Annotated in this window: 42 protein-coding genes and 4 pseudogenes; 17 read left to right on the top strand and 29 right to left on the bottom strand. The window is 43.3% G+C overall.

From position 1 onward, the window contains the following. Window positions 1–352 precede the first annotated feature (352 nt). From dapF to QUB39_RS23590, 3 genes and pseudogenes are all read left to right on the top strand, one after another. Window positions 353–1195 (top strand): diaminopimelate epimerase, encoded by an 843-nt coding sequence (gene dapF / locus QUB39_RS23600; RefSeq protein WP_333233848.1) that lies wholly within the window; start codon window positions 353–355, stop codon window positions 1193–1195. Window positions 1196–1472: 277 nt separating this feature from the next. Continuing rightward, window positions 1473–1955, top strand: a pseudogene (locus QUB39_RS23595) (hypothetical protein); the annotation flags it as partial. 347 nt (window positions 1956–2302) lie between these two features. Further along, window positions 2303–2788, top strand: coding sequence for an IS66 family transposase (locus QUB39_RS23590; protein WP_333057287.1), 486 nt, complete (start codon window positions 2303–2305; stop codon window positions 2786–2788). Window positions 2789–3007: 219 nt separating this feature from the next. Here QUB39_RS23590 and QUB39_RS23585 read toward each other — a convergent pair whose 3' ends face one another. The 3 genes and pseudogenes from QUB39_RS23585 to QUB39_RS23575 form a co-directional block, all read right to left on the bottom strand. Further along, complete coding sequence (locus QUB39_RS23585) at window positions 3008–4042, bottom strand: glycosyltransferase family 2 protein (protein WP_333057286.1); 1035 nt, start codon at window positions 4040–4042, stop codon at window positions 3008–3010. A 166-nt stretch (window positions 4043–4208) separates the two neighbouring features. Further along, window positions 4209–4307 (bottom strand): annotated as a pseudogene (locus QUB39_RS23580) (transposase); the annotation flags it as partial. A gap of 777 nt (window positions 4308–5084) precedes the next feature. Then, window positions 5085–5288, bottom strand: a complete 204-nt coding sequence (locus QUB39_RS23575; RefSeq protein ID WP_333057284.1) for a hypothetical protein — start codon at window positions 5286–5288, stop codon at window positions 5085–5087. A 961-nt stretch (window positions 5289–6249) separates the two neighbouring features. Between QUB39_RS23575 and QUB39_RS23570 the strand changes: the two genes are divergently transcribed. Beyond that, complete coding sequence (locus QUB39_RS23570; protein WP_333211163.1) at window positions 6250–7392, top strand: hypothetical protein; 1143 nt, start codon at window positions 6250–6252, stop codon at window positions 7390–7392. Between the two features lie 357 nt (window positions 7393–7749). On the opposite strand, the gene QUB39_RS23565 is transcribed toward QUB39_RS23570, so the two are convergent. The 5 genes from QUB39_RS23565 to QUB39_RS23545 all read right to left on the bottom strand — a co-directional run bounded on the left by QUB39_RS23565 (window position 7750) and on the right by QUB39_RS23545 (window position 15020). Next, window positions 7750–9084, bottom strand: coding sequence for a hypothetical protein (locus tag QUB39_RS23565; protein WP_333211161.1), 1335 nt, complete (start codon window positions 9082–9084; stop codon window positions 7750–7752). Between the two features lie 15 nt (window positions 9085–9099). After that, a complete protein-coding gene (locus QUB39_RS23560) occupies window positions 9100–9648 on the bottom strand; it encodes a hypothetical protein (protein ID WP_333211159.1) in 549 nt (182 codons plus the stop codon). 38 nt (window positions 9649–9686) lie between these two features. Beyond that, on the bottom strand, window positions 9687–12194 hold the full coding sequence (locus QUB39_RS23555; protein WP_333211157.1) for a dynamin family protein: 2508 nt from the start codon (window positions 12192–12194) through the stop codon (window positions 9687–9689). Window positions 12195–12590: 396 nt separating this feature from the next. Continuing rightward, complete coding sequence (locus QUB39_RS23550) at window positions 12591–13775, bottom strand: aspartate aminotransferase (RefSeq protein WP_333057279.1); 1185 nt, start codon at window positions 13773–13775, stop codon at window positions 12591–12593. A gap of 99 nt (window positions 13776–13874) precedes the next feature. Further along, window positions 13875–15020, bottom strand: a complete 1146-nt coding sequence (locus tag QUB39_RS23545) for an iron-containing alcohol dehydrogenase family protein (protein WP_333057278.1) — start codon at window positions 15018–15020, stop codon at window positions 13875–13877. 201 nt (window positions 15021–15221) lie between these two features. Between QUB39_RS23545 and QUB39_RS23540 the strand changes: the two genes are divergently transcribed. Both QUB39_RS23540 and QUB39_RS23535 read left to right on the top strand, forming a co-directional pair. Beyond that, window positions 15222–15680 (top strand): DUF29 domain-containing protein, encoded by a 459-nt coding sequence (locus tag QUB39_RS23540; RefSeq protein WP_333057277.1) that lies wholly within the window; start codon window positions 15222–15224, stop codon window positions 15678–15680. Between the two features lie 97 nt (window positions 15681–15777). Further along, window positions 15778–16221: a DUF29 domain-containing protein gene (locus tag QUB39_RS23535; protein WP_333485176.1), complete on the top strand. Its 444-nt coding sequence runs from the start codon at window positions 15778–15780 to the stop codon at window positions 16219–16221. On the opposite strand, the gene QUB39_RS23530 is transcribed toward QUB39_RS23535, so the two are convergent. The 4 genes from QUB39_RS23530 to QUB39_RS23515 all read right to left on the bottom strand — a co-directional run bounded on the left by QUB39_RS23530 (window position 16158) and on the right by QUB39_RS23515 (window position 22822). Then, a complete protein-coding gene (locus tag QUB39_RS23530; RefSeq protein WP_333485175.1) occupies window positions 16158–16556 on the bottom strand; it encodes a DUF2281 domain-containing protein in 399 nt (132 codons plus the stop codon). The genes QUB39_RS23535 and QUB39_RS23530 overlap by 64 nt on opposite strands. Before the next feature lie 105 nt (window positions 16557–16661). Next, the gene (locus QUB39_RS23525) at window positions 16662–18776 is read right to left on the bottom strand and encodes a WD40 domain-containing protein (RefSeq protein WP_333485174.1); all 2115 of its coding nucleotides are present in this window, start codon (window positions 18774–18776) and stop codon (window positions 16662–16664) included. Between the two features lie 104 nt (window positions 18777–18880). Continuing rightward, window positions 18881–20566 (bottom strand): DNA repair helicase XPB, encoded by a 1686-nt coding sequence (locus QUB39_RS23520; protein ID WP_333485173.1) that lies wholly within the window; start codon window positions 20564–20566, stop codon window positions 18881–18883. 390 nt (window positions 20567–20956) lie between these two features. Continuing rightward, complete coding sequence (locus tag QUB39_RS23515; protein ID WP_333485172.1) at window positions 20957–22822, bottom strand: hypothetical protein; 1866 nt, start codon at window positions 22820–22822, stop codon at window positions 20957–20959. Window positions 22823–23345: 523 nt separating this feature from the next. On the opposite strand from QUB39_RS23515, the gene QUB39_RS23510 reads away from it, so the two are divergent. Beyond that, entirely contained in the window at window positions 23346–24770 is a 1425-nt protein-coding gene (locus QUB39_RS23510) for an aspartate ammonia-lyase (RefSeq protein WP_333211168.1), read from the top strand. A 173-nt stretch (window positions 24771–24943) separates the two neighbouring features. Further along, the gene (locus tag QUB39_RS23505; RefSeq protein ID WP_333057269.1) at window positions 24944–25270 is read left to right on the top strand and encodes a hypothetical protein; all 327 of its coding nucleotides are present in this window, start codon (window positions 24944–24946) and stop codon (window positions 25268–25270) included. 865 nt (window positions 25271–26135) lie between these two features. Here the strand turns inward: QUB39_RS23505 and QUB39_RS23500 are convergent. Next, window positions 26136–26468, bottom strand: a pseudogene (locus QUB39_RS23500) (transposase); the annotation flags it as partial. Between the two features lie 1125 nt (window positions 26469–27593). Between QUB39_RS23500 and QUB39_RS23495 the strand changes: the two are divergent. Further along, entirely contained in the window at window positions 27594–27863 is a 270-nt protein-coding gene (locus QUB39_RS23495; RefSeq protein WP_333057268.1) for a glycosyltransferase, read from the top strand. Between the two features lie 23 nt (window positions 27864–27886). Then, window positions 27887–28225, top strand: coding sequence for a hypothetical protein (locus QUB39_RS23490; RefSeq protein ID WP_333057267.1), 339 nt, complete (start codon window positions 27887–27889; stop codon window positions 28223–28225). Window positions 28226–28395: 170 nt separating this feature from the next. On the opposite strand, the gene QUB39_RS23485 is transcribed toward QUB39_RS23490, so the two are convergent. The 4 genes and pseudogenes from QUB39_RS23485 to QUB39_RS23470 all read right to left on the bottom strand — a co-directional run. Continuing rightward, on the bottom strand, window positions 28396–28749 hold the full coding sequence (locus QUB39_RS23485) for a DUF1257 domain-containing protein (RefSeq protein ID WP_006635781.1): 354 nt from the start codon (window positions 28747–28749) through the stop codon (window positions 28396–28398). 130 nt (window positions 28750–28879) lie between these two features. Next, window positions 28880–30400, bottom strand: coding sequence for a stress-responsive protein Ycf46 (gene ycf46 / locus QUB39_RS23480; RefSeq protein WP_333057291.1), 1521 nt, complete (start codon window positions 30398–30400; stop codon window positions 28880–28882). A gap of 107 nt (window positions 30401–30507) precedes the next feature. Then, window positions 30508–30858 carry a hypothetical protein gene (locus tag QUB39_RS23475; protein WP_006635783.1) on the bottom strand — a complete coding sequence of 117 codons (351 nt, stop codon included), beginning with the start codon at window positions 30856–30858 and terminating at the stop codon, window positions 30508–30510. Window positions 30859–31530: 672 nt separating this feature from the next. After that, window positions 31531–32567, bottom strand: a pseudogene (locus QUB39_RS23470) (IS5 family transposase); the annotation flags it as partial. Here QUB39_RS23470 and QUB39_RS23465 point away from each other — a divergent pair. Next, complete coding sequence (locus QUB39_RS23465) at window positions 32566–32835, top strand: hypothetical protein (RefSeq protein ID WP_333057266.1); 270 nt, start codon at window positions 32566–32568, stop codon at window positions 32833–32835. The pseudogene QUB39_RS23470 and the gene QUB39_RS23465 sit on opposite strands and share 2 nt — an antisense overlap. A 67-nt stretch (window positions 32836–32902) precedes the next feature. On the opposite strand, the gene QUB39_RS23460 is transcribed toward QUB39_RS23465, so the two are convergent. From QUB39_RS23460 to QUB39_RS23420, 9 genes are all read right to left on the bottom strand, one after another. Beyond that, complete coding sequence (locus tag QUB39_RS23460) at window positions 32903–33709, bottom strand: WecB/TagA/CpsF family glycosyltransferase (RefSeq protein ID WP_333211143.1); 807 nt, start codon at window positions 33707–33709, stop codon at window positions 32903–32905. A 117-nt stretch (window positions 33710–33826) separates the two neighbouring features. Further along, entirely contained in the window at window positions 33827–34909 is a 1083-nt protein-coding gene (locus tag QUB39_RS23455) for an NAD-dependent epimerase/dehydratase family protein (protein ID WP_333211141.1), read from the bottom strand. Window positions 34910–34968: 59 nt separating this feature from the next. Beyond that, window positions 34969–36198, bottom strand: a complete 1230-nt coding sequence (locus QUB39_RS23450) for a glycosyltransferase (RefSeq protein WP_333263579.1) — start codon at window positions 36196–36198, stop codon at window positions 34969–34971. A gap of 113 nt (window positions 36199–36311) precedes the next feature. After that, window positions 36312–37472 carry a glycosyltransferase family 4 protein gene (locus QUB39_RS23445; RefSeq protein ID WP_333485171.1) on the bottom strand — a complete coding sequence of 387 codons (1161 nt, stop codon included), beginning with the start codon at window positions 37470–37472 and terminating at the stop codon, window positions 36312–36314. A gap of 1 nt (window position 37473) precedes the next feature. Further along, on the bottom strand, window positions 37474–38382 hold the full coding sequence (locus QUB39_RS23440) for a glycosyltransferase family 2 protein (RefSeq protein WP_333211137.1): 909 nt from the start codon (window positions 38380–38382) through the stop codon (window positions 37474–37476). 62 nt (window positions 38383–38444) lie between these two features. Next, a complete protein-coding gene (locus tag QUB39_RS23435) occupies window positions 38445–39698 on the bottom strand; it encodes a glycosyltransferase family 4 protein (protein WP_333211135.1) in 1254 nt (417 codons plus the stop codon). A 24-nt stretch (window positions 39699–39722) separates the two neighbouring features. Continuing rightward, complete coding sequence (locus QUB39_RS23430) at window positions 39723–40664, bottom strand: glycosyltransferase family 2 protein (RefSeq protein ID WP_333211133.1); 942 nt, start codon at window positions 40662–40664, stop codon at window positions 39723–39725. Between the two features lie 10 nt (window positions 40665–40674). Further along, entirely contained in the window at window positions 40675–41901 is a 1227-nt protein-coding gene (locus tag QUB39_RS23425) for a hypothetical protein (protein ID WP_333211131.1), read from the bottom strand. After that, on the bottom strand, window positions 41898–43235 hold the full coding sequence (locus QUB39_RS23420) for a flippase (protein WP_333211129.1): 1338 nt from the start codon (window positions 43233–43235) through the stop codon (window positions 41898–41900). Before QUB39_RS23420 ends, QUB39_RS23425 begins: the two co-directional genes overlap by 4 nt. Window positions 43236–43684: 449 nt before the next feature. On the opposite strand from QUB39_RS23420, the gene QUB39_RS23415 reads away from it, so the two are divergent. From QUB39_RS23415 to QUB39_RS23405, 3 genes are all read left to right on the top strand, one after another. Beyond that, window positions 43685–44608 (top strand): glycosyltransferase family 2 protein, encoded by a 924-nt coding sequence (locus tag QUB39_RS23415; RefSeq protein ID WP_333211127.1) that lies wholly within the window; start codon window positions 43685–43687, stop codon window positions 44606–44608. Window positions 44609–44678: 70 nt separating this feature from the next. Further along, window positions 44679–45641 carry a polysaccharide pyruvyl transferase family protein gene (locus tag QUB39_RS23410; RefSeq protein ID WP_333211125.1) on the top strand — a complete coding sequence of 321 codons (963 nt, stop codon included), beginning with the start codon at window positions 44679–44681 and terminating at the stop codon, window positions 45639–45641. A 192-nt stretch (window positions 45642–45833) separates the two neighbouring features. Then, a complete protein-coding gene (locus QUB39_RS23405; RefSeq protein WP_333211123.1) occupies window positions 45834–45980 on the top strand; it encodes a hypothetical protein in 147 nt (48 codons plus the stop codon). Window positions 45981–46359: 379 nt separating this feature from the next. On the opposite strand, the gene QUB39_RS23400 is transcribed toward QUB39_RS23405, so the two are convergent. Next, window positions 46360–47781, bottom strand: a complete 1422-nt coding sequence (locus tag QUB39_RS23400) for an O-antigen ligase family protein (RefSeq protein WP_333211121.1) — start codon at window positions 47779–47781, stop codon at window positions 46360–46362. Window positions 47782–47986: 205 nt separating this feature from the next. Between QUB39_RS23400 and QUB39_RS23395 the strand changes: the two genes are divergently transcribed. The 3 genes from QUB39_RS23395 to QUB39_RS23385 all read left to right on the top strand — a co-directional run bounded on the left by QUB39_RS23395 (window position 47987) and on the right by QUB39_RS23385 (window position 52619). Beyond that, window positions 47987–49459 (top strand): polysaccharide biosynthesis/export family protein, encoded by a 1473-nt coding sequence (locus QUB39_RS23395; protein ID WP_333211119.1) that lies wholly within the window; start codon window positions 47987–47989, stop codon window positions 49457–49459. A gap of 135 nt (window positions 49460–49594) precedes the next feature. Beyond that, a complete protein-coding gene (locus QUB39_RS23390; RefSeq protein ID WP_333057254.1) occupies window positions 49595–51931 on the top strand; it encodes a polysaccharide biosynthesis tyrosine autokinase in 2337 nt (778 codons plus the stop codon). A 322-nt stretch (window positions 51932–52253) separates the two neighbouring features. Continuing rightward, window positions 52254–52619 carry a response regulator transcription factor gene (locus tag QUB39_RS23385; protein ID WP_039886668.1) on the top strand — a complete coding sequence of 122 codons (366 nt, stop codon included), beginning with the start codon at window positions 52254–52256 and terminating at the stop codon, window positions 52617–52619. A gap of 66 nt (window positions 52620–52685) precedes the next feature. Here the strand turns inward: QUB39_RS23385 and QUB39_RS23380 are convergent, their stop codons facing one another. After that, window positions 52686–53183: a hypothetical protein gene (locus tag QUB39_RS23380; RefSeq protein ID WP_333057253.1), complete on the bottom strand. Its 498-nt coding sequence runs from the start codon at window positions 53181–53183 to the stop codon at window positions 52686–52688. Window positions 53184–53534: 351 nt separating this feature from the next. Next, complete coding sequence (locus tag QUB39_RS23375; RefSeq protein ID WP_333057252.1) at window positions 53535–53777, bottom strand: transposase; 243 nt, start codon at window positions 53775–53777, stop codon at window positions 53535–53537. Between the last annotated feature and the right edge of the window lie 193 nt (window positions 53778–53970).

The raw sequence follows: 53970 nt of genomic DNA, 5'->3' as shown, positions 1-53970 counted from the left end.
AACCGGTTTCTGGCGAGAAATCCAGAAGAAACCCGGTTTCTGGGGTGTACTTTATAAACCTGGAATCCGCTGTATTAGTTTGTGGTTGGTTTACGATCGCGCTTCAGCTAAGGTGCGTCGCTTGGAGATGGTCGCTCTTTTTTAGAATTTAATGGTGGCGACGCACCCTACAGCTACTGTTGCATGACTTTTGAGAATTAGTATTAAATATCGCTGGGGAGTTATAAATATTATATTTGTTTATGTTGCACGAGAAAGGACTATAAATTGCATAAAGTTTTATAATACTGAGAAATGGGTAATTTGGTCCGCAAATTATCTAATCAGTTTTAACCAAAAGAGGTTTGTTTTTATGCCGATCGAGTTTGCGAAGTATCACGGACTGGGAAATGATTTTATTCTGATTGACAACCGCCACTCGTCAGAACCGGTGATCGCGCCAGAACAAGCTGTGGATTTGTGCGATCGACATTTCGGGATTGGTGCAGACGGTGTGATATTTGCTCTTCCGGGTCAAAATGACACTGACTATACGATGCGGATTTTTAACTCCGACGGTTCGGAACCAGAAATGTGCGGCAACGGGATTCGCTGTTTGGCTAAGTTTATCGCGGATTTGGACGGGTCAGAGGCGAAAACTCAGTACCGCATCCACACTCTGGCTGGTGTGATTAGCCCGGAATTGCGATCGGACGGTCAGGTTAAGGTGGATATGGGGGTTCCCCGGCTGCTGGCTGCGGAAATTCCGACAACTTTGGCCGCACCGGATGCCAAAGCTATAGATGTGCCGATCGAAGTTGCTGATAAATCTTGGTCTGTTACCTGTGTCAGCATGGGTAATCCTCACTGCATTACTTTTGTAGAGGATGTTGCGGCTGTTGCTTTAGAAACTGTCGGGCCTCAATTCGAGCACAACAAAGCATTCCCGCAGCGTACCAATACGGAATTTATTCAAGTGGTACGTTCAGACTATGTAAAAATGCGGGTGTGGGAAAGAGGCGCGGGTGTTACTCTAGCTTGTGGGACTGGTGCTTGTGCTGCTGTGGTAGCTGGGGTGTTGGTAGGAAAGTGCGATCGGGCAACTGCTGTTGAGCTCCCCGGCGGCGTTTTGGAAATCGAATGGGCAGAAGTTTCTGGGCGCATTTACATGACCGGGCCGGCACAGCGAGTATTTACTGGTTGTATGAGTGATTAGTCATTAGTTATTAGTCATTAGTTATTAGTCATCAGTCACTGGTCAGAAGGGATTTTTTGTTGAATTAACAAGCAATAAAAATTATTGACTTCAAAATTTTTATTGAATTCTGACCAATGCCTTCCGCCTTCACAAATCATTGGCTGCGGACTGAAGACTGAAGGCTAATAACTAAGCCGGAAATCTCAAATCTCAAATCTCAAATCTAAAATTAAGTAGGTGGGCTGGCAGGGCTGGAGGTATTTATCTGATTCAGGACGACAACAGGCTGGTAGAAATGATGGAACAGCCCTACGACTCGGAAGACCAGTTACAAGACTTGCTAGTAACTTATCCTAATTTGATCGCGGGAGACCAAATCGATCGGGCGACGGCGCGCAGATGGCTGTTAATTTCGCGGGAAGCTGCACCCAGCGATGAGGAAACAGCGGTGCAGTGGTCGCTGGATCATTTGTTTCTCGACCAAAATGCAGTTCCTACTTTGGTGGATGTCCGGCGAACTCCTAATGCCGAACTGCGACAAAAAGTTTTGGGCCAGTCGATCGACTATGCTGCTAATGCGTTGGTTTACTGGCCGATCGATTCAATTATTGCTCTGTTTGAAGCTAATTGTCGCGATCGGGGTCGCGATCCTGAACAGATTTTTGAAGAGTTTCTCGGTGCGGATGCTAATGAAGACCTATTTTGGCAGAAGGTTAAAACTCATTTGCAAGCGGGTAAAGTTCGCTTAGTGTTTGTAGCTGACGAGATTTCCGCTGAGCAATAGAAAATAAATAACTTAGGATCGCGAATTAAATAATTTACACTCTTGAAAGTGGGTTGGGCCTAAGATCCCGCCCTTTCTGGACGGGCGGGACGCCCATCCCACAAGAACCATCACGCATTCTAAGTTATTTAATTCTCATATCGTTTCCGGTTGCATCGGAATGATTTAACCGCAGAGGGCGCAGAGAACGCAGAGGGAGAGAATACAGAGATGAATACAGGACGATGCTACCGGATTTGATATCATTCCTAACGAAGTTCTCGCAGAACATCGTCCCGATATCTGGGTGTCAGATTTCTCCCGCGCTCAAAAAAATCACCCAGCACCACAATGGCAAGTGTGTGAGTGCACATCAACTGCGGGATTGCCAATATGCGATTGATGCTCTTGCCAGAATTTTTGCCCCAGCGATGAAGAGGTTATTATTAAGGGCTTTTATCATCCATCGGCAACGGGAGAATATGGATGATACTAGACTCTTGAGATATCGAATAAATTTACAGGAAAGATTAACCAAAATTTTGGATTTAGCACCACAGCATCCGGATGGTATACGGTTACGAAAACGTTACGGTGGGCTGATTGACAATTTATTTCTATTTCTGGAAGATGCGACAATTCCACCCACGAATAATAGTAGTGAACAGGCGATTCGGATGAGTGTGATATTTCGCCGTGTGACCAATGGCTTCCGTTCGGAATGGGGGCGAGATTTGTTTGCTGCCGTTCGTTCAGTTGTTAATACTGGCAAGCGTCCGGGTTTAACTGCTTATCAATCCATTCAACAAGCTCTCTCTACTGATGGCTCCCTTTTTTCCCCTAGTTGAGCAATTACAATTTTTGGTTGTTCATTGGTTGGATACCTTTGTTTATAAATCGATCTTTGTCAGTTTAGTTTTGAAGAAATTACTCGATCGGTTGCAGGTTTTTTGAGGTTCCGGTGTCGGGTGTAGAGGTTGGGGAGAAAACCCGCCTCTACACGGGAATCGGGATTACAGGGGAGAAGTACGTTCCAGAAAAAACCTGTTAAGTTGATGGTGGCTAACCTACTTAGTAGACTTAGCACTAATTCTAACTTGCTCCATTGATGGGCTTGATCTCTTGTATTCGATCAAGTTGCTGCGCTGTCCCAGCAAGCGACGCTGATGAAACTGAATCTGACCTTGCAATTGGGGAAATCTCCCGATCGCACAAGATATAGCATAAAGACCAGAATCCTTGGCTGGCAAATTCCGCTGCAACATCCGGCGGTAAATTCGGTAGGTAAGTATCGGGTAGGTGGCGAGCAACCACAGGCTCCACCCGTGGGTGAACCAGGCTGTGCCCAATGCTAGCACAGGCAGAACGAATCCCCAGAACCAGATGCTGGTGGTCTCTTTGACCCAGTGGCGATCGGGGGTGTTTCCGTGCAGCCAGGAACCCTCGGCGTAGGCGTGACCGGCTCTTTGAGAACGTTTCCACCACTGGGTAAAACTTGTCATTTGGGCGTCGTGCAGGGTCATTTCTGCATCTAATCGCTCGATTTTCCAGCCGTTTTGACGCAGCCGCACGCAGAGTTCCGGTTCTTCGCCAGCAATGAGTGCAGGGTTGAAACCGCCGACTTGCTCGAACGCCGCGACGCGCATCATCGAGTCGCCGCCGCAGGCTTTGGCTTCGCCGACAGGCGTGTCCCACTCGATGTCGCAGAGTCGGTTGTATGCTGTGGCGTTGGGAAATCTTTCGCGCCGGCGCCCGCACACTACGGCTACGTCGGGTTTGGCTGTGAGTTCTTGCTGGGCGAGTTCGATCCATCCGTCAACCAATTCGCAGTCGCCGTCTACAAATTGGACAAATTCGATGTCTGGTGATAGTTTCAGCAAGCGAGCAAAGCCTTCGTTTCTGGCGCGTGCTGCAGTAAACGGTATAGATAAGTTTAGTTCTACTGTATCGGCTCCGATCGATCGGGCTAACTCTAGGCTACCGTCTGTTGATCCGGAATCGACATACACGACGCGGGCAACTTTGTCTGTGGCCGATACTAGGCACTGGCGCAGGCGCGGCCCTTCATTGCGTCCGATCGCCACTAATCCAACTTGTTTCAAGTCTTACCTCTTAAATTCCACTCGCGAGCTGTTATTTTAATATTTTAGCGACACTCAAGGTAAGTTCACAATATCTTTATATTGTAACTTCTATGGAGCTACGCTTTTCGGTGTTAGACTGCCTCTAGCTTATTCAGTTCTTCTGGAGTCAACACGATCGGCAAAACTAATCAGAAAAGCAAGCTAATAGCCTCGCCAGAAAGTTATCAAAGTTGACAAATCCATAAGCTTGCCGCTTAATCAACTTGATTCGGTTGTTAATTCCTGCTCTACAGAACCTAGTATTTCAAAAAGTTAATAATCTTATAAAAATTAACTATAAAATATAAAAATTAGGCGGTGTAAAAGCAATTATATATTCACTTACAGATATTTTTGTGATTTAATAAGTTGAGATATTACACAAATTGTCATAAAAATTATACTGAGAATATGGTAAACGTATCTAAATTAATTTAATTTGACAAAAAAGTGAGTTTTTGCATTACTAAATAACTAAAAAAAAAATCGGAAAATTCTTAAGTTTAACCCCAGTGAAGCAGATTCAATCAAAATTTTAAGAATTTATAAAATTTAAAAATCAGGATAGATTTCACAAGAGATGGGTGTTATCTTTTAAGCGTTAGCTGGCAAAGTTTAAAATTTGAAATCAATAATTATCCCTTCCCGCTCGATAGCGTTTCATTTTTAGACTTTGTGCCGGAAGTTTTTTCTTGTTGCAGTATATTTATGGCTAGCCTCCGATTGAAGTGCAAAATTTACGGGAGAGTTCTGTTTCATAATCCAGCTTTTATATTCACAAAATGTAACATCAAGCGTCCAATATAAGCTATTTTTAATGCCCCAGTGACTGCGGCTCGCCCCAGCCATTGTCTCAGCATTACTGCTGAAACTACTAAGCGTAAAAACGAGCTTATGTGGTGGTTTTATTCTACAATCTTTGTTCACTAACTATCATGACAACTGTTTTTGATCCCGTCCATAATGCTTGATTATGCAGAGGTGGTAACTCGGATAAATCCACATTCCCGACTTGTCTTTGTTACACTCGGTGATGTCCTGCTTCTACTTGTTCATGTTCATAATAATCATACTTTTTTCCTAAATAATCTGCTTCTTGAGCTACTTCAAACCACTCTTTCACGGCTTTGTATAAAAGTTGTTGATTGCCTTTGAAAGCTAAAATATAATCTTCTTTTTTCTTGAAAATCAGAGATATTATATTTTTTTGATAACAGCCGATCATCTATAGTTATTACACTTCCGGCAATTTATAACATTTCTATTAATTCCGCAATCGCTGTCATTAGATTTTAGATTTTAGATTTTGGCTTTACCCCACGGATAAATTCGGGGGCTTGAGGATTTTCGATTTTAGATTTTGGATTGATTGCACGGATAAATCACGTGGCGGGTAGCATCAAGAAATTCTTGGTCATTCCATTAGATTTTTTATGTTTTTTTTTTCTAAAACCAATTGATGAAATGAAGACTAGCTTGTAACTATATATATCGCTTTTGGCTGGCTATTTCGGTCATATAATTGTTTTATTGTTTCGCCATCAATGAAGGGCGATCGCGTTTAGTTCTAATTCCCCGACTATGGCATTTACCCAAGTCAAAAAACATTCTTGAAACTATTGTGGTTCACTTCGGGAAAATAGCCGACTAAATGTGTCATGAGATGGTAGGCTATTCGGTAATTATAGAAAGCTTTTTAAGCATTGATATTTGGCATTACCTAGGCTTCTATTGCCACCCATCCGTCTGCACCGCGTCTGGACAGCTAGAATCGCCATCGTCGATCTAATATCTTTAAGTAAGTGTTCTTTACTTCTTTCTATTCTTGAATTTTTATAGTTGGGAAAATGCTCTAAAAAAAGGGTATTTAAAAGATTCATTGAAGGTGGTAATGAATCTGTTTATTTTTGTTGGGAAGTTACAGCTTTACTAAAACCTCTTGCCATTGATAGCATCAATAAACTACAATAAACTACATGAAAAATTAGTCGGATTTAATTGTATCATATTTTGGGTAAAAGTTAAGATGCGTTTACCCTGTCTCACAAACCAGCCCCGACGGGGATATTATGGTTAATCGATCGGACATGATATCATTGGCTGCGGAATGAAGACTAAAGACTAATAACTAAGCCGGAAATCTCAAATCTCAAATCTAAAATCTAAAATTAAGTAGGTGGGCTGGCATGGCTGGAGGTATTTATCTGATTCAGGACGACGACAGGCTGGTAGAAATGATGGAACAGCCCTACGACTCGGAAGACCAGTTACAAGACTTGCTAGTAACTTATCCTAATTTGATCGCGGGAGACCAAATCGATCGGGCGACGGCGCGCAGATGGCTGTTAATTTCGCGGGAAGCTGCACCCAGCGATGAGGAAACAGCGGTGCAGTGGTCGCTGGATCATTTGTTTCTCGACCAAAATGCAGTTCCTACTTTGGTGGATGTCCGGCGAACTCCTAATGCCGAACTGCGACAAAAAGTTTTGGGCCAGTCGATCGACTATGCTGCTAATGCGTTGTTTTACTGGCCGATTGATTCAATAATTTCTCTGTTTGAAGCTAATTGTCGCGATCGGGGTCGCGATCCAGAACAGGTTTTTGAAGAGTTTCTTGGCGCGGATGCTAATGAAGACAGATTTTGGCAGAAGGTTAAAACTAATTTGCAAGCGGGTAAAGTTCGCTTAGTGTTTGTAGCTGACGAGATTTCCGCTGAAATGCGCCGAGTTGTGGAATTTCTCAACGAACAAATGGACCCGGTTGAAGTTTTGGCCCTGGAAATTAAGCAGTATGTAAGTGAAGACGGTTTGAAAACGCTGGTTCCCAGAGTCATCGGTCAGACAGCGGAAGCACAGCAGAAAAAATCCAGCGCAACGCGCGAAAGAAGGCGCTGGGATGAATCTTCATTTTTTGCGGAAATCAAAGCTAGACGAGGCGCGGACGAGGCGCAAATGGCAAAAGCTATTTACCTGTGGGCAAAAACTCAAGAACCCGAAGTTCAAATCCACTGGGGAACGGGGGATGCCTACGGCGGTTTCGCCGCTCAATTGCCTCAAAAGGGCAGAAAACCCTATCAGTTATTCACTGTAGATATTGCTGGCAGAATGGAGATTTCGGCTCATAATTATGGTTCTCAGCCGCCATTTAATGCGGAACAAAATTGGCTGGAATTGAGAAGTAAGCTGAGTTCGATCGGTCTGTCGCTGCCTACAGAACCGGGCGAGAGAAGGTCGCCGAGTCTGGCTTTGTTTACTTTGCAAGACGAATCTGCCCTCAAGCAAGTTATGGAAACTTTTGATTGGGTGATTGAGCAAATTAAAACGTTATAGTTACACTCAGAGATGAGAGAAACGGAGGACACGGCAGTGCCATTTCCCTACCCCCATTAATTGTAGGGAAACGGCACTGCCCATTAGTGTCAACAAACACGTAAAACCGATAGTCCGGCAAGGGTTGAAACCCCTGCCTCAAAGCTAAAGTCCTCTCAAAGAGGACTAATGAGTTTTTCAGTCCTCTTTGAGAGGACTTTCGCTATTAGACAGGGAATTCATTCCCTGGCGGAGTGCTGGGTGGGCGGGATGACTGGCGCACAAAAAGCTTAAGTTGACACTTATGGGCCCTGCCGTGTCCTGATTGTGGGTAATATTAATTCCGAGGCTACCGGATTTGATATGACGCACCCTACCCTATGTGCTGGGTAGTATGTATATGCCTGGTTCAGTGTCTGGCCCAGGCAGAATTTCACGGCTGCTTTTAACACCTTTACTTTCGCACAGATTTGCAAACGATTCTAAACCTTCTAATCTTGCTGAAAGTTCACTCAACCCATCCAAATATTCAGCTACAGCAATTTGGCGATGTGTCCATGTTTGATCAAATTTAGCAGAACTATAGGACATTTCAAACTCTACATCAACATGAGTTTTTTTGCCTCTGATTTGGTCAGGAGATAAAGGGCGATCGCTTGGTGATATTTCCGTAATTCGTTCTACTCGTTCTGAGGCAATATGGTTTTTAAACCGAGAATTAGTAAAGCGATAAGCAGTAGATAGATAAGTGTTTTCATCATTGATTAGTGCCTTACCCCATCTTTCCGCGACTTGTTTAAATAGGGGGATTTGTAAGGCCAGTAATTCTTTAGCTTCTTGATGTTTCCCTATTTCTAAGAGAAGATTGGCTTCTGTTGCTATGGCTACAGCCCAACCTTGAATAGAAACATCAGCATTAAGCATAATTTCAGCATCTAATTCTGGGGAAGCTTGCATTGCTTGATTACTGAGAAACAACCGTGCTTTGGAAGCTGTTTTAATGGCCGCTCTCGGTGATTCATCAGGAAAACGAGAACGATCCTCAAGTTCAGCTTTTAAAGCAGCTATTTCTTGAATTAGCATGGCTTGATGAAGGTTGGAAATAGCTTTCGCGAGGCTTTTTTGCTTTTGGTGGCTGTCTTCTACCAATAAATACAGGTATGCCAATTGTCCAGAGATAATATCTAAGCCATTATCAACCCGATTTAACCTATATTCAACTCGATTAAATCCTTCTTCCATGCGATTATCAATCCGATTTAAGCCAGCTTCAACACGGTTAAAGCCTTCTTCCATTGACTGTTGAATATGACCTAAAGTTTTTTGTACTTGGTGCAGTTTATAGCCCATATAGGCAAAGCCAGCAATACTGACACCAAGGTTTAAAACACTTGCGCCCGCAGCAATTTGGCTTAGCCCCATCACTGAGGATAAGGTTTTTTCAATACCGATTAATTTACGCTCTACACCTATTAATTTATGATAGTTAAGCCCATGACCAATAACATCAATTCCTGCCAAAATGGGAGAAAATGGAACAGTCATCAGTTTGCTAGTCAGTCCGGGAGTTTCGGCTAAATGGCGGACAATTTGACCACCATTTACAGTTCCCGCAGCCCATCTAATAACGCTTCCATAGCGTTGCATTGAGCCATCGAGTAAACCCTTGATAATTTCGGGATTGTTAACTAACAGAGTGGTATCAATCAGCATTTTACTTTCTCCTGTTTAGCGATTATAAACTTCAAGGTTTTCATAAGCTTCTATTTGCAATCTATCTGACAGTTTAACCTCACCTGCTAAATCAGCTAATTTACGAAAAGCATCATATCTATCGAGTTGATTGACATTAGGCTTAAATCCTTCGTCATCTTGCTTGAGTTTAATCTCAACCAAGTAAATGTTATATTCTGATTCTGCTCCTTTGCCGACTGAATACTCAGTGATATCAGGTATTTTATGAGAAAGTTCAGTTTCAGATCCTAGCCATAAATATCTAGTAATTTGGTAAAGTAGTTCTCCGTCACTAACATCAATATGCTTTTTGTCTTTTAGCGATTCAAGGAACTCTACTTGTGAGGCAGAAATAACTAAAATTAAAACCTGTTTAGTATTTTCCTGAACTAGAGGAATTTCAACTGGCGTAGATGGAGAATTACTAACAGATTCTCTAGGTTCTTTATGACTTGGCAGTTGTGATTGTTCATCTTCTTGCTTCTTGAGACAAAGTGCTACTGCTGATCCTACTAGCCCTAAAACAATTAATAAAACTTCCATTTTTCAACTCCTGAATTTCATTAGGTTTAAAACTTGCTTCACTGACGAAAAATCTCTTGTAACTTTTCACAATCTGCTGTTGCATGATCTTTTTTAACTTCAAACTCACGCCAAAACTGTTTTTCTTGCTCAAAATTGCCCTCAATAATACTTGATTGTTGCTGCAAAGCACGTTCAGCTAGATTGGTAATCTCATCAACGGATTCTTTAAAGATATCGCTAACATAATCTAACCGTTGGAGAATCCACTCACGCAAAATATCCCACAAACTCCCTTTCTCTTTCTCAATTCCACTTGACCATTGTTTTGCCATTAAGCCTGGAGACGGAAGGAAAAGTTCGATGTATTCAACATCTTGGGTAATATCACGAGTTACTGCTTCTTGGTAAGTACGAGTTACAGGTCGTGTTTTTGTTCTCGTTTTTGTTGTTTTCAAGCAAGACCCTTCCTGATAAGATTCTTCATACTTCTCCTCTTCTGTTTTGGTGCGTGTTTCGTCTTCTGTTTTTTGTCCCACTACTTCTGTTTTTTTAGAACGGTTTTGTTTGATATTATTATCTGGAAATTCAAAAAATTTTTCTGGTAAAATTAGCACGTTCTGAGCTAACTTTTTGCGTAAATTACTGATGGCGGCTTTTTCAAAATTAATCGAAGAAAAATTCCCCTCGGTCAGAAAAAGTTTTAGTTTCTTAATTTCTTCATCAACTAATGATTCTAAAGCTTGTTCAAACTGTTTTGCTTTTGATTGTAGAACAAACTCGGCCCTTGCAGAGATAGCTTCTCTCATCGTGTGATATAACAAGCGCACATAGCGTTCATCATGTTCAAGTTCTTTTTTCCCCTTATCATCATCAGCCCGTATACGCTTAACTAAGTATTCTGACTCTGAAGAAAATTTAGTGAGTCTTCGACTAACATTATCATAGGCTTTAGAAATATCATCAGCTAATGGGGGGGATGTCACTTCCCCTAATTTATCTCTGAGTTCAAAAGGTCCTTGATTATTTTTAAAAGCATCAAGAACAGGAACAATTAAAACTTTAATTAAATCTCCTTCTACTTCTCGAACAGCATCATAAATCGGCTCAAATCCCTTACGCCCTTTTTTTACAGCATCTTGTACAAGTTGATCGTTAGTCGTAGGGTTGTTTTTCTTAAGCTTTTCGATGAATTCCTTAATTTCTCCATTAAATTCTTTGCCAATTGTTTTTATGTTTTCATGTAAATTTTGACGACTTTTAGCAATGTTATCTCTTTCTTGCTTAACCTGCTTTTGATTGTAAATTTTTCTGCTTTGAATCAGAATATCGAGATATTTGGCCAAAGCATCGTAATTATGGAATACTTCCAACAATGCAGGAAGTATTACCAATTCAGCAAATGATTCTTGAACCCGCACACGGAAACGATCCCAAAGTTCTCTACCTCCACTCCATTCTAAAGAATAGTGGAGAATTTGCCGCATGGTTTCATCATCAATAGCCTCATTGTCTTCTACCCGATCTTCAATATCGCGAAACCAATTCTTTAAATCGCGGTTCTCCTTAGTATTTAATTTAATAACTCCTGCACAGTCTTGAAACATAGCTTTAAGGAGTTTTAACCGTATCTCCTGACTCATCACTGACGGTTCGTTAAAAGCTCCTGAACCCCAAGCACACTGAGCATAATATAAAAGACGAGCATTAAAAGGCAGAACATCAGGAAGTTCTGGAAGCGATAAGACCTCTTTAATTTCTTCTCTTAACTTATCAATCCGCTCTGATAGGGGTAAATCATCGGCTCCTCGGTTATCGACCCGATTTAAGATAAAAATCATCGAATCTGTGCGACCTTGTAGATATTCGACAACTTTCTTTAATTCTTCTAATAAGCGTTTTCTGTGCTCATCATCTACCTGCATATAGTCTAAAGCCACTAAACTAAAAGCTTTATTAACTTGCTTTTGGATAGTTGCTAAGTTAGCCCGGTCTTGAACTGATTTCAATCCCGGTAAATCAATCAATTCAACTCCGATTCCGTTGGGTAAACCTAGCAAAGAAGCATCACAAGCAGGTAAAAGAGGAACATGAGCGGTTATTTGTGGCGCAACATACTCACGCTTTTTCCGCGCCGCGTGATAGGAGTGCATCACGGTGCTAATTCGCTGGTATAAATCCTCATCACTTAAGCCTGTCCATTCACCAGCATCCCAAGCAGGATCTTCCGTTTCTGCAATCATTAATCTCTGTTCTTGAGAATGTTTGATGGTTAATACACCCCCACTCATTTCTCCGGCTTCAATCGGTGCGATTTTTCGACCAATCAGCGCGTTAACAATCGTTGACTTTCCAGAGGAAGTTGTGCCCAGAGTAGCAATCCGAAAACTAGGATTTTCTAGGCGTTGGACGGCTTCTTGATAAACAGTTAAAAAATCCTGTAGGCAAGATTGAATCCCCGAATCAGCAAAAACATCCGGGGACGAGTTGACTAAGCTAGAGACTGAGTTGCCTAATTCTTGTAAAAGGTTGCGCGTGTTGTTTAACTTAGATTCAATTAGGGGCATAGCAAAAATGCTTTCTTAATGATCTTGGTTAAGTATAACTAAGGAGACACGGCATCGCACCTCGTACATCCACGGATGTTTTAAAGCTTGCCACAAAATAAAGAGTCACTCTTAAATCAACTTGTAGAGTGCCTCGGAGATTGATTATTTCGATTTCAACAGGTTTCTTTCTGCTCCGGGGCACCCTACGCACTAAGCTGTCCCGCATCTTGCGTTATATTTTTCGGGCGGGCGGGACACCCTACAATAATTTCATCAAACTTGACTGTACAATTTATATGCGCCTGAGCTTGTTAATCTCATTATTATGTTTAGGGGATAATGGGTGTCATCCTCAACATAATAATGAGTTGATGCAGAGTGAGCGACCGATCGCCAATTACCAATGACCAATGACTATTGATAGCGAATGTTTGCTTGTTTTAAGCGCCGCAGGGCTTCTCCCAGTCGATCGCAATCTGCAATTAAACTAATTCTCACATATCCTTCGCCGCCCGGCCCAAAAGCATTGCCAGGAGTCACCACAACACCCGTTTGCTGCAAAACATTCAGGGCAAAATCAGTCGAACTCATGCCCGGAGTGCAGGGAACCCAAAGATACATTGCAGCCAGAGGTTTAGGAATATTCCACCCTAATTCTGCCAATCCTTCCACCATGAAATCCCGGCGAGTCCTGTAACGATTCTGCACTTCGTGCAAGTAACTATCCGGCAATTGCAGTGCTGTTTCTGCTGCTGTTTGCAAAGCGGAAAATATACCGTAATCTAGGTTAGTTTTTAATGTCCGCAAACCTTGAATAATTTTGCTATTTCCTACTACAAAACCGACGCGCCAGCCGGCCATATTGTAGGTTTTGGACATGGTGTGAAATTCCACCCCGATTTCTTTACCGCCGGGAATTTCTAATAAACTTGTCGGTTGATAGCCGTCAAAGGCTAATTCCGCATAACACAAGTCGTGAACCAGCAAGATTTGATGTTTGTGTGCGAAAGCAACAATATCTTTGTAAAATTCGCGGGGTGCAGTTGCTCCAGTCGGATTACTGGGATAATTGAAATAGAGTATTTTGGCTTGTTCGGCTACGCTGTCGGGAATGTCGGCTAAGTCAATTACCCAGTCGTTTTCTGGTTTGAGGATGATGTTGTGAACTTTTGCACCGGCGATGATTGGGCCGCGAAATAATACGGGATAAGCAGGACTTGGTACTAATATTACGTCCCCTGGATTGATATAGGCGATCGCAAAATGTGCTAAACCTTCTTTAGAACCCAACAAAGGCAATGCTTCGCTTTCTGGATCGAGTTCAACGTTGTAGCGGCGGCTGTACCATTTAGTAATTGTACGGCGGAAACTGGCAGTTCCTTCAAAGGGTGGATAGCCGTGATTTGCAGAATTTTGGATGGCTGCGACAGCCGCTTCTACTACTGGTTGAGGAGTCGCCCCGTCGGGGTTTCCCATTCCTAAGTCTATTAAATCGAGTCCTTGTTCGCGGGCGCGGGCTTTGAGTTCGTCGAGACGGGCAAATACGTAGGGCGGTAGTTTTTGCAACCTGTCAGCAGGGGTAATCCAATCCAAGGTCATTTATTTTTTGTCAGTTGTCAGTTTTCCTGGTTTGTAGTAAGGACTTTCGTCCTTGCTAGCACAGCCTTTTCAGGACTTTAGTCCTTACTACAAACTGTTTTAATTCTTAATCTTTAATTCTCCCACAGGTGCGGTGGTAGAAACCATCGCTGCCATTAATTGTTGGGGAACAACTTTAAAAGGCAGTCGGTGGATGTCGGAATTGGGATTGCAGGCTATGTCGGCGGCGCGCTGCAATTCTGTGATGGTAATGTCTCCGAGTCCGAGGTTGTCTAAAGTTTGGGGCAATCCAATCTCGGCGTAGAATTTTAGCAGTTGCTGTCTGGCGCTAGCGGCGAGTTGATTGTTTTGCAGCATTTCTTCTAGTCGCAGTTGTACTAAAATGCCATAGGCGACTTTTTCGCCGTGCAATGTGCCGTGACTTGCTAATAGATGAGTTAGGCCGTTGTGGACGGCGTGGGCGGCGACGGTGCGACATTGGGCGCCGCCAATTCCGCCGATTACTCCTGCTAGCAATACGGCTGCATCTGTGACTTCTTGCCAGGTTTCGCTACCGGGTTCTTTGAGGGCGGCGGCTGATTTTTGGAATAAAATATCGCGCAGTATTCTAGCTTGTTGAACGGCGGAAATTATCAGGGTTTGTTCAGAGTGTCCGCTGCTGACTGATGCTTCGTACCATTTGGCGATCGCATCTCCAATTCCTGCTACTAATGTCCGCTGCGGTGCGGTTTGAATCAAACCGTAATCGAGTATTAATAAGTCTGGACATCTGGCTAATGTGACATCGTATTGGAATGCACCTTGTTCTGAATAAATGTTAGAAAGGGCTGTCCAAGCGGCACAGGTGGCTGCTGATGTGGGTATGGTGACGATCGGGATTTTGCACTGATGGGCGACGAGTTTGGCTGCGTCTAAGGCTTTGCCGCCGCCAACTCCGATGATGAAGTCGGCTTGATGGGTTTTGGCTGCTTCGCGGAGGGTTTCGAGGCTGGTTTCGCTGCAATCCTTGCCGTATGCTGTTTCGGCGGATTTTAACTGCTGCTGTTCGAGGACTGGTTGCAGGTAGGGTTGGGCGGCGGCGAGGGAGTTGCTGCCGCCGACGATTAGCGGCCGCTTTCCGAAACGGGCGATCGCATCTCCGGCTTGTGCGATCGCCGATCGACCTCGCAATACACAGGCGGGAGCAATTGTCAAGGAATAAATTGCTGGTGCGGTGGCGGTTTTGGTGCTTTGGGTTTGAGTCATCGAACCACTGGATAAGTGACGAGAAGGTTGACGCTTTGCAGGATTGCTGGATTTTCTAGGATAACTCTAATCTATGCGAATATGGTAAGTTTTATAAAGTTTTTATTAAGTATTGTTGGGCTGTTGGGGGGTGGGAGAACCCAGTTGAGGGGCGATCGCTATGATAAATTTAGGAATATAAGCAATTTCAAGGATAGGGCAATGCTGACTAAACAAGATTGGGACTGGTTAGCAGTGTGTTCTCATTATCAAACGGCTGTCACAGTCCAGACACTTCTCAAAGAAGGAAAATCTATGGAAGCAACGGCAGGTTTAGAATCTTTAATTGAAGCAATGGGAAGAACCGAAAAACGAGCATTAAAAAGCCAGTTAATTCGTTTAATGCTTCATATTATTAAATGGAAATCTCAACCTCAAAAACAAACTACTAGCTGGGCTATTAGCATTCTATCCGCACGCCGAGAAATAGAAGATATTCAGGAAGAAGTTCCTAGTTTAAATCGTGAATTTATTGCATCTATTTGGGATAAATGTTTTCAAGCAGCCGTGAAAGAGGCTAACACCGAAATGAGGAAAGTTGAATGTCAATTGACTTCCCTTTCTTGGTCAGAAGTTTTTGAGGAGGAATATACTTTATCTGATAACGATGAAGAAAATTAAAGTTTAGATCGATACGAAATCTGGATTCAACCGCCGATTGCCATAACTATTGATTTATGATAAATTTAGGAATATAAGCAATTTCAAGGATAGGGCAATGCTGACTAAACAAGATTGGGACTGGTTAGCAGTGTGTTCTCATTATCAAACGGCTGTCACAGTCCAGACACTTCTCAAAGAAGGAAAATCTATGGAAGCAACGGCAGGTTTAGAATCCTTAATTGAAGCAATGGGAAGAACCGAAAAACGAGCATTAAAAAGCCAGTTAATTCGTTTAATGCTTCATGTTATTAAATGGAAAAATCAACCTGAAAAACGAACAGCTAGCTGGGCTATTAGTATTCGTTCGGCGCGGCGAGAGATTGAAGAAAGTCAAGAAGAAATGCCTAGTTTAAATCGTGATTTTATTGAGTCTATCTGGGAGAAATGTTTTCAAGTTGCGGTGAAAGATGCCGAGGATGAAATGGGTAAAAAATGTCAATTAACCTCACTTGCTTGGTCGGAAGTTTTTGAGGATGAATATAGTTTTGAGAGTTTTTGAATTCTGTCATCCTCCCAGTCTTCGCCATCGAGTGCCGAAAACTCGGTTAATTCAGGATATGTCAAAAAATCTTCGGCTGTAGCAGGTATAAATGGTGCTAGTATTTTATGGCGTTCTGCTATTGGCAGGCTAGCAATTTCTCTAAGTGATAGCTTGAGAGTAGGTTCGGTTGTTGACGAACTGTTAGACTCAGAACTTTCGCTGGGTAAGTGCTTTTTTTGTTCCGCTTTTTGCACCAGGAATTGTGCAAAGTCGAGCACTTCTTGTTGTTTTTCCGCTGGCAACTGTCGCAGATTCTCTAAGACTGCTTGCTCAAAATTAATTGTTTCTGACATTTGAATTACCTTCCCTAAGCGTTTATCGGTTTATTTCTCACGCAGTCAAGTTTTGTAGTTCCATGTTTGCAAATCGCGCCCTAATTTTCATCTTTCCCTCTTACTTCACCCATCACACCGCCAAATCTTGATACTGCCATCATTACTGCCACTAACCAGAGTGTGCCCATCCGGGCTAAAACTGACCGAATTAACCTGGGCTGAATGCCCTGTGAGAGTGTGAATTTCCTGTGTTTTCAGATTCCAAAGCTTGATAGTGTTGTCTCCACTACCACTAGCAATAATTTGTCCATCCGGGCTGATGACCACGGAAAAAACCGACTGTGAATGCCCTGTGAGAGTGTGAGTTAGCTCTCCGGTTTTCAGAGGCCAAAGCTTGATATTGTTGTCTCCACCACCACTAGCAATAAATTGTCCATCCGGGCTGATGACAACGGAAAAAACCGACTGTGAATGGCCTGTGAGAGTGCGAAATCCCTGTCTGGTTTTCAGATTCCAAACCTTGATAGTATTGTCATAACTGCCACTAACCAGAGTGTTTCCATCCGGGCTGATAGCGACAGACCAAAGCGAGTATGAATGTCCAGTGAGAGTGCGAATTTCCTGCCCGTTTTTCAGATTCCACAGTTTGATACTATTGTCTTGACTGCCACTAGCAAGAGTTTCTCCATCTGGACTAAAAGCAAGAGACCGAATTAAACTTGAGTGACCCTTGAGAGTGGTAATCTCTTGTCCAGTTTCTAGATTCCACAGCTTAATTGTTCTGTCATAACTTCCAGTAGCTAAAATTTTTCCATGAGGGTTAATAGCAACGCAATAAACCGCAACTGAATGCCCAGAGAAAGTACGAATCACCTCTCCTGTATGCAAATTCCAAAGTTTGCTGCAATTTCCACTGCTGTTACTAGCAAAAGTCTTGCCATCTGGACTAATAACTACGCAATCAACAGATGGCATACCTACGCCATTAAGAGTTTTTACACATTTGAAGGAGTGAGTTTTTCTAAGAATTTTTTCTTCTATTTGTTGTGGGCTTTTTACTTCACATTTGGCAGCTTCTTCTATTTGTTGTTGGCGTTTTGCTTCAGCTTTGGCAGCCTCTTGAGATTGACGTTCCGCTTCTACTTGCTCAATCAGCTTTTTCAACTCCTGTTCATACTGTTCTCCCTGTCGCCGCTGAATATCCTGAAGAATATCAAAATAAGGTTTTACCCATTCTTCTGCTAATCCATATTCAGCCAATTCATCTTTTAAATTAAATAACAAAGGTTCATAGCTAGGGTCAATATTGAGATAATACAAATCCGCTAAAAATCCAGCCAGTAACTTGTGAATCGCTACAATCAACTGCCGAATCAGGCGGAGGGCTTTTTTCTCACTTACCCCAGATGCTAAAAGTGCATCTTTTGCCTCTTCCCAGTCAAAAACTTTGGTAGAAAACAGGGAGACTTCTTGATTATTCAGGAATCCCCAAAAGCCGACGCGAAAAGTTACCGCATAGTCGCTGATATCGCTATATAAAATTGTAGTAGGAACCGGAGATAAAATTCGCTGCAAGCGTTCCACATCAATATCACCAATCGACTCAGTGAAATAGTCGCTATAAAACTTAACTGGGCGTAAGACATCCTGTTGAGGATAATGCTGTCTGAGAAAATCTCCCACACTTCTCATCTCAATTGGCAAATCTTCACAGAATGTTTCCGGGCATCGCTTGCTAATTTTGGGCGGTGATAGTAAGATTAAGAGGCGGTGTTGCTGCTGAAGTAAAATCTGCTTAGTTTCTTCTCGATTCAACTTAGAAAACCAAGTATCTTTATCCCAAATTGTTTGAATTTCAGCCAGCTTGACCTGAATATCCTTTGCTTGCAATTCCCGCATCAAATCCCGCTGCAAGGCTGCCAACTTCAGTCTGTCTCGCTGTTCCTGTTCCTGTAACTCAATGCGACGCGCTGTTTGTGCTACTGTTAGCTTTAACAATTCCCGATCTCTGGTATCTTTCGCCTTCGCGTATTCCAGCATTTCTTGAGAATAACGCTGTTTTGCTCGCTCTATCTCAGTCGAATCAGATGAGTTATTGGGAGCGGGAATCAGAATATCTCGGTACTTTTGAGAGTTATTGCCGAAGGCTTCTCCTAGTTTGTAGCCGATATTTCGGGCGATGGGTGAGAGCACTTCTGAGATGTAGGGAGCGATAGCGGCGAAGATTGTTGGAAGCATAAATGTGGGTGAGGATGCGGTTATTAATAGTGTAGCAACTTGTTGGATGAAAAAGGCAACTACAAGCGCGTTAATATTGTAAGAGGTCTATTATGCAAGGCTGACTAAACATCTTTTTGAACTTCTATGCGATAGTTGTAGCCCTGTTCAGTCAGAAACAGTTGGCGGTGTCGGGCAAAATCTTCCTCGCAAGTTTGTAGCGATACTAATGTATAAAAACTCGCAGTATGTCCGTCGGGTTTGGGGCGGAGAATTCGTCCGAGGCGCTGGGCTTCTTCTTGGCGAGAACCATACTTTCCCGATACTTGAATCAACACATCGGCATCGGGTAAATCGACGGCAAAATTGCCCACGCGAGATAGAATTAATCCGGGAATTTCTTTGTGACGGAATGCTTCGTATAACCGATCGCGATCTGCCTGTTTTGTCTTCCCCGTAATCAGAGGCAATTCGGTAATTTTGGCGATCGCATCCAACTGTTCGAGATACTCACCAATAATTAAAATACGGTGTCCCGCCTCCTTTTGCAACAAACTTTGTACCACATCCAACTTACCCGGATTTTCCGCAGCAATCCGAAACTGATTGCGGCGGGGCGCTAGGGCATATTCCATTTTTTCCGCCTCATTTTGGGCGACACGGATTTCCGTACAATTCGCAGTCGCAATAAATCCCTGTCCTTCCAATTCGCGCCAAGGTACGTCATAGCGCTTGGGCCCAATCAATGTGAAAACATCGCCTTCTTTCCCGTCTTCGCGAATCAATGTCGCAGTTAAACCTAACCTGCGTCGTGCTTGCAATTCAGCGGTGATCCGAAATATCGGTGCAGGTAATAGATGGACTTCATCATAAATAATCAGTCCCCACGATTGGGCGTTAAACAACTCGAAATGCGGGAATTCATCATCTTTATTCGATCGATAACTTAGCATTTGGTAAGTCGATAGGGTGACAGCAGCCGTCTGTTTGGTGACACTGCTGTACTCAGCGATCGCATCCTCAGTTAAACTCGTTTTGTCTAATATTTCCCTGCGCCACTGGTGCACTGAAGTCAAACTGCTGGTGAGGATGAGTGTCTTTTGCTTTACCAAACTCATCGCTAACATCCCGACTATGGTTTTACCAGCCCCGCACGGTAGGACGATCGTCCCACTTCCACCTTTTACCTCCCCGTCCTGATAGAATGCCTCTGCTGCTTCTTGTTGATAAGCACGCAAATTAAAGGGCAAGTCCGCTAAAGTACGATCGCGCAAAGAAATCCCTAATTCGGCACCCTCAACATATCCAGCCAAATCTTCTGCCGGATAGCCCACCGCTAGTAAAGCTTGCTTGAGTACGCCGCGATTCCCGGCATCGACTTGAAAGCAAAGATCCGAGATGCGCTTGCCCAACATTGGTTTAACGCGATCGTCCCGTACCAGCAATTCCGCTAGGGGCAAATCGGCAATTCGCAGTTGTAAATCCGGGCTAGCCGCATCGATTCTTTCAATTACAGTTAATCCATATCGCGTCCCCAACAGTTCAATTTCCTGCGCTACGGACTCAGGAATGGCATACTTGGCATATTTTCGCAAAGCTGCGATCGCGTCTTCAACTGGCATTCCCGCCGCCCGCGCATTCCAAACACTGAGGGGCGTAATGCGATAGGTGTGGATGTGTTCGGGACTTTTGATTAATTCGGCAAAAGGGGCGATCGCTTCTCGCGCCTGTTGTGCTGTGGGGGCGTGAACTTCTAGTAAGATCGATCGATCGCTTTGCACGATCAAAGCATTTTCGGGAACATAATTCATAGGTTGTTGCGATCGCAGATAAAAGGCAGATAAAAGGCAGATAAACGCAGATAATTTTAATTGGTTGTATAGCAATCCTTGCAGGAGTCATAAATTTTTTACCCCACCCCAACCCTCCCCTTGGTAAGGGGAGGGAGTAAGAAACTCACAAATGATTTAGGATTGCTATAGATACTTGTAGCGGTGAAGGAGTCGGGCGATAATCTGAGTAATAATTTCAGAATTTGTATCCGACTGCTGCATCCTGGCGCAAGTGCGATCGATACCACCGGACACAATCTTATACCAATTTAAAAAAAGAATGCAACAGTATTCTTGTTCCCCCCGCAATGCAGCGGGGGGGCTAGGGGGGGTCAAAGAGTGTTGCACGATTTTAGAGAAATGGTATTACTATTTATCCCGCTGGGGTAAGACGTAGCCGACTTGCCGCAGGGCGTTGCGAAACTTAGTTTCCTGGAATAATGGAACTGCTAAAGTGCGATCGCCCGCTAGCTGACAGAATTTTTTGGTACGGGAATCATTGGCAATCAACACTGCTAAATGGGCGTTAGCACATTCGATTAACTTGACAGTTCCTGCATCTTGCAAACTATTCGATCGTTCTGTAACATCCGTCAGAAATTGCTGTACAGTTTCGGGTAGCGGTTCGATACTTCTTGTCTCTAAAACTTCTTTAAATTCTGCTAGCGGGTATCCGGCTTCAATGGCGGTAAATAGCTTTTGTCGATCGAGTTGCCAGACGACATCTGAAACTTTTTTAGCATAGAGATCGAGGACGATCGCATCTGATGTCGCGATGCCTTCTCCTGCTACAACAATATCTAAATTGGGCAGTACGCGGAGTGTTTGACGGAACTCAATTGCTGGCGGGGTGTAATTCTGAGTCAATCCCAAACAGTAAGCCCCCAAAGCTGTCATGCGAAAAGAAATTAAGCCGTCGTAGCGGCTGAGAAATCTCAAATCGTCCGTTCCCCAAAGATCGTCAAAGTCGCTGGGGATGAGGGACGGATCGGCATAGGCAACATCAATTATTCCCAGGGTAGCAACATATTCAAACAACAGGCAGCGCATATATCTTTCTTGCAGAATATGCCAATCGTGACTGCCCGAATATCCTAAGTTACCATACCCAAATTCAGAAATATAGAGATTGTCGGGATCGCGCGTTACTTCAAACCGATTCCCAGTTGCCAACATATACCTGCTAAATTCGCTAAACAGAACCCATTTACCGACAGGACATTCTGCTAGCCTTGAGGCGATCGCCTCTCTCCGCCCCGCCACCGCTGTCATGCCCCGCGCGCCCTTGCCGGTTTGTCCTTTAATCGCATCAATGCGGCGAAATTCATCAAAAGTGTTTGTTTTTAACCAGCGCTTCCATGCTGTCTGTAATCCTTTGGCAGGTGATTCTTGCAAAGCTTTCTGTCCCGCTTTGGTCAAAGCTAGCTTTTTGCCCGATAGTTCGGCGAATTTGCTTGCTTGGGCGATCGCTGCCCAAGCAAAGGATTTGATGTTACCAACCTCGTAGAATATATCGCCCTTTTCCAAGGTAGCTTGGCGCTGTTCGTCGTTATAAAAATCACCCCCTTGCAATACAGCGGCGATCGCTTTCAAAGTTGCGGCACCAGGTAATGCGGTTTTATCACTAACTGCAACTTTGCCCGACTGAATCAGACGCAAAACTGCTTCCAAATCCTTTGGGGCTGCCCGTTCCATTTCAAAAATTGTCAAGGGAAGTTCGTACTCGGATACCTCTATTTTAGATGTACGAAAGTTCTGTTTTTCTACACGAACCATAAAATTATCTGGCAGTACATCGCCAACCAGATTTAAGGAAGTTGCTTGAGGTTTTGGCACAAACTTCAGCAATTTTTCTTCAAGATCGTAGGGTATCGCAGTGCCGTAGAAGAACAAGCATAGTAGGGATGGTTCTCGGTTGTATCCATAGCGATCGCTTGTTCCCCAGTTTGGTTGTTGTCCGTATTTCGCCACAAATACATCCGCATCATAGCCACCACCTGACCCGTGTATAACTTCCGCTACGGCCGCTTTTTGCAAATCGTCTAATTGCGCCCAAACTTGCTTAAGTTTTTCTCCCTGCATTTGCTGTTTAATCCCAGCAACCAGGTCAGCTTTGCGGGTTAATTTACGATCGCCCGACAACAGTGCATTCAGCTTTTTTAAATCTTCAACAATTATTCCTTCCAGTGCCTCTTGGAGGGTAGGAACATCATCTATGGTTTGGTAACGCGGCATAATTTTTGGCAATTCGCCTGCTGCAAAATTGTTTGTGCTACCAAATATAACAACTTTCCCCGATTTGTAATTTGAATTTTTGTGACAAAAATTCAAATTCTGGTTTAATATTTATTTTTAAGCACGCAAATTTATCTGCTCAAGTACAGAAGGAGGCGTTCTAAACAACTCGGAATTACACAACTATTCTTGCACACTTTTAGGTAAATAATCTTAATTTAAGATTTGAGATTTGAGATTTAACTCGGAGTGTGAGATAATTATTTACAATCGTGAGCGAAAGCATCCAGGATACAAGCCCCCGGATTCATCCGTGGAGAAATAAAAAACCTGTATCCGATAAACTTGCCCCCCCAGTTTATCCGTGGGGTCAATGCTTCAATTCTTTAATCGAAAATCGAAAATCGAAAATCGAAAATCGATTGACTTGTATTTTACTGAGTCCGCCGACGCGGTAAAACAGCAGTGGCAGTCAGCATTCTTAAAAAAAATCCCAATTCCTAATTCTCACAAACCAGACGATATGACTCAAAAGCCAACCGCAACCTATCGCACCGAAAGCGACTCGATGGGAGACAAACAAATCCCATCTAATGTCTATTATGGCATCCAAACTCTAAGGGCTATTGAAAATTTCCCGATTAGCGGCATTAAGCCTTTATCAACATACGTTGATGCTTGTGTTTTAATTAAAAAAGCAACGGCGATCGCCAATGGTGAACTAGGCTGCATTCCCCAAGACATCAGTCAAGCAATTGTCCAAGCAGCAGATGAAATCCTAGCTGGCAAATTGCGCGATCAATTTGTAGTTGATGTCTACCAAGCCGGCGCCGGAACTTCTCACCACATGAACGTTAATGAAGTTCTTTCAAATCGCGCTTTGGAAATTATGGGCGATGAAAAAGGCAATTACAAGCGCGTTAGTCCTAACGATCATGTAAACTACGGTCAATCGACAAATGATGTGATTCCGACGGCGATTCGGATTGGCGGATTGTTGGCGTTAGAAAAAACTCTGTTTCCGGCTTTGTCGGATGCCGTAGTCGCCCTAGAAAACAAAGCCGAAGAATTCAAAGATATTGTTAAATCCGGCCGCACTCACCTGCAAGATGCTGTGCCGGTTCGACTCGGCGACACCTTCGGCGCTTGGGCGCAAATTCTGAAAGAACATACCTTGAGAATTGACAGGGCATCCGATGATTTGACATCCCTGGGATTGGGGGGAAGTGCGGCAGGAACCGGGTTAAATACTCATCCTGAATACTGTCAAAAAGTTGCTGAAATTCTCTCCGAATTAATTGACCACCCCCTGAAACCAGCAAAGCATTTAATGGCTGCTATGCAGAGTATGGCACCGTTTGTAAATGTCTCCGGTGCACTGCGAAATCTCGCTCAGGATTGCGTTAAAATGTCCCATGACTTGCGTTTGATGGACTCCGGGCCGAAAACGGGTTTGAAAGAAATTCAACTGCCTCCTGTGCAACCGGGTTCGTCAATTATGCCGGGAAAATACAACCCTGTGATGGCAGAAATGACATCGATGGTTTGTTTTCAAGTTATGGGTTACGATAGCGCGATCGCCCTTGCCGCCCAAGCGGGACAATTAGAATTGAACGTGATGATGCCCCTGATTGCCTACAATCTCATTCACAGCATCGAAATTTTGGGCAATACCATCAGCGCTTTGACTACACAATGCCTCGCCAAAATTGAAGCTAAGGGCGATCGATGTCTCGCCTACGCAGAAGGCAGTCTCGCCCTCGTTACCGCCCTCAACACTCACATCGGCTATCTCAACGCCGCCGCTGTCGCCAAAGAATCTCTAGAAACCGGCAAATCTTTGCGGCAAATTGTGCTAGAAAGGGGTTTAATGAGTGCAGAAGACTTGGCAAAAGTTCTAGATTTAGAGAAAATGAGTGCGATGCCAACATCTTCTGCTAACGTATAGGCGATCGCAGGAATCAGCTATAAACTAGAAGGCTGAACTCGATTTAATTCTGCCTTCAGTCTTCTGAGTTCTGCCTCAGCCCTGTCACAGGTTAAAGTTAAACAATTCAGAATTCAAATTTTTTAGATTTAATTCTGATTTTTTTTATAGTCTAAAGTTGGGGAGCAAAATTTATGCGCGCCGGTTCTTTTGCCAAATTAACTCAAGATAAAGAGAACACAACTCAAGTGACATTTCATTATGTGGAAGGTCAGGCTGAAACTTTCACTATTCCGATACCTGCACAAGAACTACAAGAAGAACTGCTGAATTTGTTAAATCAACCTTGGTTGACTTTCCATTTAGCCGATCAAACGGTTTTTATCTGCACAGCCAGGGTGGTAAAAGTAGAAGTAAAACCTGCTATCCCTGAACTGCAAGGTCAAGGAATATTCTCTAACTCGCTGCGAGTTAGTACCATGCAGCGGGCTGCATCTGGTAGATTGCCGATGAATAGTTAGGGTTCATTTGTATTGAGATGATTCTTGATAACGCAGGCGCATATCACCCTGGTTAGGGTGTTCCGTGCCTGCGTTACATTGAGCTTAAGCTGAAGTGCATTGGGAGCATCTCAATGAAAGCAGGCCTCCGCTAGAAATTGGAGTTTTGAGGCAGGAGTTTTGAGGCAGGAGGGAAGAGGGAAGAGGAAGAAGGAAGGACCCAGAAGAAGTGTTTTTACAAATATGAGATGCTCCCAGTGCATTTAAATTGTATAGTCAAATTTAAAAAAAGTCTTGTGGGGAGTAGGGTTTGGCACTCTTAGCCCGCCCCAAAAATACAATTTAGATGCCCAACAGCTTAGACCTATTGTAAAATAATTTTATGATATAATGAAACATTTTGCTTGAGTTAATTGAATCCCAACTCGTAACTTATTTTCACTCTTGTCTTGCCATAGACAGGATAAGATGCTAGAAAGTTCTGTTGTCATTACACAATAAGTAAATCACGAAAAATCAATCTTATATAAATTTGCAATCTTGTCAATTTCCACGTTGATTTGGTATCAACATTCAAACCCTCAAAGCAATAGTTAACGCCAAGGGTGAACTTTGCTGTAGAAAATAATAAAGACAGAAGAGGACTTCGCACCATCCTAACTCTCGAAGAAGATGTCTTAGTCGCCTTGGAATATTGGCAACAATATCGAACATATTTTGGTATTTTTTTTTGTAAAGGACAGAGAAAAACAATCGATATTGTTATGCAATCCCCATTTTTTTTCTGACTTGTTGGTTATATTCGTGGATGACGTTCCAGATTGCCCCGATCTGATTTTATAGCTTTTTCGAGAATGATAATGTTTTTCTCACTAATATCAATTCACTATGAACCTGCACTTAATATAGCTTCAAGGATATAGTCCCAACCACAGAGAGATAAAACTTCTTCATTCGTGAGAGATTTGATAATTATATCTACCTGTTCTTTGAGTTTATCTAAACTCGAATAATTTTCCCACTTGAGGTCTTTTTTTGTATGTTCCCACAATCTTTCAATCGGATTCAATTCAGGACTATAGGCAGGTAAATATATTGGCATTACATGGTCATGCCAGTCTAATAAGAGAGCTTTATGAAAGCTACCATTATCCATGATAATTAGATTGAAATAGTCTGAGTATTTTTCAGCAAATTTATGTAAAAACTCTTGAAAGCAGTTGTGATTGAGCTGAGAAAATTATTGATAATATAGTTCACCTGTTATGGCTATACAACTCCATACACATAGAATTTTCCTCGCTTCCATTGCTTTTTTCCGACTGGTTTTATCCCCTTCAATGTAATCATCATGCCCTGCATAGTAATCAATCCAAATCTACTCTCGTCCTGACACCATATCCTTACAGGCTGTCCTGTTCCGAAATATTTAATCATTACTTTGATAATCTCCCACAGTTTTTTTTTTAAAAGTTTGTCTGTGCAACTTCGTTCACCTTATTGCTTTGGGGTCTTGGGACGAGAGAGGTAATATTTTAATTTATAATGAACTAGGTCATGTACGACTTTATAGCTCACTTTGATTCCGCATTCTTTTTCTAGCCATATCTGTAATTTGCCATAACTTGTTTCCCCCTCTGGCTCTTGCAGTTTTTTGATTAATTTTTATCTAACTTCGGGCGGTATATGTGGAGTCTTACCGGGAGCTTTTTTTTACTGTGAGTAATGAGGTAATTCCACCTTATTTGTAAGCTCTTAACCAACGATATATTGTTGATTCGTCTCGATCGGTGCATCGTGGCTAATTCTTCTCTTGTTTTGATTTTTTTGGTGGCAATTCAGTATAATAGCAGTAATTTTTCTTTACTTACTGCGGTTATAGCCCGTTCGAGTCGATGCTCTAGTTCCTCAACCGTTTCCGGGATTTCTACCTTAAATTTGTTGCCCATATTGCATCTCCTCTACTTTTAGCCTACATGAGCGTGTACCTTCATAGTGAATTGGTATTAATACAAAGCGGTATAATTATAACGTGATTAAGAATAACCATCCACGTGTTGAAATAATTTAATAAGGTGAAACTCCTTTCTTTGGTTCGTCTCAGCTTGACTGTAGCCTGACCAAACAAGCAATAGTGAATTATTGAGCGTACCTATCTGGCGTTGTGATGGACTCTGAAAGCATAAACAAACAAACAAAATATACGCAAGGCTTGGATTTGTGCAATCGCTGAGTGGGTAGAGGTGCATTGATAACGCCTTTGAAAGTCCCTTTGTGGTCTTAATCAAGAATCCCCCCGATTCATCGGTGGGGAGTATCAAATTTCCCCCCTCAATCCGCCTATGTGCCAGTTGAGAGTGCCGAATGTGGGTTGGAAATCATCGGTGATGGGCAAATCCGAGGGGAACTCGAAGCTCAAACAGCTCGCTTAGGCATCGACAGCAGCGTTGTATTTAGTGGCTGGCTGTCTCAGGGGGAGTGCGCCCTCAAAATGCAACAAGCTCATGCAATGGTTTTCCCCAGTGTGCGGGAATGCGGCCCGGCAGTGGTGATGGAGGCAATGGCAGTGGGCTTGCCCGTCATAGCAACGAACTGGGGCGGCCCGGCAGATTAGGAATGAGAATTAAATAACTTACAATGCGTGATGGTTCTTGTGGGATGGGCTCTTATAGCCCGTCCAGAAAGGGCGGGCTATCAGCCCATCCCCTACTCCCCACTTTCAAGAGTGTAAATTATTTAATTCGCGATCCTTATCTGAATTCCACTTGCGGTATTTTAGTAGAACCCGCTTCCAGAGAAGGCTTTGTCAAGGGACTGACAGATGCGATGCTCAAGCTCGCTCAGTCACCAGAATTGCGGCAGAGTATGGGTTGTGCGGGACGGGAACGAGTCCGGCAGCCTTTTGATTGGGAACGCAAAGTCGATCGAATACTTGAAATTTCTCAACAAACGATCGACGATTGTCCTAAGCATTAGGAAGCCGACCATTAAAGGATAAAGCAGCAGCTTTCAGGTTGAAAGCTGCTGCTTGGGAGTGCTAAAAAAGTATGTGGCGGCCCAAAGACCCCCCTCTACCTCCTAGCGATCTAAAAACGGGTTAACCCGTTTGTTTGGTTAACCCGCGAGCTTGGAAATATGCAGTTCAATTAGTTTTGCACTACCAGCTTAACGTTGGCATTTTGCAAACCGCGCTGCTTGACTGCTGCCAAGGTCTTGTTGACTGCGTACTTCTGGTTGATGGAGTTGATTAACTCAGTTTGATTGTGCTTTTTGGCGACGCCCCAGAGGTCGGCAATCAGGTCAAAAGAACCATCGCTATTGCGAGACCAACCCAGGTCATATTCGCCTTCCAGAATCGCCACGATGTCGGAGCGAACGCGCTGACCGTTATAGCCACGAACATCAGCTTCTGACTTGACTGAAATGCCCAAGTCGCGCAGGGAAGCTTTCAGGATTTCGGCATCGGTGATTTTGGTACGCAGTGTGCTAAAGTGAGACATTGGATTTCCTCCTAATAAAACTGAGAGAGAAACAACAACGGTCTGGATTTAACGGTGCCGCTTGGCGGCTCTTGAATCGAACTGCTAGCTGTTGCTAGCCTTTGCTCCTGTTTGGACCAGGAGAAAGCTTTTAAAATTCCATTCGCTGATATTCAGCGACGGAAGACGCAGCGGGCCGTGCACGCTGTCTAGCCCAATCTCGCAGGGCGGTGACCTGTTCGGTCATTGTTTTAGACAGTGGCATTGTGGATTTAATGGCCGCGATGATGTCTAGCTGCGTAAACTCTCGATCTTGAGCGAAGGCTTCGTACATTGCGGCTACTAGCGCTTGCTCAATCTCTGCACCTGAAAAGCCCTCGGAAACATTGGAAAGTTGCTCTAAATCGAAGCGAGTAATTTCCCGACGGCGCTTTGACAGGTGAATCTTAAATATATCTTGGCGTTCTTCTTTGGTAGGCAGATCAACAAAGAAGAGTTCGTCGAATCTGCCTTTCCTCAAGAATTCTCCCGGCAACCGCTCGATTCGGTTGGCTGTTGCCATTACGAAGACTGGGGAAGTCTTTTCTTGCATCCAAGTGAGGAACGAACCGAAAATCCGGCTGGAGGTGCCTCCGTCTGAGTCGGCCGAACCAGTGCCTCCTGCAAACGCTTTGTCTAGTTCGTCGATGAAGAGGAGGGCTGGAGAGATGGATTCTGCGGTTTTGAGGGCATTGCGGAGGTTGGCTTCCGATCGACCCACCATCGAGCCGTCGTAGACTCTACCCATATCTAGCCTCAGCAGGGGCAGTCCCCAGAGGCGGGAGGTGGTCTTGGCAATCAGCGATTTCCCGCATCCCGGTACGCCGAGAATTAACATCCCTTTTGGTTGGGGCAGACCGTATTCTCTCGCCCTTTCTGTAAAGGCGTTGGAACGCTGTCTCAGCCACCGCTTCAGCTCTTCTAAGCCGCCGACTGCATCCAGGGTTTCGTCTTCTTCAATGAACTCTAGAATGCCGTTGCGCCGAATTAATTGCTTTTTCTCCGAAAGAACTATGTCTACTTCTTCTTCTGTGAGGCGCCCAGTCGAAACTTGAGCTTTGCGATAAACTTTTTCAGCTTCGTCCTTGGTCAATCCCAAGGCTGCTTTTAAAAGTTTTTCTCGCCCTTCTGTGGTAATGCGTCGCGATTTCGTTTGTTCCAACTGACCAGACAATACTTGGTTTAGTTCCTTCATGTCTGGCAACGCGAAGTCTAATACCACTACTTCCTTTTCTAGCTCGATCGGAATTTGCTGCAAAGGAGACATCAGTATAATTGTCTTTTGCGTTCCTTTGAAGTGGGCGATCGCATCGCGCAACCACCTCGTTACCGGAGGAGAATCTATAAAAGGATGCAAATCTTTGAAAATGTAGATGCTAGCGTTACTGTTGGGTTCTCGCTGCCTGATCACCCATTCAATTGCTGCCTCTGGCGAGACGGTGTTGTGTTGGGTGGTGGTGCGGGGTTGACCATACTCCACAATGCCGTGAGTTACAGTCCAGATAAATACTCGTCGCTGTGGTTTTGCTTGAGCTATTGTCGAAATTGCTTGCTCACACCGCTCTTCCTCGGATGTCACGAGGTAGATCAGAGGATATTGAGCTTGGATTAGAATACTGATCTCTTCTTGCATATTCCTCGACCCACTAGAGACGGTGCTATCTTTGCTGAATCTCAATGCTGCCATTAGCCCTCTTACTGAAATGTTCAGTTTTAGCTTTTTGGGGAAGCAAGGCATTCTTAGCAGGGAACCAATTCTTCCTCTCCCGGTTTTGCCGTGCTGGCACTGACGCCCGACACCTGCTTTACTGGAAGATCCTGTTCAGCCAATACGCTCGGCTGACTTGTTACGGATGCCAGTTCTCCATCTCGCATTACTACTGAACCCGTGCATTCTGGACAGTTGTATACCCGATGGGTTTGTCCGTAGGAGGCTTCTACTTCGTCAACCAGTTCGGGATTTCCTAGGTAGAAGACAATTGCCCTTTCTGCAATTGATGACATCGGTTCAGTTTCGACTGCGGCTCGGATTTTGAGCTGGCGATGCAGTTCTGGTGGAAGATACAATGTAACTTTTTGCTTTTCTTGCATAGGACAGTGAATTGACTTACCCGGGTATGTATATCAGATTAGCCGCTTAATTCTTTGCTGTCAAGCCTCTATGCTGCTTTAGCGTCATCTTGTAATATTTCGTTACATTTGAGGTAACTCTGGGGCTGTTAACAACGAAAAAGTTAGGGGTGTAGCTGATGAGGCCGAGGTGCAGCGGCAGGTATGGGTAGCGTCAAGGACGATCGACCAACTATAAATATGAACAATAGATATATAGGAGTAGGGCCAACAAATTCTTTGAGTCGCCATCTGGGGTAAGGTGCGCCATCAGTGCCCAGCCCGCTCATGAGTGCGCCGTCATTACTGACAAGTTAAGCTAAAACCCACATTCCGCAGATGTGATGATATTACTGGTATTTTTCAAAAATCAAAGCCATCAAACTTTTTTTAGTCTAACTTTTTTAACTTTAATTTATATTTTTTATGAAAATTAAGTAGTCAAGCAAAATTAATTACATAATTATCTCCAAATTCTTTAACAATAGTCCGGACAGTTTTTGGAACTATACTACAAGCTTACGCGGGGCAAGGAGCATAAAAAAGTCGAATTAAATGTAAGTCAGGGGTGGAGCTGACATTGATTTAATTATCCACAGTGGCTCAAAGTCAAGCGAGCATAAGCCATTGGGCCAAAAACTGTCCGAACTATTGTTTTAAGTCTCCTGATTCGTTAAAATTATCCCAGCTCATCCGATCTAAGAATACATACCCTTCAAAGCAACTAGCTGATAGTTTGGCTCGCCTCTCTACGCTTTTTCCGGCTTTTCCTCTGACTATCGGACGGATGTGGGGTTGGCTTAAACTTACTATTCTATCCTCAATACTCTGTTTATTATTATCAAATAACCATTGCTGTTGGCGATAGACATCTGTAAGGACTAGCAAGGTTTTATATTGCTTTTTGTTCAGGCATTCTATGGTCGCACCTGCATCGATTAGCTGTTGAATATGAGGTAGATTTCTTTTAATATATTGGAGCTGTTTTTTTAGTGCCTGTTTTCTTTTGTTTCGGGTGGGCTGTCTTTGTTTAGCTACTGCTAAGTAGTCTTTTCTTGCTAGATTACGGTAGGTTGTTGGTTTTTTACTGGTTTGATATTTGATCTGTTTATACAGGATGTCTATAATTTTTTCGGTATGAACTCTGGCTTTGTTTAATAGTCCTAAGTCGGTCGGATAGGTAATGTCGGCTGGGGCACAGGTAGCATCTATGATTAATTTTCCGCGATTGGGTGACTCATTTTTGGCGTCCGAATCCTTTTTTTTTATGGTTTAACTGGGGTGATGGAGCGGATTTTTTCAACCATTCGTTCGTTAAGTTTATTAATTAGATTCTGGCTAATTCGTTGCCGAAAATGAACTAATAGAGAGGGGTCAAAGGGTAGCTCGTTACTGTAGCTTGATTGACCAATAAAGTATTGTAGATAGGGGTTTTCCCTAATCTGTTCTACTCTTGGACGATCGCTAATTCCCAGTTTTTTTTTAATGATTAATACTCCCAACGCCATCCGAAAAGATTTGGCTGGTGCACCATGCGCTGTCGGGAAGTTAGCCGCATATTCTGATTCAAATTCATCCCACGGGATTATTTGGGCCATTTTTACCCAACGGTTGAGGGCTGACAATTTACATCCGTTGGTTAGTTCAAAGTCTAAGGGTTGGAGGGGAGCAAGCTCAGCTTTTCTGTACATGATCGCAGGTGGCTATGCACGGGTTTTGACCTATTTTACCTGTTTATCACGGCGACTTTACTCTCGCTCGCGCGATCGAAACCTTTCGCCACGCAATATGCGATCGATTATTCAGCAAGCCCTAATATATTCAGATCATCTCAGTGGGATGTTAAGAACTCGCGATTTGGATAGCGAACTCTTAACCTCCCACTATAATTCCGATGTCAGCGGATTTGATAGAAGTTTTTTTGAACAGGCGATCGCACTTGCACCTCAAAACGATTAGTTACGATGTGTTTGCTTTTTTAGCTTTTACTTGCGATCGCCCATAATTCACCAGAAACGTTTAAATTTCAACCATATAATACTTCTTCTACAGGCGGCGTGGCGTCTGTGGGGTCGAACTGTTTGATTTTCAAAGCTTGTAGCAAAAACAGCCAGATATAAAGCGGATTCAAAAAAACATACCGCTGCCAAAGGCGCCGAGGTTCCTTAATCATCCGAAACAGCCATTCCAAACCTATTTTAGATAAAAAGTCAGGAGATTTAGCCAAATTACCCGCATGAAAATCGTAAGCAGCACCTACAGCAATCAACGGCATTGATAAGTCATCCCGGTATTCGTAAGCCCAGACTTCTTGTCGCGGACACCCTAAACCGACAAAAGTAATTGCTGCACCGCTGTTGCGAATTTGCTGTGCAATTTCTTCTTTCTCTTGGGGCGAAACCTGCCTAAATTTAGAAGGCTGAGTTCCAGCAATAATTAACTTGGGAAAACGCTGGCAGAGATTGCGAGATAAAGCTTCCAGTACAGAAGCTTGAGATCCGTACAAATAGATAGGTAATCCTTCTTCTGCCGCACGTTCGCAGATTTGTAACATCGCATTCGGCCCGCAAACTCGATCAGGCAATTCCGTATGGTATAGCCAATTTAATGCCCACCTGACGGGCTGTCCGTCTGGCAATACTAAGTCAATGTGATTAATCCGATAACGATGAGTGCTGTCGAGAACCCCAGTCATTACCCCGTGAACCGCTAGGGCAGAAACTGACATTGGTTTTCCGGCGCTGGCTGCCGCAATAATTTTGCTAACCGCCGCTTCATAATTAACGGCATTTACTAATATGCCCAGTACATTCTTTTTCCCTTTATCAATCATGGAGCACCTCTTTAAGTCAACGATCGCAGTTACACTCATAAATCTCCCCTAAGATTTGTTTAACTTTGTATTCTTCACTCGTTTACCGAAATTCCCAGCACATTCTTTTTGCCCCACTCAATCATTGGAATCCTCTTTCAGCCAACGCTCGCGGTTACATTCATAAATCTCCTGTAGGATTTGTTTAACGTTATATTTCATTTTCCAGTTGGGATAGTGACTGGAAAATTTTGAATTGTCGCTAATCCACCAAATGTGATCGCCAATGCGATTCCCTTCAGCATAAGTCCAATTAAACTTGCGTTCCGCAATTGCCTCGCACATCTGGATAGCTTCTAACATCGAACAATTGCTGTACCGGCCTCCTCCTGTATTATAAACTTGGGCGCTTTTGGGAGCTTTATAAAATTCATAAAATGCCGAGATTAAATCAGCACTATGAATGTTATCGCGAACTTGCTTGCCTTTGTAGCCAAACACGGTGTAAGGAGTTCCCGTGACAGCACACTTCATCAAGTAGGCTAGGAAGCCGTGCAATTGAGCTCCAGAGTGATTGGGACCTGTCAAACAGCCGCCGCGAAAACAAGCGGTGTTCATATTAAAATATCGACCGTATTCTTGTACTAAAACGTCAGCAGCTACCTTAGAAGCACCAAACAAACTGTGCAGGCACTGATCGATTGACATATCTTCACGAATGCCACCTTCGTAAGTATGCCCGGGTTCAATTTCCCACCTGTGTTCTAATTCAATTAAAGGCAAATTGTTAGGCGTATCGCCGTATACTTTGTTTGTAGAAGTGAAAATAAAAACCGCTTTGGGACAGTACAGGCGAGTTACTTCTAGAAGATTGAGAGTGCCGTTGGCATTGACTGTAAAGTCTATTTTCGGAGCACGGGAAGCCCAATCATGGCTGGGCTGGGCTGCTGTGTGAATTACTAATTCGATCGACTCGCCGTACCGCTGAAAGATATTGGTAATCGCTTCATAGTCGCGAATGTCCACATCTAAGTGATAATACTTGGTACCCAAAGACTTTTCGAGCAGTTGGCGGTTCCAGTTTGTGGAACCATCAGCACCAAAAAAGAACTGGCGCATATTATTGTCGATCCCAACTATATCTAAGCCTTGTTTGGCAAAGAACTGACACGCCTCAGAGCCAATTAAACCCGCCGAGCCAGTAATGATTGCAACGCCCACGTTTCACCGCCTGAAAAAATATAGTTTTCTTTGTTTTGCCCGATCGAACCCATCAGAAGTTATCCTGATTTTCCATCGAATACATCTTCGCACAATTGGGCAAAGAATAGACCTTTAACATCCCAATCATAGATTTCCCTGACGCGCGTTTGGCCCGATCGACCCAAGCGATCTCGCAATTCACGATCTTGGGCTAAACACACTATAGCTTCTGCTAGACCTTGCACAGTGCGATCTGGGTCAGTAGCAGCCACTTTAATCCCCGTTTGAGCCGTTACTTGAGTAGCCGGACCCCCCAAATCCAAACAAATCGTCGGACGACCAACCCCCATCATTTCCGTGCAGACAAATCCGCCAGAGTCATGCAAACTCGGATGGAGGAGAACGTGAGACTCCCCCATTTTAGAAAGAGTTTCACTGCGAGATAAAGTTCCCCAAAAAAATACTTTATTTGCCAGTCCCAATTCTGTTGCCAAAGCTTCCAAACGCTGCCTTTCCGGGCCGTCTCCCACAATCCAGTATTCCGATTGTTCCAGCTTCGCCTCCGCAAATGCACGGAGTCCCAAGTGCACCCCTTTCCAATGTAAGAGACGACCAACACTGATGAATCTAATTGGTTGCTCCGGCGGGGTAGGAAATTTCTCTAGTTCTTGAATTTCCTGCTGCGATAAACCGACTTGCGAGAAAATCTTCACGTTTTTTGCTTTAAGAAATCGCAGTCGGGCTGCGGTTTCTTCCGTAGTCGCCAGTGCCACGGCACTGCGGCGCGCCGTCAGACCCACAAACGGATCGCGTTCTCCTACGCTTTGAGCCAATGCCCGCAGCGTTTCGTAAATTTTCCCCCGGCGGCTAAAATCTTGCCAAAAAGGCTTTGGTGCTGCTTCTGCACCCCCCACAGGCCCCCAAATAAAAGGATGCGGCAACAGCGCCAGGAAACTGGGAGACCAATGTTTGACATAAGTCACGTGATGTACTATGTCAAAACCAATTTCGCGATCGAGCTTCCGAGCGATAAAATAAGCCCAGATTTGCCACAGATAGTAGTGAAGTTGCAGCAATCCTTGTTTCCCCTTCCAATCTTCGCTCCACCCAAACGGATCAAAATAAACAAAGTGCAGGTTGGGCACTGGGTTCCGCTCTAGTTCTGCTTCAATGTACGATCGACAAAACGTGCGAGTAAATACCCAACTTTCGTGATGTTTAGCAGATTGGATAACAGTATTCCATCCTACTCCCTCTTCGGAGCCGAGATTCGGTTCGCAAGCAAACGCAGATAATAAAACTTTCATGGCTAAGTGGTAATTGGTAATTGGTAATTGGTAATTGGTAATTGGTAATTTTTCCCTCTTTCCTCTTCCATCCCTCCGTTAAATCCTTTAAAAAATCCTTTGCCGAACTTGCTTTACCTATTCTCCATCAAAAAAGATGTAACTTCGACGTAAGCTTTAGCTGCTGTTTCTGGCGTTTTTTGAGAAATTATCTGTCGTGAACGCTCTCCCATCGACTCAATCAAATCAGGATGATCTAGAAAAACTTGCATTTTCTCCGCTAATTCTTGAACACTGCTAGGGTCGAAAATATAACCGTTCTCGCCTGACATAATTAACTCACAGGAAGCTGCACCATTTGAACACAAGACTGGTTTTCCCAAAACCATCGCTTCGGGTACAACCATTCCCCAGACATCCTCAAAAGTAGGGAAAACAAAAATATCAGCTTGCTGAAAATAAGCACCTAAATTTCCATATTCTACCCATCCCGCCCACGTTACTTGCTCTTCAAAATCGCACTCTTTAATAAATGCTTCCAGTTCTTCGCGCTGATCTCCCTTCCCAATAATCAACAGCGAATAATCAACATAACCTTGATTTTTAAGAATAGCGCAAGCTTCTAAGAGCGTTTTAATTCCCTTTCTTGATGTGATCCGCCCTACATACAGAAAAATCGGGCGCTTTAACGGCAAGTTGGGCGGCTGAGTTTGATCTAATAGTTTAATCAAAGCTCCCGCATCAGGTACTAGATAGGTTCTGGTAAAAATTTTATCCTCCGGTACGTTGAGAACTTCTATCAGATATTTTTTACCCGCATTGCTATTGGCAACAAAAGCATCGGCAAACCGCACAAGGATGCGGCGCACAAATGTCCTAAAACTGGAATCTCGAAAGTCTGTATTGGGGGAACTACCATCGTAAATAATGGCAATTTTCCACCTCAGTAGCGGTTTTAAAAACGCAACAATTACAGTCCACAAAGAGAAAGCTTGGGGAAAGACCACATGAGGTCTAAATTTTAGCAAATAGCCGATAATACTAGGCGATACTACAATGAATCCGCGATCGTATCCTGTTTCTATCTTTTCCGTCTCGACAAATTTAGTTTCCCCTACCAACTGAATTGCCGATGCTCCCGGCAGTGTAGGATCGAACCCAGACCAAACACGACCAGTATAAAATACAGTATTCTTAAAAATTTTTGTAAATTCCCTCAAAACAGGCTGCCAGTAAGCTCCCAGTTCCACTTCCGGGACAAGCCAAGCAATGCGGAGTTCATTTCTATCAACCATCCTATTCACCTTGAGTTTTGTTTTTAGTCAATCCCAGTTTGCTCAACACTGAAAGCCAAACTAACCTGCGATAAGGTAGCAGCCAATAAATTGGCCACAACCAGCCACCATGCCGCTGAGTAAATACTTTCCACTCTTGAGCCGGTTGCAAGGTAGTATCTTTGAATGATAAACCTTTCGGTTTGCTCATTTTATCCAATCCTTCACTTAAATTATCAGCAGCCGTTTTGGTCACCTGGGGGTTGAGAGAACAAGTTCCTAAATAGCCAGGAGCAATCCAAACTGTACATCCTTTCTGTCTGGCTCGTAAACCATAATCCCAATCGCCAATATAATGGACAAAAGCTGGATCGAGGTTGCCGATATTTTGCACAACGCTGCGGGGAATTAATACGCAGTTGCCGTGCATAGTATCGCACATCTGAGCCTCTTTTGTTGGTTCGAGGATAGCATATCGGAATGGGTGCAAAGGGTTATTTCGTACCATACCGCCATATGTTGTTTGACCCGTTTCAGGGTCGCAGGTAGAACCGCCAATGATGGCTTTTGTTTCTCCTTTTTCTGATAACTTTTGAGTGGTTTCTAGCAAGACACTTACGGTTTCTGGATAAATAAGAGTGTCATCATTTAACCAGAGGTAGTAGTCGGGATTATCTTTCATTGCTTCGGTGAAAGCCCCACGCATTCCCCCGTTCCAAAATAAGTTCCCATCGCCGGAAAAAATATTGACTTGAGGATAGATTTGACGAACTGCCTCGCTGGTGCCATCGGTACTGGCGTCATCGACTAAATAGGCTAAAATATCAACATCGGCTGGAAGTGCCTGCTTAAAAAGAGCCTCTAAGCAAGCTAATGTTTTCTCTTTACGGTTGAAGCAAGTTAAAAGGGCCGCGATTTTAGTACGGTTCATTATTCGCAATTTGGTGGCTTTTAGCGATAGCTAAGTAAAATTTACTACGTAAAATCTGATGTTTACTTTGGAATGGACACAAGATCGTTAAAAACAGACAAATAGCGATTTGCTTGTATGTCTAAAGTAAATTCTTGTTCCACTTTCTGGCGGGCGCGAATACAAAGTTTTTGATGCCGATTGGGATCTTCTAAAACCCAAGCAATTCCTCGCGCTAAGTCTTCTGTTTCATAAGGTTTAGCTAAATAGCCATTTGAGCAGTGTTCGATCATATCGGGCAGTCCCCCAATATTAAATGCGGCGCTGGGGATGCCACAAGCAAGGGCTTCCATGACTGTATTTGGCAAGTTATCTATCACGGAAGGGGCGACAAAAATATCTGCTGCTGCATAAACCGTTGCTAGGGAAATATCATCTGCGAGTCTCCCCAAATAGTTAGTTTTAAAACCAAGTTCAATGGGATTTTCTGGTTCAGAAGAGCCAAAAACCAGCAACTCTATCCGATCTTTCCAGCCTGATTTACTGAGGCTTTGTAAAGCTGGTACGAGCAAGTTAAATCCTTTCCAGCGATCGCCTGTTCCACTTGCACCTCCAAAGAGTACAATTTGTTTATCTTGAGGCAAATTCAAGATTTCCCGCGCCCACTGACGATTTATGGGTTTGTACTTTTGAGTATTGATGCCATTAGGAATTATTTCAACTCGAAAATCTTTGAATAAAGAACTAGAATGAGCGCATTTAGCTAACCAAACACTAGGGCTAACCAAAGTTAGTTTAAGCTTATCCCAAGCTTTAGCTTTCCGCTGCCACACCCACCGCGACAGATCCGAATCTTTATTACTGTGGAGTTGCGGACAACTACCACAAGATTGAGTATAGCGATCGCAATCTTCACTATAATGACAGCCACCTGTAAAAGGCCACATATCATGCAGCGTCCAAACTAAGGGCTGCTTAAACTTGGGAATACTTTCAACTTGTAAATAACCCCCACAAACCCAGTGTAAATTAATAATATCAGGAGCGAGTATATCCAGTTGATTCGATAGAGCATCTGGCAGCACTTCTGTAGAAAATATAACTGGGTTTCTCTTAGGGTAGAGCCGCAATGGTGCGTTAGATAAAGTTGAAATAATCTTATCAAACTTATTTGCAATACTATGTGGTGACGAAATTACATTGCGATCGCCACTACTCTTATTTTTTACCAGCATTTGCGAAGACACACCAATCCCCTGGAAACCTTGGTGCAGTCGATAAGCGGCGCGGGCAGCCCCCCCTTCACTATCAGAACTATTGAGAAGTACAACCTTCATTTCCCATGCCTCTCCTCTAAATTTCTAGCTGACTTTGCCTGATTTTTTCAAAATTTTATTAACCTTTTTTTGCACCTTTCTTAGCAAGGGGGGATCGTAATCAAATAAAGTTTTTTGTGTAAAATTATCTGCTTGCGTATCCCTCATTGCAAAAGGCGGGTGTTTCATCGGAAATGTTATAGCTTCTACAGGCATATTACTGTAAGGACTGTTGACATCCTCCGTATTAGTTCCCCCTACACCATGTCCGATATTAGAAACTAAATTGACATTGGCAAGAATATTCGTACCCTTTTGAATAAAACTAGCAAAAGTCCACTGACAAGCCCAACTCTGTAATTTTCTTTCATAACAAAGCTGAAAAATATTTTTCCAAACTTTTGCAGTATGGGAGTCTCCCAGTACATCTATCAAAAAATTACCATCGCGAATTTCTGGCCACAGGTTCATATCTAAATCATACTGCTGCCAAGCTCGCCTCCAACTCGCCCAGCTCCAGCAGTGATTATAGCGAGAAAAGTAGTAACTATAATCAGTTCTTTTTCGCCCAAACTGAACATTTTGACCAGAGATTGACAGCATCCGCCGATCGTCTCGGTAACGATCCAGCAATTCTTCAGCAAAGCGGAAAAAAGTAGGATCAGGGAGACAGTCATCCTCAAGAAGAATTGCCTCTTCAACTTTATCAAACACCCAATTCATACCACTAGAAACCCGCAGGCGACAACCGAGATTTACGTCTGCGTAATTCTTCAAAACTTCGCAGTCCCAATCTACTTGGTCAATAATAGCTCTAGCGGCAGCACATTCTTGATCTTCTCCAGGCCTATCTGGACGTGCCCCGTCAGCAATTACTAGCAATTTGGGAGGTTTGGCCTGACGAATTGCCTCAAATACTCTAGCCGTTGTACCTGGGCGTTTGAAAATGATAAAAGCGACGGCTGTTTGGATTTGGTAATTGAACATTTCTGCAACTCTAATTTTTATAGTAGTGTTCAACATCTGAATTAACAATATCAGCAGTCATATCCGATTTAAAATTAAACCACTTGTGAAGCATCACAGCCGCTATGTATGCCAGTGTATCATTGCTCGTCTGATAGGGCAAAAATCTATAGCGAAAACTAGCCATTCTCGGGTCACGTTCTTGGTATAAAATATCTTGGGCAAAGTTACCCCAACGCTCATCTATCAAATCAATTGTCATACCAGCATGAGCCGAAGGTAGCAACATATTAGAGCCGTGAAGACCAATTACTAAGCGGCTTTGTGAATAAACACGGCATATTTCCCTTTCAACTTTTTCATTAAAACTATCCACTCTGTAATCTTCAATCCATTCTGGAAACTTAGTTTTTGTCCCCAAACCAGCGACGGCAAATTTTGCTTCTGGTACTTGCAACCTGATTTTCTCAAATAAGTGCTGAATTTTTAAATTTTGCAATGGCAATGCCCTTTCTCGTTGATTTAGCTTTTTCAGAACTCGGAACAGCCCACTGTTAACTAATAAACGATCTTCCCGCCAAATAAAAGTAATTCTTGTTTCTGGTTCATCAAATTTGTGTTTGGGAACTCTAGTAAACCGCGTGATGTCAAACTGACTAGGGTGAGAATGGGCTTCGCTGACATAAATTTCCTCAAAGCGTTTAGTTTCTTCATCCACAAACTCGGCGAAGCTGGGATAGTAAGTTTGACCATTTTTTAAAGAAATAGGTACTGTCCAGACTTCTGCAACTTCATCAGGAACCATCCACCTTAGAAACTTAGGAACTATCACAACTAACCCGTAGTCAGAGTTGCATTCTAAGTGCCTTTGTGCATTTAGCAACTTCAGCAGGGAATGACCATAAAGATGATCGATACAGTTTAAGATAATTACCCGCTTGCAGGGTTTAAAAATCTCTTTTACAATCTCAAGTTTTTCTGGTTGAGGATTTTGGAGTGAATTGAGTAATGGTTTGCCTAGCCATTCTTTTATGTTAGCAACTTTTGCAAAAACTTCACCTTTGGCTGTATCAACTTGGACGGAGTTTCTGACTCCATGACCTACTCTCAACTCGTCGATTATTTCGCTACCACATCCCACGCACTTACAATCCAGAACAATATGTATCCCTTGCCACAAAATTTTTTGGGCCTTGAGTTCCGTGTCGCAATAGGGGCAATTCGATCGCTGTTCGATTTTAGGTTTAATTTGAATCACTTTACTACTCCTCTGATTCTACAAGCTGCCTTGTATAAGTTAAGCGAGCGCCAGATGAAATTTGCGAATGGGCGCAATTCCTTAATCAAGAAGTTGACTAATATAATTACGTAAAAATAAGTTATCAGAGTAGCTGTGGTTGCTCCAAAAGCTCCATACTTAGGAATCAGCAAAAAGTTCAACCCTACATTTAAAGTAGATCCGACTACAGTCAAATAAAGACCGTAGCGCAACTGACCTTCTATGTTTAAATATGTACTCCGTGCTACTCCAAAGTTACTGCCAAATTGCGCCCAAACATAGATTCCAAGCACCGCTGCTGACTGTGCATATTTGTCACCGTAAAGTAGATGCACTATCCAGGGAGAAAGTAATGATATCGGTATGGCAACTCCCAACCATAAAAATATCATAATATCAGAATAAATTTGAAATTTATTTAGATATTCCTCATAATTGGTCTTTCTCAAATTCGCTAATTTGGGAAAAATAGAGCTGGATATGATCATCGGCAAGAAATCGCAGATTTCCGAAATTTTAACAGCAGCAGCATAATAGCCCAGTTCTGCATTTTTATTCATCGCACCGAGCATTATCTGATCGGTTTTTGAGTACACATAAACTGCAAATCCCGACAAAATTATCGGCCAACTCTCCGATAGCAGTTCCTTACACTTTTCCCCACTGAAGTGCCAATCCTTAATTTTATTCCCCGTAAGCTTATAAAAATATACATAAGCGATTCCTACCAATGCCACCTCTGTCAATCTAACCCAGGCGAAGGCAAGCAGGGGGGCTTTAATTGTCACTAACCCAATTCTGACAGCAGCAACTAAAAAACATACCGAATTTTTAGCCAACACTGTATATTTTGACTGGATTTGGGACTGGAACCAAAAATTGATAGCCTCAAAAGCATTAAAGATAGTTCCAGCAGCGATGATACCTACCAGCCACCGAGTCAGAGTGTCGTTGGGCTTGACTAGCGTAATCACGGTGACAGTTAACAACAAAGTGATGCAGCCACCAGTAAATTGCAGTCCGAAGGCAGTTCCCAGGGTCTCATTTTTGCATTCAGGGTCGCGAGCTATATTCCTCACTACCAGAGTACCCAACCCCATCGTTGCCACCGAACTAAACAGCGACACAAAGGCGATCGCGTAGTTGAGCAATCCAAATTGTGTCGGACCAAGATAGCGAGCCACCCAAAGGCCTACAAACAGACCTAGACCCATCTGCAAGATTTGGTCAGTGAACAGCCAAGCTATGTTACTTAGTACCTGGCGCAGACCCGGACCAAGCTTTTGACCTATACCAGCCAACTTGTCTAACATCGGCAATTTTAAATTGTTACCAAATAAAAATACACTTTTTGAACTTTTTGCAATCTAGCTAGAGTAGTAATGCTTTATAGTCTATCATAAGACTAGCACTTATGCAGCATTTACACCAATCACCCTAACTACAACTTTTCCCACTATGTATTCTAAAATTTCAAATACCATACGATTCGTTTAACCTAAACGAGTATTATTACTCATTTAGGTTTGTTTAGCTCATTTGCTAGAACAACTGAGGAGATTGGTAGGTGTGGTTTAACCCAACTCCTATCCCTACAAATGCAAAGGTGAAAGCATAATCCCTAGTTTACTGGGTATGATCCACTATGCTAAAGCAGGATTAAAAGGCAGAACTGAACTACTGATACCCAAACTTGGTAAATGTTGAGCAAGCAGTCTAGGCGTAGCGAAAGCAAAAAGGATGATAAGTTGGAGTTTAATATATGAAAACACCTGTGGCTTTTTTTGGATTTAATCGCCCTCATACAACAGAGAGGGTATTTGCAGCGATTCGGGAAGTTAAACCGCCTAAACTTCTACTCGTGGTTGATGGACCACGCTCTGATAAGCCAGAGGAAGCTGAAAAATGTGCTGAGGTAAGGGCTATAATTGAAAAAGTGGACTGGGATTGTCAAGTTTATAAAAATTATGCTGAGGCTAATATGGGCTGTAAGCACAGGGTAGCTAGTGGGTTAGATTGGGTATTTAATACAGTAGAAGAAGCAATTATTGTGGAAGATGATTGCTTGCCAAATCCATCTTTTTTTCAATTTTGTGAAGAAATGTTGGATTTATATAGAAATGAACCCAGGGTAATGATGATTAGTGGGACTAATTATTTGGAGGAATGGAAATTAGATCTGCAAAGTTATCATTTCTCGTATTATGGAGGTATTTGGGGCTGGGCTTCTTGGCAGAGGGCCTGGCAATTTTATGATATTAATATGCAGGCTTGGATCAATCCTGACGTGAAAGCAAAAATTAAAGCTATACTGGCTGATGAGGCTCAGTATAAAATTAGAGCGCGGGATTTAGAAAATACTTTTCAGGGTAAGGTAGATACGTGGGATTTTCAATGGAGTTTTGCTCGCTTGGCTCAAGGGGGCTTGTCGATCGTGCCTTGTGTTAATTTGGTGGCTAATTTAGGTTTTGGGTTAGCGGCTACTCATACTGGAACTCTCAATAAGGAAATAGCAGAAATGAAACAATTAGATTTAAGGTTTCCTCTTGAAATCAATGATAATCTGATGGTGGATCGAGAGTACGATCGATTAATGTTTGAAAAATTATTTATCAGCCATGAAAGTTTGATTAATAAGGTGATCAAACACTTAAAAAAAATTCCCGATAAACTCTGGTTAAAATGATTTTTGCCAATTCCAATGAAATGATACGAAATGTCACTGTCAACTTACTCAACTTAATGAAAAATAGGCTATGAAAACTATCTCAGTCTTGGATACCTCAATCTGTAGCTCTAATTTAGGAGACCAGATCATTATGGATGCAGTGAATAGCATTTTATATGAGATGTTTCCTGATCGACTATTTATTAATTTTCCTACTCATGATGTCATATCGAGCGATTCTTACCGCTTGATGAGTAAAAGCAGTTTAATTTTTGTCGGTGGTACTAATTTATTGTCCTCTAACATGAACTCATATAATCAATGGAAGGTCAGTTTAATGGACTCTCTATTTATTACAGATATTACGCTAATGGGTGTGGGATGGTGGCAATACCAAAATCAGCCTAATTTATATACCAAAATTTTGTATGAACGGCTATTAAGTAAAAAATATCTGCACTCAGTGAGAGACAGTTACACAGAAAAACAGCTAAAATCGATCGGGATTAATAATGTAATTAATACTGCTTGTCCTACTATGTGGAAATTAACAGAGGAACATTGTGTCCAAATTCCTCAAGGTAAAGCAGAGTCAGTATTGGTTACTTTTACTGAGTATAATCAAAATCCTAGTTTAGATAAGCAGTTAGTGGAATTACTGAAACAGGAATATAAGTTAATTTATTACTGGACGCAACAGCCCAAAGATTATCAGCACATGAAAGATATATGTGGCGAGGGAGCAATTTATCTTAATCCTAGCTTATCAGCTTTAGATATGGCTTTGTCTCAGTATCCGGTTGATTATGTAGGGACACGATTACACGCTGGGATTAGAGCTTTACAATATAAAAGGAGAACTTTAATTCTGTCAGTTGATAATCGCGCTACAGAAATTTCTAAAGATACTAATTTGCCAGTCGTACAAAGAGATGATTTAAACAGTGTGGCTAATTGGATTAATGCTAAAGAAGAAACTTTAGTAAAAATCCCTTTAACAGCCATTAATGAGTGGAAAAAGCAATTTTTAGCGACTGTCAATAATTATTAGCTAATCTGTTAAGCTGTTCATCATTTAAATTTTCCAGGCTATCTAAGCAAGTATTGGGTTTCAACCTCTGAAACACGCAGTTTAAATGCACAACAGCTTACGCATTTAAACTGTATATTCTAGCAAGCGAGGATGCTTACACTGCAAGGATTTCACGGTCACCCAATAACCTATTTATATGCTTAATTAATTATGAAAGTATTAGTGATTAATACATCGGATATTAGTGGTGGAGCGGCGAGGGCTGCTTACCATTTACATGAAGATTTACAAGGTCTAAATGGGGAGCATCCCGATTTTGCAAGTGCGTCAGTTGTTTTTGCAAGTGAGGCAAGGTAAAATGTTGGTAACATTTATTTTTGGGATAGGCAAGTGTGTAACCATTTTGCTGCCTATCTTTTTTTACCATAACTCGGCTGAATCTTTGCCCAGTCGTCAGGGTTTTGGGCGGGTTATCACCCCTTCAGGTCTACGTCTTAGCTTTCATGTCACCCCTTCAGCTTACATTCAGGACATTCCATTGATTTTAATTCTCGGTTGATGTTTTTTGTTACTCTCGATCTCTCTGTATCATACCTCAATCCAGCAACGCCGATTTTCAGTGTTTAGAAAATATAAAGGCGGTTGTGGAACGCTTGGCTATCGAGCAAAATCAGACTCGTCAGATGATATTATCGCACAGCTTGGCACATCTTCGATCCGCCCAAGGAACTTTACTTCAGTCGAGAGTGCGAGCTACAGAAGGCCTTTGAGGGTTGCTGCTGCTACTGTTGGAAGTGTTACTAGTATTGTCTATGGCAAGTCTAACTGTCAACATTACATAACTCAGCCAAGCATTTCCGATTCCCAGGATCTGAGTTTCTGTGATGTTGCTCATAATAATAGACACCAGAAAACAAATAGGGATTCCCGCGTCTTCCAGCTTGCTACGACTCAAATACCGGACTGCGTAAGCCAAATTAAGAAGCAGGGAAATCATCATTAAGATTAATCCTGGCCAACCGAAGGCTAACAATATTCCGATCGCGCCATTGTGAGGATTTTTCGGTTGAAATCCATTAGTAGTATAAATAAAATAAGCAGGAGTAGCGGGGCCTAACTTATCTTGTTGAAAAAATCCCTCGTATCCGTAGCCAAACCAGGGGCGCTGATTGGCCGCAGCTATTAACTGCGGCCAGAATTCGGTCCGCCCAGTTAGAGTCAAGTCCTTGCCTAACCCACCTACAACAATATCCTCTAGGTTGTCTACTACAAAAACCGTCATAATTATGCTGACCACCAGGAAACATATAATCGCAGTAAATGCCCACTGAAAAGTTAATTTTTTTAGAAAGTTTAGTGAGGACACTGCAATTATTAATATGATAGTAATCACTAGAGCCGCTCCCGACTTATTAGCTCTCACCAGGTAAAAATAAAAGAACATCATTCCCAAAGAAATCCAGCGTTCTTTCTGAGTTTTAGCTCCTTGAAAATAATGCAAATACCAAAATGCCGTACATAAAGCTAGGATTCCACCGAGAGAATTTTTAGCTTGCGTTAGGCCTACAAAATCGCCTGCTCCCGGTGGTTTCATTATAAAACTTGCCAAACCCAGTGCCGTGTATCCCCACCGCCAAAAACGAGATAGATCATCCCATTTATATTGCGCGGCCAAGTAAAATCCGAAAGCAGTAAATGCTGAAAAAGCTAGGGCTGCTCTTAGCGTTACGTCAGGAACTAGAGACCATAATGTAGACAGTGATGGCAGTAATATGTAAAGTAAAAAGAAAGGATTCATGATCAATACTTTGGCAAAAAAATCTATAAACTTGCTACCAAAAGCTTTGACCCTAGAAAATAAAATTAATACTATCCACGGGTAAAAAAAATAAGGCAGCATACTTAAAATACTGCCAGATGTATCTTGCAAATTAGTAAGATGCAAGTAATTAAAAGGAGGTTGTGTGAGAGAGGGAGAGATGAAAATATAAAAAGAAGCAAAAGTTTTTTCTAAAGCCAAACCTATTTTTTTGCTACTGGACAATTGAAATAATAGCAAAGTCGCGATGGCGATTATAGCCATTAGCATCCATATAAATAAAGAATTACCTAAAATCAGCTCTTTCAGCATAGCCGCTTTAGACACTGGTTCAGTCATAATTGCTTTCCTTTATCACAAACAAGCTCAAATTATCTAGATATAAAATATAGGCGTCAACCCGCAACCACGCTAACACAGAAATTAGGCATAAAGCAAAAATACAGCACCGTTTTTTCGGCGATCGCTTAAAATAATGAGCTTTTTGCCCAGCACTAAAAAGGCTACACTTATATAAATCATAGTCAATAAAATTAGGTTGTGTATGGTTAACACCCATTTTCCAAGACAGATAGCCCCGTCGGTTGTGGGTGTTGTCTTGTTTGCTTCCACTGTCCTCGCTGACGCCAGAAGCACCCCGGCACAACTTCCCATCCCGCTAGGCGCAGACCAAGCCCAGACCGTTGCGCCCGTTAGGAGATCGCCCGAAAGCTACAAACTCGGCGGCGGCGATCGCATTCAACTAGAAATACTCGAAGTACCCGAACTCAGCCGCGGCTACGAAGTCCTTTCCGACGGTTCAGTCAACCTGCCCCTGATCGGCTTGGTCTCCGTCCGCGGCCGCACCTTAGTAGAAGCCACCAACATCATCCGCAACGCCTACCGCCGCGTCCTCAAAGACCCCATAGTCACAGTCAGCCTCGTCGCCGCCCGCCCCCTCAACGTCGGCGTCATTGGAGAAGTCACCAGGCCCGGAAACTTCACGATTACTCTAACTCCTGGTCCAGGAGCCGCGCCGAGTGTCCAGTACCCCACCGTCACCCAAGCGATCAGACTCGCAGAAGGCGTCACGGGTGTCGCCGACATCCGCAACATCCGCGTCCGCCGTCCCCAACGAGACGGCCCCGATCAAGTGCTCAATGTCAACCTGTGGAAATTCTTGGAGGAAGGAGACATCTCTCAAGACATAATTTTGCAAGACAGAGACACAATCGTGATTCCCACAGTCGCCAACTTCAACCAAGCAGAAGCTCGTCAATTTGCGACGGCAAACTTTTCGCCACCCCCAGAAAAACCTCGATCGATCTCCATCGTTGGTCAAGTCACCCGCCCCGGGGCTTACGTCGTGATCGGTGGCAATACCACCAACGACCTCAGCCGCGAAGGTTTCCCCACCGTCATCCGGGCCATTCAGCTAGCTGGTGGCATCACATCGGATGCCGACATCCGGCAAATCCAAGTGCGGCGCGTCACCAGAAGAGGTGAACAAATTATCCCAGTCAACCTGTGGCAGTTCCTAGAGTCCGGCGACGGCGCTCAAGATACCATCCTCCAGGAGGGAGACACGATCATTGTGCCCAAAGCCACGATCGTTAACCCAGCAGAAGCTGGCGTACTCGCTAGCACTAACTTTGCCCCCGTCGGCATTAACGTTTTTGTAGTAGGAGAACTCAGAACATCCCTCGATCCCTTGAGGCTCCCAGCTAATGCCACACTGAATCAAGCTTTAGTTTCCAGAGGATTTTTTGGCTACGAGAATACCAGAGCTAGAAGGGATAAAGTTGAGCTAGTCCGCCTCAATAACGACGGTACAGCTACTAAACGGACGATCGAAGTCAATTTAACTCAAGGAATTAACGAAGAAACCAATCCTCAACTTCGCAACAACGACATGATTATCGTATCTCGCAGGGGTCTCGTCAATTTTGTCGATCGCATGAACGCTGTAATCGGACCTGTCGGGCCTGCGACGGGAGTGTTAAATTTTATAAACGTTCTCCGATTTTTATTCAGGTAAGAAGGCGGCGGGTGAGGTGAATAATTCCTGGCAAAGGCTAGAATAAACTAAACAATAAGATTACCCAGCCGCGACCTGGCCGCTTCAAAAATATCAACCTCAAAAATATCAACCTCAAAAATACCCAGGCTGAATATGGATAGCAGACAAGATTACCAACCCTTCACACCTAAATCGAATGGCAAACTGCCGGAGTTATCTGCTCAGAACTACAGAGATCACTTTGTTGAGGAGAGAGAAGAAGAAAAGCTAGACTTGTCCTGGCTCTTAGGCGTCGTGCGCCGTCGCTTCCCGGTCATGGCAGCCGCCACCATTGCTTTGAGCGCCCTGGCAGGAACAGCGATCGTCGCCACTTCTAAAAGCATAACGATCGAGTATGAAGGCTCCTTTTCCCTGTTAGTAGAACCCGCCACTGCTGAAGGTTTGCTGTCCAAACAATTAAACAACACCCAAGCTGCCGACTTAGCAAGAATTAATATAGAAGGAATTAGCTTAGTAGACTACGAAACCCAAATTAGGATTTTGCGTAGCCCCAAATTGATGCAGCCCGTGCTTGAGGAATTGCGAGCGTGGTATCCCAAAATGACCTATACGGAACTGATCTCAAAAATGTCCATCAACCGCATCAGCTACACGAAAGATGGCAAACAGCAAGGCACAAAAATTTTACAAGTTCGCTACAAAGATGCAGACAGAAAAAAAATTAACAACGTATTGGACAAAATTTCTAAAGCTTATCTAGACTACAGCTTGCAGCAACGGCTGATGGGCATTAATCAAGGTATTAAATTTATAGATACGGAGCTTCCCAAGCTCCGAGAAAGAGTAGAAGTTCTGCAATTGCAAGTCCAAAGACTGCGGCAGCAGAGCAACTTATTTGAACCTCAGATAGAGGGAAAATCTTTGTCTGAACAAGTTCAAAGCATTCGCGGCAAGCAAGTAGAAATCAGAGTTCAGCTAAAAGGGATGCGAAACCTCTACCAAAGCTATGAAAAACTACTCAAGGAAAATAATCCCCAGGGGCTGCTGATTACCCAAGGACAAGCTTACGGCGGACTCTTAGGTCAAATTCAGAGAATAGACTCGGAATTGTCAATGAAATTAGCTCAGTACAGAGAAGACAGTTTGCCAGTTTTAGCGCTGCGAAAAAGTCGGGAAGAACTTATTTTAACCGCCACTCAACAAGCAAAAGAAGTGGTGATGGGAAATTTAGAGACCCAAATCAAAGAAATTGAAGCGCGCGATCGTGAAATGACCGCTGTGCAAAATGCTCTCAACCAAAAAATTAGAAACTTTTCAGTTACAACCCGACAATACGACAATTTACAGCGAGAACTGCAAGTAGTTACTAAGAGTTTGTCGGACTTCTTGGCAAAACGAGAAGCCTTGCGAATTGATGCGGCTCAGGAGCAAATACCCTGGGTGCTGATAAATCCTCCGGAAATTCCGCGAGACAAATTCGGCAACCCTATAACAGCTACCGTCAAACAAACCAGAAAACAGTTAGCGCTGGCAGTAATTTTAAGCAGTCTGCTGGGCATAGCCGTCGGCTTGCTCGTAGAGGTACTAAATACTGTGTTCCACACTCCAGAATCACTCAGAATGGCCACAAGATTGCCAATACTCGGGGTGATTCCGTTTACCAAGAAAGTCAAGCGCAGACCGCCAGCCAGACAGAGAAAACTAACATCGGCTCGATCGAACTCGAAAGTGGAAGTAGTCGAACAGGTCGAAGCTAGACCTACTGGTTCGATGAGCGGGGCACCAAGTATTTTGAGCGACTTGGACTATCAATTTTTAGAAGCATTTCGATCCCTATACACGAACATTCACTTGCTGAGCGCAGGCACGGCAATTCGATCGCTCTTAGTCGGCTCAGCCGTAACCGGAGACGGGAAATCTACAGTAGCTTTGCACCTAGCAGCCACAGCAGCAGCCGTAGGACAGCGAGTATTGTTAGTAGATGCAGATTTGCGTTGCCCCCAACTGCACGCTAAGTTAGGACTGTCGAACGTGCGTGGCCTGGGCGATGCCATCTCCACAGATATCAGCCTCAACGACGCGATTCAACGAGCCCCGAACCAAGAAAATTTGTTTGTACTCACCGCAGGCCAAATTCCCCCCGATCCGATCAAGCTTCTTTCTTCCAAAAAAATGCAGTATCTGATGGAGCAATTTCAAGCATTTTTTGACTTAGTAATTTATGACACCCCGCCACTAGCAGGCTTGGCAGACACCCACTTGATCGCAGCTCACACAGACGCTACGATTATGGTCGTCCAAATTGGGCAAACGGACCGAGCGCAAGTTCGCAAAGTTTTAGAAGAATTAAAAATTTCTGGAGCTTCCGTTTTGGGAATCGTTGCTAATGGCTGCAAAAACACCGGTCACAGCTACCGCCAACGCCCGGTCGTTTTAGACACGCTCTACGACCAAAAACTATCGGCTTTAGGTACGAAAAATCCTAATTAGACAAATGTTGATGCAGGCGGCCGAGGGCCGCCGTCCTCAACGGGAAACGCACAACCAAGCTATACCCTGATTTTTTGATAATAGTACCATTTGAGAAAGAAAATGATAGACTAACGGACATAGCCTCGTGTGTCAACCGAGATTGCGCGGATATTTAAATTTTGCGGTAATTACTCAGAAAATGATTGAGAAATCAGCAAAAGTGGGTAAACTACATTTAGCAGAGCGCAATCTCAATCAGGAAAAGACACCTTTGAAGGTGAACGTTAGTGTAAACGTTAATGAGAACGTTTCAACCCAGAAACTTGGTAGGGATTATTCTATGAGTACAGTTATGGTTGTTGATGATAGCGTCACTCTGCGGGAGATGATCGCCGACTTGCTCAAAGGTAGAGGACTAAACGTCACGGTAGCGAGTGATGGCGTAGAAGCTCTAGAGCAAATTAAAGCTAACCGCCCAGATTTAGTCGTTCTGGATATCGTGATGCCCCGGATGAACGGCTACGAAGTCTGTCGCAGGCTCAAAAGCGACCCTAAAACCCAAAATTTGCCTGTAGTAATGTGTTCGAGCAAAAGCGAAGAGTTCGATCGCTATTGGGGAATGAAACAAGGAGCCGACGCTTACATCGCCAAGCCATTTCACCCTCAAGAATTGGTCGGGACTATTAAGCAACTGCTGCGAGGTTGAGGTGGAGGAGTAGGGACAGGAAAAAAATTGTCTTCAGCGCTGATTATTTCTGCTCCCGCAGCCTCTCTAAACTACTCGATTGACAATAGTCCAAACATCCCCGTCCGATCGCACGTAGGGAACAGAAATACTCTTAAAACCAGTAATAAAAGGCTTGTAATAAACTTGCCAGTAGCTGGGACTAATTTGGTCGGCGATGGCCTTGAGTCCCTTCACTTCCGCCGCCAGTTCCGCCGCCAGTTCATTAATCCGTTCCGCGTGTCCCTGAGCTAGTAGTCTTCCTTCTTCAACTTGCTCCTCCATCGGACTGATTCTTTGCAACTTTACCGACTGCTGTTGTTTCTGACTCAGTTGAGCAGACAGAGCCGCGATCGCGTCATCTATACCCTTGACTTCTGCCGACACTTGTGCTGTTTCCCTGGCGTGACGCCGATAAGCATCGGCGATCGCTTGGGGCGAATCACCTGCTGGGACAACATCGGCAATACTAAGCTGCTGGCGTTCCAGGCGCAATTCCTCAATTTTAGAGTAAATTGCTTCTATATCTGTCTGAAGTTTGTCCACCTAATTATTACCGCGTGGTTGTTTGATATTTTAGCATATTAACACAAACCAATGACCTAATCGCCCTATAAATAGCATACAGCACTTCCGGATGTTATGAGGTACAGTAGCAGCAATTAGTAAACCAGTTTTTAAGATGTTTCGGATTAATTAAGTCAAGAGCCACAGAAATTATGGTGTCAACCATTTTAGTGGTGGTTGGTGACAAATGGATCGAGAAAGATTTGAGTTGCGACCACCATAATTCAATTGGATTAAAATCAGGAGACTATGGGGAAAAACACAAGATAGAAGCACCCACCGCTTCAATCTACTGGCTTAATTGAATCTACTTTATGCGCGGGTAAATTATCAATTCACGTCTACTGCTCCCGACCACAATTGTGGCACTAAACATTGCTCAATAAATACCTCAAATGCTTTGCCATCCATTGAGTTATCCATTGTCATGAGTGCCACTACTCGCTTCAAACTAATTGCACCAATTACTGTGACTTTTTTCCCTCGGTAAAAAGGTTTAACCGCATAGACTCTCGTTCCTCGTTGTGAACGTGCATGACTTCTGGTTAAACAAGCGTAATACTCCAGTATCATCTAAAAAGACTATATTTTTTGGGTCGATATGCTTGAGTTTTTACCAATAATCTAACCTTAACTTCATGACTCTTTCAGTGCCGGCTTGGCTACCGATCACTGTTTTTTTTTACGATTCTTCTGGGCAAATAACTCACACAATTCTAGTAAGGTTGCATCGGGATGTGCTGCCACTATTTCTCTCAAAGAAGCT

This window comes from Microcoleus sp. AT8-B5, assembly GCF_036705565.1.
Lineage (GTDB): Bacteria > Cyanobacteriota > Cyanobacteriia > Cyanobacteriales > Microcoleaceae > Microcoleus.
This window is presented reverse-complemented; position numbering and strand designations above follow the sequence as displayed.

Excerpts from the sequence above, each read along its gene's own strand:
- dapF (WP_333233848.1), top strand. The coding sequence starts at position 353 with ATGCCGATCGAGTTTGCGAAGTATCACGGACTGGGAAATGATTTTATT.
- QUB39_RS23575 (WP_333057284.1), bottom strand. The coding sequence starts at position 5,288 with ATGATCGGCTGTTATCAAAAAAATATAATATCTCTGATTTTCAAGAAA.
- QUB39_RS23570 (WP_333211163.1), top strand. The coding sequence starts at position 6,250 with ATGGCTGGAGGTATTTATCTGATTCAGGACGACGACAGGCTGGTAGAA.
- QUB39_RS23565 (WP_333211161.1), bottom strand. The coding sequence starts at position 9,084 with ATGCTGATTGATACCACTCTGTTAGTTAACAATCCCGAAATTATCAAG.
- QUB39_RS23560 (WP_333211159.1), bottom strand. The coding sequence starts at position 9,648 with ATGGAAGTTTTATTAATTGTTTTAGGGCTAGTAGGATCAGCAGTAGCA.
- QUB39_RS23555 (WP_333211157.1), bottom strand. The coding sequence starts at position 12,194 with ATGCCCCTAATTGAATCTAAGTTAAACAACACGCGCAACCTTTTACAA.
- QUB39_RS23550 (WP_333057279.1), bottom strand. The coding sequence starts at position 13,775 with ATGACCTTGGATTGGATTACCCCTGCTGACAGGTTGCAAAAACTACCG.
- QUB39_RS23545 (WP_333057278.1), bottom strand. The coding sequence starts at position 15,020 with ATGACTCAAACCCAAAGCACCAAAACCGCCACCGCACCAGCAATTTAT.
- QUB39_RS23540 (WP_333057277.1), top strand. The coding sequence starts at position 15,222 with ATGCTGACTAAACAAGATTGGGACTGGTTAGCAGTGTGTTCTCATTAT.
- QUB39_RS23535 (WP_333485176.1), top strand. The coding sequence starts at position 15,778 with ATGCTGACTAAACAAGATTGGGACTGGTTAGCAGTGTGTTCTCATTAT.
- QUB39_RS23530 (WP_333485175.1), bottom strand. The coding sequence starts at position 16,556 with ATGTCAGAAACAATTAATTTTGAGCAAGCAGTCTTAGAGAATCTGCGA.
- QUB39_RS23525 (WP_333485174.1), bottom strand. The coding sequence starts at position 18,776 with ATGCTTCCAACAATCTTCGCCGCTATCGCTCCCTACATCTCAGAAGTG.
- QUB39_RS23520 (WP_333485173.1), bottom strand. The coding sequence starts at position 20,566 with ATGAATTATGTTCCCGAAAATGCTTTGATCGTGCAAAGCGATCGATCG.
- QUB39_RS23515 (WP_333485172.1), bottom strand. The coding sequence starts at position 22,822 with ATGCCGCGTTACCAAACCATAGATGATGTTCCTACCCTCCAAGAGGCA.
- QUB39_RS23510 (WP_333211168.1), top strand. The coding sequence starts at position 23,346 with ATGACTCAAAAGCCAACCGCAACCTATCGCACCGAAAGCGACTCGATG.
- QUB39_RS23505 (WP_333057269.1), top strand. The coding sequence starts at position 24,944 with ATGCGCGCCGGTTCTTTTGCCAAATTAACTCAAGATAAAGAGAACACA.
- QUB39_RS23490 (WP_333057267.1), top strand. The coding sequence starts at position 27,887 with ATGCGTGATGGTTCTTGTGGGATGGGCTCTTATAGCCCGTCCAGAAAG.
- QUB39_RS23485 (WP_006635781.1), bottom strand. The coding sequence starts at position 28,749 with ATGTCTCACTTTAGCACACTGCGTACCAAAATCACCGATGCCGAAATC.
- ycf46 (WP_333057291.1), bottom strand. The coding sequence starts at position 30,400 with ATGCAAGAAGAGATCAGTATTCTAATCCAAGCTCAATATCCTCTGATC.
- QUB39_RS23475 (WP_006635783.1), bottom strand. The coding sequence starts at position 30,858 with ATGCAAGAAAAGCAAAAAGTTACATTGTATCTTCCACCAGAACTGCAT.
- QUB39_RS23465 (WP_333057266.1), top strand. The coding sequence starts at position 32,566 with ATGATCGCAGGTGGCTATGCACGGGTTTTGACCTATTTTACCTGTTTA.
- QUB39_RS23460 (WP_333211143.1), bottom strand. The coding sequence starts at position 33,709 with ATGATTGATAAAGGGAAAAAGAATGTACTGGGCATATTAGTAAATGCC.
- QUB39_RS23450 (WP_333263579.1), bottom strand. The coding sequence starts at position 36,198 with ATGAAAGTTTTATTATCTGCGTTTGCTTGCGAACCGAATCTCGGCTCC.
- QUB39_RS23445 (WP_333485171.1), bottom strand. The coding sequence starts at position 37,472 with ATGGTTGATAGAAATGAACTCCGCATTGCTTGGCTTGTCCCGGAAGTG.
- QUB39_RS23440 (WP_333211137.1), bottom strand. The coding sequence starts at position 38,382 with ATGAACCGTACTAAAATCGCGGCCCTTTTAACTTGCTTCAACCGTAAA.
- QUB39_RS23435 (WP_333211135.1), bottom strand. The coding sequence starts at position 39,698 with ATGAAGGTTGTACTTCTCAATAGTTCTGATAGTGAAGGGGGGGCTGCC.
- QUB39_RS23430 (WP_333211133.1), bottom strand. The coding sequence starts at position 40,664 with ATGTTCAATTACCAAATCCAAACAGCCGTCGCTTTTATCATTTTCAAA.
- QUB39_RS23420 (WP_333211129.1), bottom strand. The coding sequence starts at position 43,235 with ATGTTAGACAAGTTGGCTGGTATAGGTCAAAAGCTTGGTCCGGGTCTG.
- QUB39_RS23415 (WP_333211127.1), top strand. The coding sequence starts at position 43,685 with ATGAAAACACCTGTGGCTTTTTTTGGATTTAATCGCCCTCATACAACA.
- QUB39_RS23410 (WP_333211125.1), top strand. The coding sequence starts at position 44,679 with ATGAAAACTATCTCAGTCTTGGATACCTCAATCTGTAGCTCTAATTTA.
- QUB39_RS23405 (WP_333211123.1), top strand. The coding sequence starts at position 45,834 with ATGAAAGTATTAGTGATTAATACATCGGATATTAGTGGTGGAGCGGCG.
- QUB39_RS23400 (WP_333211121.1), bottom strand. The coding sequence starts at position 47,781 with ATGACTGAACCAGTGTCTAAAGCGGCTATGCTGAAAGAGCTGATTTTA.
- QUB39_RS23395 (WP_333211119.1), top strand. The coding sequence starts at position 47,987 with ATGGTTAACACCCATTTTCCAAGACAGATAGCCCCGTCGGTTGTGGGT.
- QUB39_RS23390 (WP_333057254.1), top strand. The coding sequence starts at position 49,595 with ATGGATAGCAGACAAGATTACCAACCCTTCACACCTAAATCGAATGGC.
- QUB39_RS23385 (WP_039886668.1), top strand. The coding sequence starts at position 52,254 with ATGAGTACAGTTATGGTTGTTGATGATAGCGTCACTCTGCGGGAGATG.
- QUB39_RS23375 (WP_333057252.1), bottom strand. The coding sequence starts at position 53,777 with ATGATACTGGAGTATTACGCTTGTTTAACCAGAAGTCATGCACGTTCA.